At 71.0% G+C, this 56,991-nt stretch carries 48 protein-coding genes and 1 pseudogene (1 of these 49 cut by a window edge); 21 read left to right on the plus strand and 28 right to left on the minus strand.

Annotated features, from left to right (window positions below):
- The 8 genes from ACIRA5_RS44945 to ACIRA5_RS44980 all read right to left on the minus strand — a co-directional run.
- Nucleotides 1-302, minus strand: the 5' end (the start) of a protein-coding gene (locus ACIRA5_RS44945) for a Zn-dependent alcohol dehydrogenase (RefSeq protein WP_403701810.1). 781 nt of this gene lie to the left of the window's left edge; 302 of the gene's 1,083 nt are visible here — the first part of the coding sequence; the start codon lies at nt 300-302; its stop codon lies beyond the left edge, outside the window.
- Between the two features lie 79 nt (nt 303-381).
- Nucleotides 382-1,770 carry an aldehyde dehydrogenase family protein gene (locus tag ACIRA5_RS44950; RefSeq protein ID WP_403701813.1) on the minus strand — a complete coding sequence of 463 codons (1,389 nt, stop codon included), beginning with the start codon at nt 1,768-1,770 and terminating at the stop codon, nt 382-384.
- Nucleotides 1,771-1,884: 114 nt separating this feature from the next.
- Nucleotides 1,885-3,228, minus strand: coding sequence for an ABC transporter ATP-binding protein (locus ACIRA5_RS44955; RefSeq protein WP_403701816.1), 1,344 nt, complete (start codon nt 3,226-3,228; stop codon nt 1,885-1,887).
- A 234-nt stretch (nt 3,229-3,462) separates the two neighbouring features.
- A complete protein-coding gene (locus ACIRA5_RS44960) occupies nt 3,463-4,692 on the minus strand; it encodes an MFS transporter (RefSeq protein ID WP_403701820.1) in 1,230 nt (409 codons plus the stop codon).
- 92 nt (nt 4,693-4,784) lie between these two features.
- Nucleotides 4,785-6,206: a CitMHS family transporter gene (locus ACIRA5_RS44965; protein WP_403701823.1), complete on the minus strand. Its 1,422-nt coding sequence runs from the start codon at nt 6,204-6,206 to the stop codon at nt 4,785-4,787.
- A gap of 154 nt (nt 6,207-6,360) precedes the next feature.
- On the minus strand, nt 6,361-8,619 hold the full coding sequence (locus ACIRA5_RS44970) for a molybdopterin oxidoreductase family protein (RefSeq protein ID WP_403701826.1): 2,259 nt from the start codon (nt 8,617-8,619) through the stop codon (nt 6,361-6,363).
- Between the two features lie 164 nt (nt 8,620-8,783).
- Nucleotides 8,784-9,401, minus strand: coding sequence for a TetR family transcriptional regulator (locus ACIRA5_RS44975; protein WP_403701829.1), 618 nt, complete (start codon nt 9,399-9,401; stop codon nt 8,784-8,786).
- The gene (locus ACIRA5_RS44980) at nt 9,398-10,036 is read right to left on the minus strand and encodes a nuclear transport factor 2 family protein (RefSeq protein ID WP_403701831.1); all 639 of its coding nucleotides are present in this window, start codon (nt 10,034-10,036) and stop codon (nt 9,398-9,400) included. Before ACIRA5_RS44980 ends, ACIRA5_RS44975 begins: the two co-directional genes overlap by 4 nt.
- Nucleotides 10,037-10,237: 201 nt before the next feature.
- Between ACIRA5_RS44980 and hmgA the strand changes: the two genes are divergently transcribed.
- Genes hmgA through ACIRA5_RS44995 form a run of 3 tightly spaced genes read left to right on the plus strand, consistent with a single transcriptional unit; the run spans nt 10,238 to nt 13,588 of the window.
- The gene (hmgA, locus tag ACIRA5_RS44985; protein WP_403701833.1) at nt 10,238-11,578 is read left to right on the plus strand and encodes a homogentisate 1,2-dioxygenase; all 1,341 of its coding nucleotides are present in this window, start codon (nt 10,238-10,240) and stop codon (nt 11,576-11,578) included.
- A 28-nt stretch (nt 11,579-11,606) separates the two neighbouring features.
- Entirely contained in the window at nt 11,607-12,356 is a 750-nt protein-coding gene (locus ACIRA5_RS44990) for a GntR family transcriptional regulator (RefSeq protein ID WP_054231081.1), read from the plus strand.
- Between the two features lie 41 nt (nt 12,357-12,397).
- Complete coding sequence (locus ACIRA5_RS44995; protein ID WP_403701835.1) at nt 12,398-13,588, plus strand: type ISP restriction/modification enzyme; 1,191 nt, start codon at nt 12,398-12,400, stop codon at nt 13,586-13,588.
- A 27-nt stretch (nt 13,589-13,615) separates the two neighbouring features.
- On the opposite strand, the gene ACIRA5_RS45000 is transcribed toward ACIRA5_RS44995, so the two are convergent.
- Nucleotides 13,616-14,329: a TetR/AcrR family transcriptional regulator gene (locus ACIRA5_RS45000; protein WP_403701838.1), complete on the minus strand. Its 714-nt coding sequence runs from the start codon at nt 14,327-14,329 to the stop codon at nt 13,616-13,618.
- 64 nt (nt 14,330-14,393) lie between these two features.
- Here ACIRA5_RS45000 and ACIRA5_RS45005 point away from each other — a divergent pair, with 64 nt between their 5' ends.
- Together ACIRA5_RS45005 and ACIRA5_RS45010 are read left to right on the plus strand one after the other, a co-directional pair.
- Nucleotides 14,394-15,362, plus strand: coding sequence for an ATP-binding cassette domain-containing protein (locus tag ACIRA5_RS45005; RefSeq protein WP_403701841.1), 969 nt, complete (start codon nt 14,394-14,396; stop codon nt 15,360-15,362).
- Complete coding sequence (locus ACIRA5_RS45010) at nt 15,359-16,141, plus strand: ABC transporter permease (protein WP_403701844.1); 783 nt, start codon at nt 15,359-15,361, stop codon at nt 16,139-16,141. The genes ACIRA5_RS45005 and ACIRA5_RS45010 overlap by 4 nt, the downstream gene beginning before the upstream one ends.
- 248 nt (nt 16,142-16,389) lie before the next feature.
- On the opposite strand, the gene ACIRA5_RS45015 is transcribed toward ACIRA5_RS45010, so the two are convergent.
- The 3 genes from ACIRA5_RS45015 to ACIRA5_RS45025 form a co-directional block, all read right to left on the minus strand.
- Entirely contained in the window at nt 16,390-16,659 is a 270-nt protein-coding gene (locus ACIRA5_RS45015) for a hypothetical protein (RefSeq protein WP_067365075.1), read from the minus strand.
- Nucleotides 16,660-16,774: 115 nt separating this feature from the next.
- Complete coding sequence (locus ACIRA5_RS45020) at nt 16,775-17,602, minus strand: anti-sigma factor domain-containing protein (protein ID WP_403701847.1); 828 nt, start codon at nt 17,600-17,602, stop codon at nt 16,775-16,777.
- 316 nt (nt 17,603-17,918) lie between these two features.
- Nucleotides 17,919-18,461 carry a sigma-70 family RNA polymerase sigma factor gene (locus ACIRA5_RS45025; protein ID WP_352050947.1) on the minus strand — a complete coding sequence of 181 codons (543 nt, stop codon included), beginning with the start codon at nt 18,459-18,461 and terminating at the stop codon, nt 17,919-17,921.
- A gap of 274 nt (nt 18,462-18,735) precedes the next feature.
- On the opposite strand from ACIRA5_RS45025, the gene ACIRA5_RS45030 reads away from it, so the two are divergent.
- The 4 genes from ACIRA5_RS45030 (at nt 18,736) to ACIRA5_RS45045 (ending at nt 25,522) form a co-directional block, all read left to right on the plus strand.
- Nucleotides 18,736-20,259, plus strand: a complete 1,524-nt coding sequence (locus tag ACIRA5_RS45030; RefSeq protein WP_403701851.1) for a DUF4331 domain-containing protein — start codon at nt 18,736-18,738, stop codon at nt 20,257-20,259.
- Between the two features lie 143 nt (nt 20,260-20,402).
- Nucleotides 20,403-22,001, plus strand: coding sequence for a tetratricopeptide repeat protein (locus ACIRA5_RS45035; protein WP_403701853.1), 1,599 nt, complete (start codon nt 20,403-20,405; stop codon nt 21,999-22,001).
- Between the two features lie 41 nt (nt 22,002-22,042).
- Nucleotides 22,043-23,779, plus strand: coding sequence for a sulfite exporter TauE/SafE family protein (locus tag ACIRA5_RS45040; RefSeq protein ID WP_403702040.1), 1,737 nt, complete (start codon nt 22,043-22,045; stop codon nt 23,777-23,779).
- A gap of 84 nt (nt 23,780-23,863) precedes the next feature.
- Nucleotides 23,864-25,522: a protein kinase gene (locus ACIRA5_RS45045; protein WP_403701856.1), complete on the plus strand. Its 1,659-nt coding sequence runs from the start codon at nt 23,864-23,866 to the stop codon at nt 25,520-25,522.
- A gap of 7 nt (nt 25,523-25,529) precedes the next feature.
- On the opposite strand, the gene ACIRA5_RS45050 is transcribed toward ACIRA5_RS45045, so the two are convergent.
- Nucleotides 25,530-26,336 carry an SGNH/GDSL hydrolase family protein gene (locus tag ACIRA5_RS45050; protein ID WP_075027770.1) on the minus strand — a complete coding sequence of 269 codons (807 nt, stop codon included), beginning with the start codon at nt 26,334-26,336 and terminating at the stop codon, nt 25,530-25,532.
- Between the two features lie 400 nt (nt 26,337-26,736).
- Here ACIRA5_RS45050 and ACIRA5_RS45055 point away from each other — a divergent pair, with 400 nt between their 5' ends.
- The 5 genes from ACIRA5_RS45055 (at nt 26,737) to ACIRA5_RS45075 (ending at nt 34,157) form a co-directional block, all read left to right on the plus strand.
- Nucleotides 26,737-27,165, plus strand: a complete 429-nt coding sequence (locus tag ACIRA5_RS45055; protein ID WP_403702043.1) for a hypothetical protein — start codon at nt 26,737-26,739, stop codon at nt 27,163-27,165.
- 412 nt (nt 27,166-27,577) lie between these two features.
- On the plus strand, nt 27,578-28,396 hold the full coding sequence (locus ACIRA5_RS45060) for a glycosyltransferase family 2 protein (protein ID WP_054231071.1): 819 nt from the start codon (nt 27,578-27,580) through the stop codon (nt 28,394-28,396).
- Nucleotides 28,393-29,409 (plus strand): glycosyltransferase, encoded by a 1,017-nt coding sequence (locus tag ACIRA5_RS45065; RefSeq protein WP_403701860.1) that lies wholly within the window; start codon nt 28,393-28,395, stop codon nt 29,407-29,409. Before ACIRA5_RS45060 ends, ACIRA5_RS45065 begins: the two co-directional genes overlap by 4 nt.
- 109 nt (nt 29,410-29,518) lie before the next feature.
- Nucleotides 29,519-30,319 (plus strand): polysaccharide deacetylase family protein, encoded by an 801-nt coding sequence (locus tag ACIRA5_RS45070; protein ID WP_403701863.1) that lies wholly within the window; start codon nt 29,519-29,521, stop codon nt 30,317-30,319.
- The gene (locus ACIRA5_RS45075) at nt 30,312-34,157 is read left to right on the plus strand and encodes a lipopolysaccharide biosynthesis protein (protein ID WP_403701866.1); all 3,846 of its coding nucleotides are present in this window, start codon (nt 30,312-30,314) and stop codon (nt 34,155-34,157) included. Before ACIRA5_RS45070 ends, ACIRA5_RS45075 begins: the two co-directional genes overlap by 8 nt.
- Before the next feature lie 58 nt (nt 34,158-34,215).
- Here ACIRA5_RS45075 and ACIRA5_RS45080 read toward each other — a convergent pair whose 3' ends face one another.
- Nucleotides 34,216-35,637, minus strand: coding sequence for a xylan 1,4-beta-xylosidase (locus ACIRA5_RS45080; RefSeq protein WP_403701869.1), 1,422 nt, complete (start codon nt 35,635-35,637; stop codon nt 34,216-34,218).
- 158 nt (nt 35,638-35,795) lie between these two features.
- Between ACIRA5_RS45080 and ACIRA5_RS45085 the strand changes: the two genes are divergently transcribed.
- Both ACIRA5_RS45085 and ACIRA5_RS45090 read left to right on the plus strand, forming a co-directional pair.
- Nucleotides 35,796-36,890, plus strand: a complete 1,095-nt coding sequence (locus tag ACIRA5_RS45085; protein ID WP_054231066.1) for a DUF5925 domain-containing protein — start codon at nt 35,796-35,798, stop codon at nt 36,888-36,890.
- Between the two features lie 35 nt (nt 36,891-36,925).
- Nucleotides 36,926-37,687 carry a DUF72 domain-containing protein gene (locus ACIRA5_RS45090; RefSeq protein WP_403701873.1) on the plus strand — a complete coding sequence of 254 codons (762 nt, stop codon included), beginning with the start codon at nt 36,926-36,928 and terminating at the stop codon, nt 37,685-37,687.
- A 124-nt stretch (nt 37,688-37,811) separates the two neighbouring features.
- Here ACIRA5_RS45090 and ACIRA5_RS45095 read toward each other — a convergent pair whose 3' ends face one another.
- Nucleotides 37,812-38,180 carry a GntR family transcriptional regulator gene (locus tag ACIRA5_RS45095; RefSeq protein WP_177324034.1) on the minus strand — a complete coding sequence of 123 codons (369 nt, stop codon included), beginning with the start codon at nt 38,178-38,180 and terminating at the stop codon, nt 37,812-37,814.
- A 71-nt stretch (nt 38,181-38,251) separates the two neighbouring features.
- On the opposite strand from ACIRA5_RS45095, the gene ACIRA5_RS45100 reads away from it, so the two are divergent.
- Entirely contained in the window at nt 38,252-39,181 is a 930-nt protein-coding gene (locus ACIRA5_RS45100) for a GNAT family N-acetyltransferase (protein ID WP_403701876.1), read from the plus strand.
- Nucleotides 39,162-39,662, plus strand: coding sequence for a DUF402 domain-containing protein (locus ACIRA5_RS45105; RefSeq protein WP_403701879.1), 501 nt, complete (start codon nt 39,162-39,164; stop codon nt 39,660-39,662). The genes ACIRA5_RS45100 and ACIRA5_RS45105 overlap by 20 nt, the downstream gene beginning before the upstream one ends.
- A 49-nt stretch (nt 39,663-39,711) precedes the next feature.
- Here the strand turns inward: ACIRA5_RS45105 and ACIRA5_RS45110 are convergent, their stop codons facing one another.
- Nucleotides 39,712-40,344 (minus strand): class I SAM-dependent methyltransferase, encoded by a 633-nt coding sequence (locus ACIRA5_RS45110; protein ID WP_403701882.1) that lies wholly within the window; start codon nt 40,342-40,344, stop codon nt 39,712-39,714.
- 197 nt (nt 40,345-40,541) lie between these two features.
- Here ACIRA5_RS45110 and ACIRA5_RS45115 point away from each other — a divergent pair, with 197 nt between their 5' ends.
- The gene (locus ACIRA5_RS45115; protein ID WP_096240005.1) at nt 40,542-40,676 is read left to right on the plus strand and encodes a hypothetical protein; all 135 of its coding nucleotides are present in this window, start codon (nt 40,542-40,544) and stop codon (nt 40,674-40,676) included.
- A 51-nt stretch (nt 40,677-40,727) separates the two neighbouring features.
- Here the strand turns inward: ACIRA5_RS45115 and ACIRA5_RS45120 are convergent, their stop codons facing one another.
- Nucleotides 40,728-41,189, minus strand: a complete 462-nt coding sequence (locus tag ACIRA5_RS45120; protein ID WP_403701885.1) for a GNAT family N-acetyltransferase — start codon at nt 41,187-41,189, stop codon at nt 40,728-40,730.
- A 171-nt stretch (nt 41,190-41,360) separates the two neighbouring features.
- Between ACIRA5_RS45120 and ACIRA5_RS45125 the strand changes: the two genes are divergently transcribed.
- The gene (locus ACIRA5_RS45125) at nt 41,361-42,422 is read left to right on the plus strand and encodes a lytic polysaccharide monooxygenase (RefSeq protein WP_403701888.1); all 1,062 of its coding nucleotides are present in this window, start codon (nt 41,361-41,363) and stop codon (nt 42,420-42,422) included.
- A gap of 61 nt (nt 42,423-42,483) precedes the next feature.
- Here the strand turns inward: ACIRA5_RS45125 and ACIRA5_RS45130 are convergent, their stop codons facing one another.
- Together ACIRA5_RS45130 and ACIRA5_RS45135 are read right to left on the minus strand one after the other, a co-directional pair.
- The gene (locus ACIRA5_RS45130; protein ID WP_403701890.1) at nt 42,484-43,380 is read right to left on the minus strand and encodes an esterase/lipase family protein; all 897 of its coding nucleotides are present in this window, start codon (nt 43,378-43,380) and stop codon (nt 42,484-42,486) included.
- A 183-nt stretch (nt 43,381-43,563) separates the two neighbouring features.
- On the minus strand, nt 43,564-44,010 hold the full coding sequence (locus tag ACIRA5_RS45135) for a MarR family winged helix-turn-helix transcriptional regulator (protein WP_403701892.1): 447 nt from the start codon (nt 44,008-44,010) through the stop codon (nt 43,564-43,566).
- A gap of 97 nt (nt 44,011-44,107) precedes the next feature.
- On the opposite strand from ACIRA5_RS45135, the gene ACIRA5_RS45140 reads away from it, so the two are divergent.
- Entirely contained in the window at nt 44,108-44,482 is a 375-nt protein-coding gene (locus tag ACIRA5_RS45140) for a cupin domain-containing protein (protein WP_403701895.1), read from the plus strand.
- A gap of 15 nt (nt 44,483-44,497) precedes the next feature.
- Here the strand turns inward: ACIRA5_RS45140 and ACIRA5_RS45145 are convergent, their stop codons facing one another.
- From ACIRA5_RS45145 to ACIRA5_RS45185, 9 genes and pseudogenes are all read right to left on the minus strand, one after another.
- Nucleotides 44,498-45,472 carry a DNA polymerase thumb domain-containing protein gene (locus ACIRA5_RS45145; protein WP_403701898.1) on the minus strand — a complete coding sequence of 325 codons (975 nt, stop codon included), beginning with the start codon at nt 45,470-45,472 and terminating at the stop codon, nt 44,498-44,500.
- Entirely contained in the window at nt 45,469-49,074 is a 3,606-nt protein-coding gene (locus ACIRA5_RS45150) for a DNA polymerase III subunit alpha (protein ID WP_403701901.1), read from the minus strand. The genes ACIRA5_RS45145 and ACIRA5_RS45150 overlap by 4 nt, the downstream gene beginning before the upstream one ends.
- A gap of 202 nt (nt 49,075-49,276) precedes the next feature.
- Entirely contained in the window at nt 49,277-50,359 is a 1,083-nt protein-coding gene (locus ACIRA5_RS45155; RefSeq protein WP_403701904.1) for a S1 family peptidase, read from the minus strand.
- 246 nt (nt 50,360-50,605) lie between these two features.
- Nucleotides 50,606-51,559 (minus strand): slipin family protein, encoded by a 954-nt coding sequence (locus ACIRA5_RS45160; protein ID WP_403701907.1) that lies wholly within the window; start codon nt 51,557-51,559, stop codon nt 50,606-50,608.
- 186 nt (nt 51,560-51,745) lie between these two features.
- Nucleotides 51,746-52,645 carry a S1 family peptidase gene (locus ACIRA5_RS45165; protein ID WP_403701910.1) on the minus strand — a complete coding sequence of 300 codons (900 nt, stop codon included), beginning with the start codon at nt 52,643-52,645 and terminating at the stop codon, nt 51,746-51,748.
- 312 nt (nt 52,646-52,957) lie between these two features.
- The gene (locus ACIRA5_RS45170) at nt 52,958-53,740 is read right to left on the minus strand and encodes a DUF1684 domain-containing protein (RefSeq protein ID WP_403701913.1); all 783 of its coding nucleotides are present in this window, start codon (nt 53,738-53,740) and stop codon (nt 52,958-52,960) included.
- A gap of 4 nt (nt 53,741-53,744) precedes the next feature.
- Nucleotides 53,745-54,086: pseudogene (locus ACIRA5_RS45175) on the minus strand (F420-dependent methylene-tetrahydromethanopterin reductase); the annotation flags it as partial.
- A 77-nt stretch (nt 54,087-54,163) separates the two neighbouring features.
- Complete coding sequence (locus ACIRA5_RS45180; protein WP_403701916.1) at nt 54,164-55,918, minus strand: FAD/NAD(P)-binding protein; 1,755 nt, start codon at nt 55,916-55,918, stop codon at nt 54,164-54,166.
- Nucleotides 55,915-56,781, minus strand: a complete 867-nt coding sequence (locus ACIRA5_RS45185; protein ID WP_403701919.1) for an amino acid ABC transporter permease — start codon at nt 56,779-56,781, stop codon at nt 55,915-55,917. Before ACIRA5_RS45185 ends, ACIRA5_RS45180 begins: the two co-directional genes overlap by 4 nt.
- Nucleotides 56,782-56,991: the final 210 nt, after the last annotated feature.

Raw genomic sequence — 56,991 nt, forward strand, 5'->3', positions numbered from 1 at the left:
ACCTCCCCCAGCGAGCAGGCGTGGCAGCTTCCGCAGGAGGGCGCCCAGTTGAGGACGACTCCGTCGCCGGGCGCAACACCTGTCACGCCCTCCCCGACGGAGACGACGGTTCCGGCACCCTCGTGCCCGAGGACGGCGGGGACGGGCACCCGCATGGTGCCGTCGGACAGCGAGAGGTCGGAGTGACAGACCCCGGCGGCGGCCAGCCGGACACGGACCTGACCGGGACCGGGCGCCGGGAGATCGATCTCAACGATCTCCAGGGGGGCGCCCACGGCGGGAAGTACGGCAGCGCGAACCACGTAAAAGCTCCTCGGCCCAGAACTCTGGAACTGACGGGAATGGAGTGGAACGGAACGGAGTGGAGTGGAGTGGAACGGGCTAGAACTGGAGGGACTTCGTCTGGAGGTACTCGGACAGGCCGTGCGCGCCCAGTTCCCGTCCGACCCCCGACTGCTTGTAACCGCCGAACGGGGCACTGGGGTTGAACCGGCCGCCGTTGATGTCGACCTGCCCGGTGTCGAGCCGTCGCGCGAAGGCGACCGCCTCGGCCTCGTCACCCGCCCACACCGCCCCCGCGAGCCCGTACACCGTCCCGTTGGCGATCCGGACGGCGTCCTCCTCGTCCTCGTACGGGATCACCGAAAGCACCGGGCCGAAGATCTCCTCCTGCGCGATCGTCATCTCCGGCGTGACGTCCGCGAAGACGGTCGGCTGGACGAAATACCCCTGCTCGCGCGGGGATTCGGGGCCGCCCGCGACGAGCCGGGCGCCCTCGGCGACGCCCTTGTCGATGTAACCGCGAACCCGTGCCTGCTGCTTGGCGTTGACGACCGGGCCGATGCGCTCCGCGTACTTCGCCGCGGCGGTCACGGCGAGTGCGACCGCCTCCTCGTACTGGGCGGCGTGCACGAGCATGCGGGTCCAGGCGCTGCACGTCTGGCCGGAGTTGGACATCACGTTGGCGACGCCGACGTTGACGGCCTTGGCGAGGTCGGCGCTCGGCAGGATGACGTTGGCGGACTTGCCGCCGAGTTCGAGGGCGACCCGCTTGATGGCCGCACCGGCCGTCGCTCCGATCCGCCGTCCCACCGCCGTGGAGCCCGTGAAGGAGACCAGGTCCACGTCCGGGTGTTCGGCGAGGGCCTGGCCCGCGACCGGGCCGAGGCCGGTGACGAGGTTGAAGACGCCGGCCGGGACGCCCGCCTCCTCGACCGCCTCGGCGAACAGCTGGGCGGTGAGCGGGGTGTCCTCGGCGGGCTTCAGGACGACCGTGCAGCCCGCCGCGAGCGCGGGGGCGACCTTGGCGACGATCTGGTGCAGCGGGTAGTTCCAGGGCGTGATCGCGCCGACCACACCGATCGGTTCCTGGTAGACGGTCGAGTTGCCGACCTTCTCCTCGAAGGCAAAGGTGGCCGCCAGTTCGGCGTAGGAGCCCGCGACCATGATCGGTACGGCCGCGTGGACCGCCTGCGAGAAGGACATCGGGGAGCCGAGCTCCGCCGTGACCGTCTCGGCGATCTCGTCCTTGCGTGCGGTGAGGACGTCACGCAGGGCGGCGAGCCGCGCGGCCCGCTCGGCGGGCGGGGTCGCGGCCCAGGCGGGGAAGGCGACGCGGGCGGCCCGTACTGCCCTGTCGACGTCCTCGGCCGTGCCCGCCGGAACCCGGCCGAGAACCTGTTCGTCCACCGGGTTCACGACCTCGATCGTCTCCGTCCCGGCGGCGGGGCGCCAGGCACCGTCGATGTACATGCCGTCATGTGCCTTCATCGTGTTCCTCCCGGGCGGGGGCGTGCCGTCCGCCTCGCGGCGTCGTCCGACCCACAAACTAGCGGTGTTAGTTTTCAGGCGCCAGACGTCTTCCCGCGACTCACCCTGCTCACCTCACTCGTCCAGGTCCGGCAGCCGCGCCGGAGCGGGGCAGATGCGTTCGCCGTGCCGGTCGAAGACGAACAGATGGGCGAGGTCGACGAGGAGGGGCACCTGCATGCCGTGACGGAGGTCGAAGTCGGGGGTGGTGCGGACCACCAGGTCGCCGGGGAGCCGGCCCTCCGGCGGTGTCTCGTCGTCGCGCGCGGGACCCACGTCGGCGGGGTCGTCGAGGTCGACCACCGGGCCGGCCCGCAGACCGGCGCGGCGGTCCCGGAGACGGTCGAGGAGCGAGCCCTCGCGACGGCGGCGCCTGACCGGGCGGACCGGGCGCGGTGCCTCCAGATCCGGGACGAACGCGGGCCGCGAGCCGGTGTTGAAGTGGACGAGCACCTCGTGCCCCTGGAACTCCACATGCTCGACGAGACCGCTGATCGCCACCTCGCCGGGCCGGGCCTCCGACGGCTCGGCCAGGCGGACGGCCTCGGAACGCAGCCCGACGATGACCTCGCGGCCCTGCTGCACCCGCAGCAACCGCTGATCCACCGACCAGGGCTCGCGCAGCGGCAGATACTGCTTGCCGAGGCTGATCGTCATGGCCCCGTCGAGCGGGGCCCGGACCAGGCCGCGCAGCAGATTGATGCGCGGGGTGCCGATGAAGGCGGCGACGAAGACGTTCGCGGGCAGCGCGTAGACCGTACGGGGTGTGCCCACTTGCTGGAGGACGCCGCCCCGCAGGATGGCGACCCGGTCGCCGAGCGACAGCGCCTCGGCCTGGTCGTGGGTGACGTACACCGTGGTGACACCCAACTGCCTGGTGAGCGAGGCGATCTCGGCGCGCAGGTGGTTGCGGAGCTTGGCGTCGAGGTTGGAGAGCGGTTCGTCCATCAGGAAGGCGGAAGGGTGGCGGGCGATCGCTCGGCCCATCGCGACGCGCTGGCGCTCGCCGCCCGACAGCTGGTGAGGGAACCGTTCGAGGAGGTCCTCGATGCCGAGCATCCGGGCGGTGGCGTCGACACGCGGACGCGGGTCCTCGCCGGGGGCCTCGATGCGCAACGGGAAGCCGATGTTGTCGCGGCCCGTCATGCTCGGGTAGAGGGCGAAGTTCTGGAAGACCATCGCCATGTCCCGCTCGGACGGCGGCAGATCGCCCGCGTCCTCACCGTCGAGACGTACCTCGCCCTCAGTGGCGTTCTCCAGGCCGGCGATCATCCTGAGCACGGTCGACTTGCCGCAGCCGGAGGGACCGAGCAGGACGAGGAACTCGCCCGGCCGGATGTCCAGCGACAGCCGCTCCACCACGCGGACCCCGCGCGTATACGACTTGCTGACCTGGTGCAGGGAGATGGCGCGTGTCATGAAGGGTGCCCCCGGGGGCTCAAGGGCGCTGTCGCTCCGCGGTCGAGACGCCCCGAGCGGGCCGCAAGGGACGTATGAGTCACGGAAGTTAACGGACCGCGACCACTCGGGGGAAGACACCCGGCGGGATCCGGCGTGTCGGTTCCCGCCCCTGTTCGGGCGCGGCGGAAACGGACGATCGTCTACCGGCCCGACAGACACTTCGCGGCACCCTCGTCGGGCCGGCCGGGAAGGTCAGATGTCGCTCTTGCGACGCAGGGGCACTGCGGCCCGTACCGGCTCGGCACGGCCTGCGGGCGCCTTCCTCGGCGAGCGCAGCGCCACCCCCGAGGACAGCACCAGCAGCGCGCCCAGCATCACGAACGGCGCGGCCACACCGGCGACCCCGGCGACCAGCCCCGCCGCGGCCGGGGCGGCCACCTGCCCCAGACGGTTGCCGGTGAGCCGCAGGGCCAGAGCCGTGGAGCGGGCCTCGACCGGGGCGGCCTGCACGACCGTCGTCATGGACAGCGGCTGGCCGACACCCAGACAGAAGCCGAGGACCAGCAACATCGCGGCCAGCACCCACACCGGCACGGGCAGCGCGAGACCCGCGCACAGCACACCCGCCACCAGACAGGTCACGGTGAGCAGCGCCGCCCGGCCCAGCAGTCGCAGCATCGGCGTCATGACCAGTCGGCAGGCGATGGTCGCCGCCGCACGCAGACTGAGCAGCAGACCGATCACGGACGGCGCGATGCCCCGGTGCTCGCCGACCACGGGCAGATACGCGGTCAGGATGTCCGTCGCGGACAGCACGGAGAGGCTGATGAGGATTCCGGCGGGTACGCCCCGGGCACGCAGAATGCGGTGCACGGGCACACGGTCGCCCTGAGCCGTACGGGACTCGGCGGGCGTACGGTGCTCGATGCGCCAGAGCGAGGTGAACGACACCGCGGCGAGCGCACCCGCCACGAGCAGGGCCTGCGCGCTGCTGCCCGCCCTGTCCGGGCCTCCGATCAGAAGGCCCGCGACGATCGGCCCGACCAGTTGGCCCAAGGAGGCGCCGATGGTGAAATGGCCGAAGTTGCGGTCCTGTTCGTGCGGCGCGGACTGCCGGGCCACGATCGACTGGGCTCCGATGACGAAGCAGAGGTGCCCCAGGCCCATCACCCCGCTCCAGGCAGCCATCGCCCCCAGCGAGTCCGCCGTACCGCTGAGCGCACAACCGCCCGCGATGAGGATGACCCCGACGGGCAGCAGCGGCGCACAACGTCCGTAGTCGGTACGGCGGCCCAGCGGTACGGCGGCGAAGAGGGGCAGCAGGGCGTACACACCGGCGATCACACCGATGGCGCGTTCGTCGGCGCCCAGGGCAAGGGCCCGGTAGGAGACGGCGGGCCGGGCCATCGACACCGCCCCCTGCGCGAAGCCGAAGGCGATGACGAGGCGCAGCAGCCAGCCGCGGTTCCGACCGGGCCCCACGGGGACACCCCTCCATCCGATGACGGATTACAGATGACGGATTGCAGAGAACAGTTGCCGGATGACAGGAACTGTCAGTCGTCACCCGCCCGTCAGATGATGCCGAACAGGATCCCCGCCCCCAACACCACCAGCGAAGTCAGCGCCGCCCACTTCACCACGAACCTCGTGTGGTCTCCGAATTCGACCTTCGCCATGCCGACAAGGACGTATACGGCGGGCACCAGCGGGCTGGACATGTGCAGCGGCTGGCCGACGAGCGAGGCGCGGGCGATCTCCAGGGACGAGACTCCGTGTGCCTGGCCCGCTTCGGCGAGGACCGGGAGGACACCGAAGTAGAAGCCGTCGTTCGACATGAAGTAGGTGAGCGGGATGCTGAGGACACCGGTGACGAGGGCCATGTGCGGGCCCATCCCGTCGGGGATGTTGGAGACCAGCCACTTGGACATGTGGTCGACCATGCCGGTGCCCTGGAGGACGCCGGTGAAGACGGCGGCGGCGAAGACCATGCCGGAGACGTTGAGGACGTTCTCGGCGTGGGCGCCGAGACGGGCCCTCTGGTCGGGCATGTGGGGGAAGTTGACGGTGAGCGCGAGTGCGGCGCCGAGCAGGAAGAGGACCGGGATCGGCAGCCACTCCATGATCATGGCGGTGAGCAGCGTGACCGTGAGGAGCGCGTTGAACCAGTAGAGCTTGGGACGCAGGGTGGCGCGGTGGGGGTCGAGACCCTGGAAGTCGTCGTCCTCTTCGGGCAGATCGGCGCCGGTCCCGGTGCCGGAGCCCGAACCACCCGTGCGCGCCGCCTTCTTCGTGAGGGCGGCGCCGTCGCCGGAGGCGCCCGCACCCGTGCCGACGAGCACCGTCTCGGTCTCCGGCTCCAGGACCTCCTCCAGCGTCAGCCCGCCGAGCCGCTTGCGCTCGCGGCGTCCGAGGACGTACGCGAGGGCGAAGACGCCGAGCAGGCCGACGGCGAGGGCCGGGATCATCGGGACGAAGATGTCGCTGGCGTCGAGCTTCAGCGCGGTCGCGGCGCGGGCCGTAGGGCCGCCCCAGGGGAGCGTGTTCATGACGCCGTTGGCCATGGCGGCGACGCCGGTCATCACGACCAGGCTCATCTTGAGGCGCTTGTACAGCGGGTACATCGCCGAGACCGTGATCATGAAGGTGGTCGAGCCGTCGCCGTCGAGGGAGACGATCGCGGCGAGGACCGCCGTGCCGACCACGATTCGCAGCGGGTCGGCCTTGCAGAACTTGAGGATCCCCCGGACGATCGGGTCGAAGAGACCGACGTCGATCATCACACCGAAGTAGACGATCGCGAACATCAGCATCGCCGCCGTGGGGGCGAGGCTGGTGACGCCGTCGATGACGTAGTCACCGAGCTTGGCGCCCTTTCCGACGAAGACACAGAAGAGTGCCGGGATCAGCACGAGCGCCGCGATCGGCGACATCTTCTTCAGCATGATCAGGACCAGGAAGGTCGCGATCATGGTGAAGCCGAGGATGGTCAGCATGAGTTGGATTACCTAACGTTCGCCCTTGAACTCCCACCAGGGACGGCGGTCCGATGACGTTAGGTCGCGCAAGATTGCGTTAACAAGATGTTGACACGCGAGCAATAAGCGCAAAACTCCAGGTCACAGCCTTGTCTCGGTGAGCGGAGGTCCGCTACGGGCACGCTGCGAGCTCCACCGGCACCCCGTTGAGCACCGCCGTACCCGACAGCGGGTCGAGGAGCGAGCCGTCGAGGAGCTGGTTGACGTTGACGCCCGGGTCGAGGGCCGCATGGCTCATCCGGGTGCCTGGGCGGTCGTGTCCCCAGCCGTGCGGCAGGCTCACCACCCCGCGTCGTACGGTGTCCGTGACCTCGGCCGCGGCGGTCACTTCTCCCCCGGCGCCCTTGACGCGCACGGCCGCTCCGTCGGCGAGGCCGAGGCGTGCCGCGTCCTCGGGGTGGATGTGCAGGGTGCAGCGGTTGGTGCCGCCGGTGAGGGCGGGGACGTTGTGCATCCAGCTGTTGTTGGAGCGCAGATGGCGGCGGCCGACGAGGACGATCGCCGCCGGGCGCTCGCGCAGGGCGGCGCGCAGCCGGGGAAGATCGTCGACGATCGGTGCAGGCAGCAGCTCGATCTTTCCGCTGCGCGTCTTCAGTGGCTGCGGCAGACGCGGGCGCAGCGGTCCGAGGTCGATGCCGTGCGGGTGGGCGAGCAGTTTCTCCAGGCTCAGGCCGTCAGGCCGGGCGCCGAAGCCCTCGCCGTAGGGGCCGAGGCGCAGCATCATGTCGAGCCTGCGTTCGGGTCCGCTCTCGCCGGTGAGCCGCGTGGCGAGTTCCTTCGGGTCGCGTTCGTGGACGGGTCCGTGCGGGTCCTGGACGGCCTTGCCGAGGGTGGAGTCGATGACCATGGCGTCCACTGCGGACGGGTCGGCGCCGTGCATGCCGGTGGCGGCGAGCACCAGCCGGGCGAGGATCTCGGTCTCGGCCATGCGGCCCGGTTCGAGGGGGACGGCGGGGCGGTTGTAGCGGACCTGGTTGCGTACGGCGAGGGTGTTGAAGGCGAAGTCGTGGTGGGCGCTCTGGGAGGGCGGGGGCGGCGGCAGCACGACGTCGGCGTGGCGTGCGGTCTCGTTCAGGTACGGGTCGACGCTGACCATGAAGTCGAGGGAGTCGAGGGCCTTGTCGAGGCGGTTGCCGTCGGGTGCCGACAGTACGGGGTTGGCGGCGATGGCGATGAGGGCGCGGACGGGGCTGCCCTCGGGTGTGGCGGTGTCGATCTCCTCGGCGAGTGCGGCGAGCGGGAGTTCGCCCTTGGCTTCGGGGTGGCGGCTCACCCGGCTGTGCCAGCGGCCGAGCGCGAAGCCGCGGCCGGGTCCGGCGGGGCGGGGGGTCTTGTCGGTGGCGGCCTGCGGGAAGAGGGCGCCGCCGGGGCGGTCGAGGTTGCCGGTGAGGATGTTGAGGACGTCGACGAGCCAGCTGGCGAGGGTGCCGTGCGGGACGGTGCAGCTGCCGATGCGGCCGTAGACGGCGGCGGTGGGGGCGGCGGCGAGTTCGCGGGCGAGCGCGCGGATGGTGTCGGCGTCCACGTCGCAGGCCTCGCCGGCAGCCTCGGGGGTGAAGTCCTGTACGGCGATGGCGAGTTCTTCGACGTCCTGGACGTGCGGGGCGAGGTCGCGCAGGTCGACGAGTTTCTCCTCGAAGAGGACGTACGTCATCGCGGCGAGCAGCAGGGCGTCGGTGCCGGGGCGGATGGTCACGTGGCGGTCGGCGAGTTTGGCGGTACGGGTGGTGCGCGGGTCGATGACCGTCAGGGTGCCGCCGCGGGCGCGCAGGGCCTTGAGCTTGCCGGGGAAGTCGGGGGCGGTGCACAGACTTCCGTTGGATTCCAGGGGGTTGGCGCCGATGAGGAGGAGGTGGTCGGTGTGGTCGAGGTCCGGGACCGGGATCGCGTGGGCGTCGCCGTAGAGCAGGCCGCTGGAGACGTGTTTGGGCATCTGGTCGAGCGTGGAGGCGGTGAAGACGTTGTGGGTGCGCAGTGCGGTGAGCAGGACGGGCGGGTAGAGGGCGCCGGCCATGGTGTGCACGTTCGGGTTGCCGAGGACGACGCCGAGGGCGTGGGGGCCGTACTGCTCGACGATCGGGCCGAGGCCCGCCGCGATCGCGTCGAAGGCCTCTTGCCAGGTGGCCTCGCGCAGCTCGCCGTCCGTGCGGACGAGGGGGGTGCGCAGCCGGTCGGGGTCGCCGTCGGCGGCACCGAAGGAGGCGCCCTTGGGGCAGATGAACCCCTTGCTGAAGACGTCGTCGCGGTCGCCGCGGGCACCGGTGACCCGGGTGCCCTCGATGGTGAGGGTCAGCCCGCAGGTGGCCTCGCAGAGGGGGCAGACGCGCAGGGCGGTGCGCGCCTCGGGGGTGGCGCCGGAGGTGCGGGACACGGGTCCTCCCGGAGGACGGTGGCGGCGGTGACACACGGACCGGGCCGAGCATACCGACCGGTACGGATGGGAGGGAGGGCTTTGCGGGGGTGAGGTCGGGAAATCGCGTGCCTCTCCCCCGGGTCCGCGCGCTTCAGCGGGGGGCATGAGAGCGGTGGAGCGGTTCAGTCCAGAACCCTGGCCAGATACGCGCGCAGCAGCTCCCGTGCCTCCCCGATGATCCGCTCGTCCCCGTCCGGGGCGATCCGGAAGGCCAGGTGGACCAGGCTGTCGGCGGCCTCCACAGCGACCAGGAAGGTGCGCCGCAGGTCCTCGTCGGGGGTGCGGTCGAGGTAGTCGGAGAGGAGGTCGGTGAGGCGGTCGGCGACGCGGGTGTTGGGCTCGGCGTCGCGGGTGCCGACGGGTATCTGGTTGCCGAAGTCGACGAGGGAGAAGCCGGGGGCGGTGCGCTTCATGGCGAGGTACTCGTCGAGTACGGCGTCCATGGCGGCGCGCCAGCCCTGTGCGCCGGTCGCGCGGAGGCGTTCGGTGACGCGTTCGGTGTAGCGCTCGAGGTTGCGCTGGGCGAGTGCGTCGGCCATGGCGCGCTTGTTGCCGAAGAAGCGGTAGACGGAGCCGATGGGGACGCCCGCGCGCTGGGCCACGGCCCGGGTGCTCAGGGCGTCGTAGCCGACCTCGTCGAGGAGGTCGGCACAGGCGTCGAGGATCCTGGTCAGTCGTTCGGCGCTGCGCCGCTGAACGGGCGCGCGGCGCAGCGAGGTCGCTTGGGGCACAGGCTTCATGATGCCTTTCCGCCGGGATCCGGTGAACCTCCGGTGCCGGTACGGCCCGCGACGTCGTTTCCGTTCGGTGTCGATGTCGGTGTGGAGGCGGGGGTCGACGGGGGCGGCGAGGTGGTCGTCGAGGGCTGGGTCGATGCGGCGGCCCCGGAGGCGGTGATGTCCGCCGTGCTCTCGACGGGCTTGCCGTGGACGGCCCACGCCGTGCGGTCGTCGGCGTACAGGCGCGCGGTGACGTGGTGGGTGCCGCGTGGGACCAGGTCGTCGGCGAGGTGGTACTCGGCGGTGCGCAGGGTGGCGAGGGCCCGGCCGTCCAGGGACAGCAGCGCGACGCCGCGGCCGGCCACGGCTTCCGCCTTGGCGGCGGCGGGCGAGAAGTGGAAGCGGTGGACGGTCAGGCGGACGTCCCAGCCGTCGTCGGAGGCCGGTTGGACCTCGATGGCGACCTCGGGTGCGCTCTTCTTGTCGACCTCACGGTAATGCCGTCCTTCTTTGTCCGTATCGTCCAGGATTTTGCCCACGGGTGAGGGCGACACCGCGTCCCTCCGCTCGTGCGCGGCGCCGGTGCCGCAGCCCGCCGATCCGCCGAGCAGGGCGCAGACCGCGAGCGCGGCGAGCGCTCCACGCTTCCACGACATGCCGGGGACATTAGAACAACGCTCTGACAGGCGGATCCCCCTGGAGTCGGGTTCTTGGGCCGTACCGCCAGCCCTGGGATGTACTCCGCAGTGAGGTTCCGGCGCCGCGCGTTCGTCGGCCACGCGCCTCGGTGTACCTCTTGCGCGCGAAAAAACTGAATCCTACGGTGAAGCATAGGAATCAGGCGCAAGGGAGCGATCATGAGCGGGGACGCGAGGAAGACGGCCGAGGGGCTGACCTACCTCACCGGATTCGGCAACGAACACAGCTCGGAGGCGCTCCCCGGGGCGCTGCCGCACGGCCGCAACGCGCCCCAGCGCGCCCCTCTCGGGCTGTACGCGGAGCAGCTGAGCGGTACGGCGTTCACGGAGCCGAGGGCGCACAACCGGCGTTCGTGGCTGTACCGGATCCGTCCCTCGGCCGCGCACCCTGCGTTCACGCGCACGGACAACGGGGCGCTGCGCTCGGCGCCCTTCACGGAGACCGAGCCCGACCCGAACCGGCTGCGCTGGAACCCGCTGCCGGAGCCGGCGCGGGGCACCGATTTCCTCGCGGGCCTGTGGACGCTGGGCGGCAACGGCGACGCGACCCAGCGCACCGGCATGGCCGTGCACCTGTATCACGCCGATTCCTCGATGGACCGCGTCTTCAGTGACGCCGACGGGGAGCTGCTGATCGTGCCGGAGCGGGGCGGGCTGCTGCTGCGAACCGAGTTCGGGCTGCTGCACGTGGAGCCGGGCGGGGTGGCGCTGATTCCCCGTGGGGTCCGCTTCCGGGTGGAGCTGCTGGACGCCGCGTCCGAGGGCGGACAGAGCCCGACGGTCCGCGGCTATGTGTGCGAGAACTACGGGGCGCCCTTCCAGCTGCCCGACCTCGGCCCGATCGGCGCCAACGGACTCGCCAACGCGCGGGACTTCCTCGCTCCCGTCGCCGCGTACGAGGATGTCGAGGGCCCGGTGGAGGTGGTCAACAAGTTCTGCGGCAACCTCTGGACGGCGACGTACGACCACTCGCCGCTGGATGTCGTCGCGTGGCACGGCAACCATGTGCCCTACGTCTACGACCTGCGCCGTTTCAATGTGATCGGCACGATCAGCTACGACCACCCGGATCCGTCGATCTTCACGGTGCTGACCTCGCCGAGCGACACCCCGGGCCTCGCCGGGGTCGACTTCGTGGTGTTCGCGCCGCGCTGGCTGGTGGGCGAGGACACCTTCCGGCCGCCGTACTTCCACCGGAACGTGATGAGCGAGTACATGGGGCTCATCGAGGGGGCGTACGACGCGAAGGCGGAGGGCTTTGTTCCGGGGGGCGGTTCGCTGCACAACATGATGTCGGCGCACGGGCCGGACCGGGAGACCTTCGACCGGGCCAGCGCCGCCGAGCTGCGGCCGCAGAAGATCGACGACGGGCTGGCGTTCATGTTCGAGACCCGGTGGCCGGTGACCGCCACGGCGCAGGCGGCGCACGCGGAACATCTGCAGCGCGGGTACGACGACGTGTGGCGGGGCCTCCAGCGGCACTTCGGCCCGTTGCACTGAGCGTCGGCGACCGGTACGGATATCCCTCGTGACCTCCTTCGCCCCGGACTCGATCGTCCTGAACCGCAAACTCCCGCTCTGGTACCAGGTGTCGCAGTCCCTGCGCGCCTCGATACTCGGGCGCTCGCCCCAGGAACCGCTGCGCCTGCCGACCGAGGAGCGGTTGGCGGGCCACTACGGGGTGAGTGTGCTCACCATGCGGCAGGCGCTCAAGGAGCTGGAGGACGAGGGACTGATCACCCGCCATCGGCGGCGGGGCACGTTCATCGAGCCGAGCGCGCAACGGGGCGCTCCGGTGCGGTTGCTGGGCTCGGTGGACACGATCGTCGCGCAGCAGTCGGGCATGACGACCGAGCTGCTGGACCACGGGAGCGTGCCGGTGCCGGCCGAACTCGCCGAGTACTTCCCGGATCTGGCCGAGGTGGGGACGTACCACCGGCTGCGCGGCGACGAGAAGACCGGTGAGCCGACGAACCACGCGCGCAACTACGTCCGTCCCGAACTGGCCGCGCGGATCGACCCGCAGGACCTGGTGCGCTGGCCCATGACCAAGGTGCTGCGGGACGTGGTGGGTGTGCGCATCAGCCGGATCACCGACACGGTGGAGGCGCGGCTCGCGGATCCGGAGACGGCCCGGCTGCTCCAGGTGCCGCTGCTCAGCCCGATCCTGCACTACACGGGCATCGTGCACGGCGAGGACGGCCGCGCCCTGGACGTGGCCCGCATCCACTACCGCGGTGACCGCTTCTCCTTCACGGTCACCCTCGACGCCCACTGACGATGGCGTACGAGACCGGCGCGCGGCGCCCACGTCGTACGATGCCGGGCGTGACGCACGACGACGCTCCGCTGCTCGCGGACCTCATGCCGTGGTCCGTCGCACCGCCGAGGCTGGGCCGGGGGTGGCCGACGGCGCCCGACGCGGCGTCCCTGAAGGCGCGCTGGGACACGCTGATGAAGGCCGAGGGGCCGGCCCGCGAGGCCTTGTTCGGCCCGACGCGCTCGCGCACCACGCACTCGGCCGTCGGACAGCTGCCGGGGCAGGCCGGCGGGACGGCCCGGCTGGAGCGGGAGTCGGGGCCCTGTCCGGAGCCGGTCCGCGTCCTGCACGGCCCCTTCGACGAGCAGTGGCTGATCCCGGACCACCGGCTGATCGACGCGGCGCGCCCCGAGTTGTGGCGGGTGGCCGACGAGCGGCAGGTGTTCGTGATGGAGCAGACGGCGGTGCCGGACACGTCGGGGCCGGTGCTGCTGGTCGCGTCCGTGCTGCCGCTGAGCGCCGGTCGTGGCGGCCGTGTCCGCCCCCTCCACCGGCGCCCCGGGGGCCGCGAACCGAATCTGGCGCCCGGCCTGCTGGAGCACCTCGGCACCCGCCTCGGCCACTCCCCCGACCCCGTCGACGTCCTCGCCTGGACGGTCGCGGTCGCGCGGTCGGGCCGTGACGGGTGTGCCGTCCCGCTCACCGCGGACCCGCAGGCGTGGGCGCACGGCGTCGGGTTGGGGCGCCGGATGCTGTGGCTGATGCGCCGCGACGGCGAGCGCCCCAAGCTCCCCGGGGGCCGCCGCCCCTACGTCCGCGCCCCGCTCCCGTCGCGCCCCGTCGACGTGCGCTACGACCGCGACGAGGAGGCCCTCCTCCTCGACGAGGGCCGCATCTCGCCCGTGCCGCCGGAGGCCTGGGACTTCGAGGTGGGCGGAGTGCGCGTCCTGGAGCAGTGGTTCGCGGCCAGGACCGACCCGGTGGAGCCACCCGAGCCGGGCACTCTGGAGGCGATCCGGACCGTCGGCTGGCCGCAGGCCTGGACGTCCGAGCTGCTGGAAATCGTCACGGTACTGACACTGCTCGCGGAACTCCGCCCCCAGCTGGCCGAGTTGACGACCGGCACGCCGATCACGCGGACCGAGCTGCGCGCGGCGGGTGTGCTGCCGGTTGCGAAGGCGGCGCACCGGCCCGCGTCCGTCCTCGATCATCGCGAAGAGGGCCCAGAAGGGCAGTTCGCGCTCATCTGACCCCGTAGGTCCGACAGCCCCGTAGATCTACCCCTTCGGTTCGAACGCGTCCAGCGTCCGCCTCAGCGCCCGCTCGAACACCGCCTCCAGGTCGATCGGGCCCGCGTCCTGCGTGAAGGCTGCCGCCATCCGCGGATACGCGCCGGTCGCGATCCGGCTGGAGAGGTAGGCGCTCCGCATCGCCTGCTCCTGCTCCGCGGACCAGGGCAGCGAGCGGGTGCGCTCGGCGGTGGCCAGTTCGTTGCCGACGTACGTCGTCACCACACCGTTGAGCATCGCGATCAGCTCCATCTTCGTGCCGTACGACGCGTCCAGCGGGTCGAGGCAGACGAGACAGTGCTCCAGGTAGCGCAGGGCGTTGGGGCTGAAGCCGTAGACCGGGGACATCAGGCGCGGCAGCCACGGGTGGCGGTGCATGAGGGCACGGGTCTGATGGGCGACCCGGAGCATGTCGGCGCGCCAGTCGCCCGTCGGCTCCCAGGAGTCGTGCTCACCGCTGATGGCGTCAACCATCAGCTCGTACAGGTCCTCCTTGCGCGGGACGTAGTTGTACAGCGACATCGTGCCGCAGCCCAGCTCGGTGGCCACATGCCGCATCGAGACCGCGTCGAGCCCGTCCGCGTCCGCGATCCGCACCGCGGCGGCCGCGATGTCCGCCCGGCTGTAGGCCGCCCGCGGACCACGGCCCGCGCGCTCGGGGCGGGCCCAGATCACTTCGGGTACGGCACTGCGCCCTGTCATGTCGTCGATCACCTCGCCACCATCCTAGTTACGTACAGCGTACGTAGTGCGCTATGGTCGCCCCATGACAACTACGTACGCCGTACTCAGTGAAGGTCTGGAGAAGAGCTTCACAGCCAAGGGGGAGGTCGTCCACGCGGTGCGCGGGCTCGATCTCGCGGTGGCCGAGGGCACCGTCTGCGGGGTGCTCGGACCGAACGGCACGGGCAAGACCACGGCGGTGCGCCTGCTCACCACGCTGCTGCGGCCCGACGCGGGGTCCGCGCGGGTCGCCGGGCACGACCTCGTACGGGAGGCGGCCGCGGTGCGCGGCGCCATCGGGGTCACCGGGCAGTACGCCTCCGTCGACGGCGACCTCACCGGCCGGGAGAACCTGCGGCTGTTCGCTCGGCTGCACCGGATGCGGGACGCTCCCACGCGCGCCGGCGAACTCCTCGAACGCTTCGGGCTCGCCGAGGCCGCCGACCGGCCCGCGTCCACCTACTCGGGCGGTATGCGGCGCCGCCTCGACCTCGCGGCGAGCCTGATCCGCCGCCCCGAGGTGCTCTTCCTCGACGAACCCACCACCGGGCTCGATCCGGCCAGCCGCAACCAGATCTGGGACGCCGTGCGCGCCCTGCGGGGCGAGGGCACGACCGTGGTGCTGACCACGCAGTACCTGGAGGAGGCCGACCGGCTCGCCGACGACATCGCGCTCGTGGACCACGGCCGGGTCGCGCACACCGGATCACCCGCCGAACTCAAGGCGCTCATCGGCTCGTACGCGGAGGTCGTCGTCGCGCACGCCGACGCGATGCCCGGCGCGGCGGCCGTCCTCGACCGGCTCACCGGCTCCGAACCGGCGTTCGCCCCCGAGCGGCACGCGGTCGGGGCGGTGACCACCGATCCGACACTGACCCTGCCCCGGCTCGTCCGTGAGCTCGACGCCGCGGGGGTGCCACTGCTCGACGCGAGCCTGCGTCCGCCGACGCTCGACGACGTCTTCCTGCGCCTCACCGGAGGCCGCACCGACCGCAAGGAGCTTGTGACATGAGCACGTTGGCGTACGACGGGACCGCGATGCTGGGGCGCCACCTGCGGCGGATCCGGCACAATCCCGGGCTGCTGATCCTCACCCAGTCCATGCCGATCACGATGCTGCTGTTCTTCGGCTATGTCTTCGGCAGCGCCCTCGCGACACCCGGACAGGAGTACCGCGCCTTCCTGCTGCCGGGACTGCTGGTGGCGACCGCCGCCAACGGAATCATGACCGGCATGTTCCAGGCCGCCCAGGACGCGCACCGGGGCGTGATGGACCGCTTCCGCACCCTGCCGATGAGCCGGGCCGCCGTGCCGCTCGGACAGGCGCTCGCGGACCTCGTGGTCACCGCCGTGGGCACGGTGCCGCTGATGCTGGTCGGGCTGGCCGTGGGCTGGCGGATCGAGGGGTCGGCACTCCGGGCGGTGGCCGGCGTCGGACTCCTGCTGCTCTTCCGGTTCGCGACGACATGGATCGGCATCGTGCTGGGGCTCGCCTCACAGAGCGAGGAGGCGGCCGGGCAACTGGGCGGCGCGACGTTCATCCTGCCGCTGCTGTCGAACGCGTACATCCCCACCGACAACCTGCCCGGCTGGCTGCGCACGGTGGCCGAGTGGAATCCGATCAGCGCGGTGACCACGGCACTGCGGGACCTCTTCGGGAACGCACCGGTGCCGGACGAGGGGGCCTGGCCGGTGACGCATCCGGTGGCCGGGGCGCTGACCTGGTGCGCCGTCATTCTCGCGGTGTTCGTGCCGCTCGCCGTACGCCGGTACGCGACCGGGACGCGATGAACCCCAACGGGGGCTCGGCCATCCGGGGTTGACGACGGCCGAGGGCCAGGACAAAGGGGAGACAGAAACCGCCGCGCGCCGCCGGGTGGGAACGAGGCGCACAAAAAGACGAACGGGGGTGCACCCGCGCTCCGAGAACACACCGGGGCGGCGCTGCGTGCCGTGGGGACGACGGGCGGCGAGAACGCAGCGCTTACGCCGGGGCGGTGTGGTCGCCCGAGCGCGGGTTCGAGTACCGCGCGACCGTACTAGTGGCCGCCGAACAGCGAACGACGCAGCCGCTTCAGAGGGGCGAAGAGCGAGACCCGCCGTACGCGCGCGCTCCTCCCACTGCTGTCGTGCGCGGTGTCACGCGCGGTGAGCTCACGCATCAGCGAAGTCGCCTCGGCCGTCTCGCGCTGCGGGACGGCAGGGCCGCCCAGCACCGCCAGATGGCGGTCGAGGCGCGAACTGGTCGCGCTGCTCCCGCAGGTGATCGCAGGGACACGTGCCCTGCTGCGCACTGTTATCTGTTCCATGTCTCTCCCCACCCGTACGAGTCCACCCGGCCCGGGCAGGCTAACCCTATCGCTCCCGCGTGGCACTCGTGTATCGCGGTGGCAGGATTCACCTTCCCCGTAAGGGTGTTGACGGTTACTCTCCGAATCCAACCGATTTCAGGGCGAGTTGCGCAACTGGCGTGGTGGTGGGCTGTGCCGAGCCCCCCTGAGGCTCGACGGTGACAGCGAGTGACGTGGCGTTGGTGTTCAGTCCGTCGGCGATCAAGGGCGTGTCGCCCTCGAAGAGCCCGAGGGAGCGCGGTTGCACGTTGGGGCGCATGAGCCACAACTGGTGCACGCGCCCCCCTGACGGAGTGGCAAGTCCGCTCAAGGTCACGACGGCGCGCCGCTCCGAAGCGGAGGCAACCACTCCGATTCCACTGCCCTGTGAATCCCGGTCACTCGTCGCACGGGCGTCGGGGGCCGCCAGAACGTGGGCGATCTCACGTGCCTGGGCCCGCTCCTGGTCCAGCTTGTCCTGGGTCTGTGTCGCCTGCACCGCGAAGAGGGCCGCCACGACGAGCGCCGCGGCGGCGGTGGCGGTGGAGAGCGGGGCGAGCAGCGACCGGAAGCGCGGAGTCCGGCCGCGCGCCGCGGGCCCGTGCGCCGCGCGCCCACGGGGAACTCCGTTCGGCAACGCCTGCGACGGGTGGGCGGGGTGCGACGGGTCCGGCGCCTCTTGAGGAGTCGTGCGTACGGCGGTCAGGACCCGGTCGCGCAGGGCGGCCGGGGCGGGTGCCGTGGTGGACCAGGCGAGCCGCACCGCGTCCTCGCCCAGCTCCCGCACCTCGGCCGCGCACCGGGGGCAGCCCTGCAGATGACGCTCGAACCGACGGCGTTCGTCGGGTTCCAACGCGTCGAGGGCGTAGGGGGCGGCGAGCGAGTGCAGATCGCGGCGCAGCAGACGGTCGAGGACGCTCATACGACGCCTCCCTGGGGGTGCGGGGCGCGGCTGGGCGGTTCCAGGGCGCGGATACGGGGGTGTCGGGAGCCGGGGGGAAGGCGCCGAGGGTGTGGAGCACGGCCCTGGCGGGCGAACTCGGGGTCCGGCGCGGCAGGCCGGGAGATGAACTCTTGATCCGGCGCGGCGGACTGACGGGCGAACTCTTGATCCGGCGCCGCGGACTGACGGGCGAACTCTCGCTCCGGCGCCGCGGACTGACGGGCGAACTCTCGCTCCGGCGCCGCAGGCTGACGGGCCGGCGCGCCGTACCCGTGGCGCGGTGTCCGACGCGCGCTCATGCCACACCTCCCAGGCAGTGGCGCAACCGTGTCAGTCCGTCGCGCATACGTGTCTTGACCGTGCCGAGCGGCAGGGAGAGGCGTTCGGCGACTTCGCGATAGGTGTAGCCGTCGTAGTAGGCGAGGGTGACGGACTGACGTTGCAAAGTGGTCAGCCGCTCCAGGCAGCGGCGCACCCACTCGCGTTCGAGCCCGGCCTCCACCTCCTCGGCGACCTGGTCGAAGGCGGGATGATGGGCGCGCTGCCCCTCGCGCTGCTCGCGTTCGGTGGCCGCGCGGGCGCTGCGGACTCGGTCGACGGCCCGGCGGTGCGCGAGGGTGAGGATCCAGGACAGGGCACTGCCCCGGCCGGGGTCGAACCGCGCGGCGGAGCGCCAGAGTTCGAGCAACACCTCCTGGGCCACCTCCTCCGACTGGGCCGCGTCCCGCACCACACGGCGCACGAGTCCGAACACGGGCCCGGACACCTGCCCGTACAGCTCCTCGAATGCCTTCTGGTCGCCTCCGGCCACGAGCACCAGAAGTTCGTCCGCCTCCACTCGTTCCCCCCTCTCCGGCCGCGCGCGGCCTGTCCCTGCACCTACATGTTCGCAGCGCGAGTGCCTCCGGATGGGTTACGGATCACGACCGTCAAAACGCGGGTCGGTTGCCAAAGAGTGATGAGGGGTCTCTGAGAACGTCGTGAAAGAAACCGGCCCGACGATGAAACGAGCCGCGAAACCCGCCGTAAGAACGTTTGGGATTCGACCAATCCACCCCGGCGACCGCTCCGAATGGCGTGCGTCAGGCAATTGGGAACTGAGGACGGACGGCATGACACCTATCTCCAGGAGTGGCTTGGGACGCAGGAGTCTCGCGACCCTCGTCTGCGGTGCGCTGGCTGCCGGGGGGCTCGTAGCCGCCGGCGTAGCCGCGCTGGACCCCGGGGCGGCCTCCGCCTCCAGTCACCGGGAGGCCCCGCTCATCTCGGGCACTCCCCAGTACGACAACACCGACCTGTACGCCTTCGTCAGCCCGGACAAGCCGGACACAACGACGGTCATCGCGAACTTCATACCCTTCGAGGAGCCGGCCGGCGGGCCGAACTTCTACACGTTCGCCGACGACGCCCAGTACGACATCCACATCGACAACAACGGTGACGCGCAGAGCGAGCTGGTGTACCGGTACACCTTCAAGACGCACCGCAAGAACGGCGACACGTTCCTCTACAACACGGGCCCGGTCAACAGCCTCGACGACCCGGACCTGAACATCACGCAGACCTACGACATCGATCTGCTGCGACTGCACAACCAGAAGCTGGTCTCCAAGACGAAGGTCGCGGACGACATCCCGGTCGCGCCGTCGAACGTCGGCAAGGCGTCGATGCCGGACTACACGAAGCTGCGCAACCAGGCCGTGTACAAGCTCGCGGGCGACTCGACGACCTTCGCCGGCCAGGCGGACGACCCGTTCTTCGCCGATCTGCGGGTCTTCGACCTGCTGTACGGCGGCAACCTGTCCGAGGTCGGGCGTGACACGCTCAAGGGCTACAACGTCAACACACTGGCCCTGCAGGTGCCCAACTACATGATCCAGGAGTCGTCGCACCAGCCGATCGTCGGCATCTGGTCCACCGTGCAGCGCAAGGACGCCCGCGGCTACTACACGCAGGTCTCGCGCCTGGGCAGCCCGCTGGTCAACGAGGTCGTCAACCCGCAGAAGGACAAGGACAAGTTCAACGCGTCCGATCCCTACTACGACGCGCAGTTCCTGAAGAACGTGACCAACCCGGAGCTGCCCAAGCTCATCGAGGGGATCTACAAGATCAAGGCGCCGGCCGAGCCGCGCAACGACCTGGTCGACGTGTTCCTGAAGGGCGTGAAGGGCCTCAACCAGCCGCCCAAGGTGCGCCCGGCGGAGGAGCTGCGACTCAACACCTCGATCAAGCCCAGCATGCACCCCAAGCGGCTCGGTGTGCTCGACGGCGACAACGCGGGCTTCCCGAACGGGCGTCGGCTCGCCGACGACGTGATCGACGCTTCGCTGCGGGTCGTCGAGGGCGAGCTCCTCGGCCAGAAGACCGGTCTGTCGGACTCGGTCGACAAGAACGACAAGAGCTTCGAGAAGTCGTTCCCCTACGTGGCCGAGCCCACCTCGGGTTCACGCGGACCGCTGGCGAAGGGCGCCGGAAGCAACGTCAAGAACCAGCTGGGTGACGCCCTGCAGACGGGCTCCGGCAGCACGAACATCATGCTGATCGCGGGCTCCGCGGCGGCGGGCGTGGCCGGGGTCCTGCTGATCGGCGCCGGCGTCATGTGGTGGCGCCGCCGCATGTACAACCGGGCCTACTGACCGGCCCTGACGACCGGGCCCCTTGACCGGGCCCGGTCCACCGACTGGCGCGGCCCCCCCCCCCCCCCCCCCCCCCCCCCCCGCCCCCCCCCCCGCCCCACCCCCACGACGACCGTTCACCCCAAGGACTTTGAGGAGAGGGCATGTCCCCGCGTACGAACGAGAGCGCGCCGGAGGGCGAGCCCGACGAGGTGACGACGGCCGACCCACAGCCTCCGCACGACGCTTCCGAGCCCGCGCCCGAGCCCGAAGCCGAGCTGCCGGTGGCCGAGGATCACTTGCCCGAACCCGAAGCCGAGTCGCCCGTGCCCGAAGACCACGTGTCCGTGGCGGAAGACCAGCCGCCCGTGGCCGAAAGCCAGCCGCCCGTGGCCGATGAACGCGTCGCCGCCGTCCGGCGGGTATCCGCCTCGACACGTCGCTGGCGGGCGGTCCAACTCGGCCTCTGTGCGGCCTCGTTGGCCCTCGCTCTCACCGCCGGGGCCGTGATCGTCGGAGCTCTGCGGGACGGCTCGGGCACCGCGGTCGCCGCCACCACCGGCGCCGTGTCACCGGAGTTGCTGGCCGGCGGGAACCTCGACGCCAGCATCACCTCGCTGCAGGCCCATCTCCGCACCCAGCCCAAGGACTTCGACAGCTGGGCCACCCTCGGACTCGCCTACGTCGAGCAGGCCCGCACCAAGGGCGACCCCTCCCGCTACCCGCAGGCGCAGCAGGCACTGGACCGCTCCCTGAAGCTGCGTCCCGACAACGAGTCGGCGCTCGCCGGCCGTGCCGCCCTCGCCGCGGCGCGGCACGACTTCACCGGCGCCCTGACCTACGCGGACAAGGTGCTGAAGGAGAACCCGTACAGCGAGCGCGCCCTCTCCTCCCGTATCGACGCGCTCGTCGAACTCGGCCGCTACGCCGACGCCTCGAAGGCCGCCGACCTGGCCGACTCGCGCCGACCGGGCGTCCCCGTCTTCACCCGGTACGCCTACGTCCACGAGCTGCGCGGCGATGTGAAGACCGCCCGCCGCGTCCTTCAGCAGGCACTCGACACGGCGACGAGCCGGGGCGACGTCTCGTACGTGGCGGCGGCGCTCGGCCAACTCGCCTGGAACCAGGGCGACTACGACTCCGCGCTGAAGTACTACGCCCGAGCCCTGGCCGCCGACGACAGTTACCTCCCCGCCCTTGAGGGCCGTGCCCGCGCCCAGGCCGCGCTGGGCGACCAGGCGGCGGCGATCAAGGGCATGGAACAGGTCGTGGAGCGCTATCCGCTCCCCCAACCGCTCGTCGAACTGGGTGAGTTGTACGAGGCGCGCGGCCGGGCCGGCGACGCGCAGAAGGCCCGCGACCAGTACGCCCTGGTGACCGCCTGGGTCTCGCTGGCCCACTCCTACGGTGTCAACGCCGACCTGGACACCGCCCTCGCCGCCGCCGACCACGGCAACCGGGGGGACGCGCTCAAGGCGGCCCGCGCCGAGTGGGCACGCCGCCACACCGTGCACACGGCGGACGCGCTCGCCTGGGCGCTGCACGTCAACGGCCGCGACAAGGAAGCTCTGCCGTACGCCCGCCAGGCCACGGCCACCGGCTACCGCAACGCGTCCTTCCTCTACCACCGCGGCATGATCGAGCGCGCCACCGGTCATGAGAAGGAGGCCCGCGCCTCGCTGAAGTCGGCCCTCGACCTGAACGCGGGCTTCTCACCCCTGGGCGCCCGTGCGGCCCGCAAGGCTCTGGGGGAGGCCAAGTGAAGCCCCTTCGCACGCGCGGCCGGCGGGCGAAGTCCCCGAGGGTGAGGTCGCGTCGGCTGTTCGCCTCCTGCGCGGCCGTCCTCACCGCCGCCTGCGCCCTCGTCCTCGTCCCCACCGGGGCCGCGAGCGCGCATCCGCTCGGCAACTTCACCGTCAACCGGTACGACGGACTCGTCGCCGCTCCCGGACAGCTGCGCGTCGACCACGTCGAGGACCTCGCCGAGATCCCGGCCACCCAGGCGAAGCCCGACCTCGACAAGCTCGGTATGACGGACTGGGCCCGGCAGCGCTGCGAGACGGCCGCGCACGGCAGCAAGGTCACCGTCGACGGACATCCGGCCGCGCTCTCCGTCGCCACGAGCCGGGCGAAGCTGCGCCCCGGACAGGCCGGGCTCAACACCCTGCGGGTGGAGTGCCGGTTGACGGCCGCGCTGCCCGAGCAGGGCACGGTCTCGCTCGGCTTCCACAGCGCCGGTGCCGACCGGGGACCCGGCTGGCGCGAGATCACCGCGCGCGGCGACCGGATGACGCTGACCGCCTCGGACGTACCGACCAAGTCGGTGTCGCACGAACTGACCAGTTACCCCAAGGCACTGCTCTCCTCCCCCGCCGACACCGCGACCGCGTCCCTGCGGACTCGCCCCGGCGGCCCCGCCCTCGTCGAGGAGCGGTCGCAGGCCCCCGGGGCCTCCATACTGCCCCGGGGCGCCGACCGCTGGACCGAGGCGCTGAACAACCTGGTGGCCCGCCACCACCTCACCGTCGGCTTCGCCGCGCTGGCCCTGCTCATCTCCGTGTTCCTGGGCGCGATGCACGCGCTCGCGCCCGGTCACGGCAAGACCCTGATGGCCGCGACGGCCGCGGCGCGCGGCGGCAGGGCGGGGCTGCGGGACGTGCTGCCGCTGGCCGCCTCCGTCACGGTCACCCACACCCTGGGTGTGGTCGCCCTCGGTCTCCTGGTGACGGCCGGCTCGGCCGCGGCGCCCTCCGTGATCGCGTGGCTCGGCATCGCCAGCGGCGTCCTGGTGACCTTCGCGGGTGCCACGCTCGTACGCCGGGCCTGGCGCAACCGGCCGCGGCGACCCGGAGTTGAGCACGCCCACGACCACGCCCACGGACACGCGCACGACCACGACCACGACCACCACGCGCACAGCCACGCCGACGAGCACGAGCACGGCCGCGAGCACGGCCACGAGCATGCGGAAGAGCGCGAACGCCCCCTGGTCCTCGCCCACGCCCACGCTTCCGCCGCGACGGCAACGACGGACAGCAGGCCGCACCCACACGGGCACGAGAGCGGACATACCCACGACCACGCCCATGGCCACCACCACGACCACGCGCACCCCCACCCCCACTCGCACGACCCCGCCGTCTCCCCCACCCTCGAACACACCCACGGCGGCTTCACCCACACCCACGAGGTGGCCCCCACTCTCCGCGGGACGATCCTGCTCGGATTCGCCGGCGGACTCGTGCCCAGCCCCTCCGCCGTGGTCGTCCTGGTGGGCGCGGCGGCGCTGGGACAGGCGTGGTTCGGCCTACTTCTCGTTCTGGCGTACGGCGTCGGTCTCGCCCTGACGCTCACGGCGGCCGGGTTCGCCGTCGTCAAGCTGGGCGACGGGATGAACCGGGCGCTGGCGAAGCGTCCCCGGTGGGCAGGGGGACCGAAGGCGGCCCTGATCCGCAGGACCGCCCCCCTGGGCTCGGCGTTGATCGTCGTCGCTCTTGGGGCTGGATTGGTGTTCAAGGGGGCGGCATTCGCACTCGGCTGAGCTACTTTTGTGGGGAAATCACGCGAAGAGACATCGCGAAGAGACATCACGCGGATGCACAGCGGATACGAATGGGGGACACCCGTGTCCGAAGAGCCGGGCAGTGAACGTGTGATCGCGGGCCGCTACCGCCTCCTCTCCCCCTTGGGCGAGGGCGGTATGGGGACCGTGTGGCGCGCCCGTGACGAAGTGCTGCACCGCGAGGTCGCCGTCAAGGAGGTCCGTGCGCCCGCCGGGATCCCGGCGCACGACGTGGAGCGGATGTACGCCCGGCTGGAGCGCGAGGCGTGGGCCGCGGCCCGGGTCGCGAACCGCAATGTGGTGACGGTGTACGACGTGGCGACGCAGGACGGCCGCCCCTGGATCGTCATGGAACTCGTCCGTGGCATCGCCCTGTCCGACCTGCTGGACTCCGAGGGCCCGCAGTCGCCGCAGCGCGCCGCCGACATCGGCGCCGAGGTGCTCTCCGCCCTGCGGGCCGCGCACGAGGCCGGGGTGCTGCACCGCGATGTGAAGCCGGCGAACGTGCTGCTGTCGAACGAGGGCCGGGTCGTCCTCACGGACTTCGGTATCGCGACGGTCGAGGGCAGTTCGGCGCTGACGATGACGGGCGAGGTCATCGGTTCGCCCGAGTTCCTCGCCCCGGAGCGGGCGCTCGGCCGTACGCCCGGGCCCGAGTCCGACCTGTGGTCGCTCGGCGTCCTGTTGTACGCGACGGTCGAGGGCAACTCGCCCTTCCGTCACAACACCCCGCTGAGCACTCTGCGGGCCATCGTCGACGAGCCGCTGCCGCCGCCGCGCCGCGCGGGGCCGCTCGCGCCCGTGATCGAGGGTCTGCTGAGGAAGGACCCGGCCGAGCGGCTGAGCGCCGCGCAGGCGGAGAGCGATCTGCGGCTCGTCGCCGCGGGCGGCTTCCCGGCCGCGGGACCGCCGTCGCCGACCACCCAGTCGCCGACGATCTCCTCGTTCTCCCAGCCCGCACAGCCGCCGCCGGGATTCGGACCTCCCACGCAGCAGTCCCGGACCTCTCCACAGGGACCGCAGCCGGGTTACACGCCGTATCCGCCGCACACCGACACCCCCACTTCCACGGAGCCCGTACGCAACCGGCGCGCGGCCGCCGCCGTGATCGCGGGCGTGATCGCGCTCGCGCTCGCCCTGGGCGGACTGACGTACGCCTTGGTCAACCGTGACAACGGCGGCGGGAGCAGCAACGACAGCAGCAGCGGGAGTGGCACCAAGAGCGGTTCCGGCGGCGGGAGTTCGCCGTCCGCGAGCAGCAGCAAGGGCAACACGGCCGCCCCGGGCGGCTCCACGCCCTCGGCCAGTCCGTCGAGCAGCGCTCGTACGAGCTCGCCGCCGGCCCAGTCCGTGCAGGTGACGGTCGCGGGTGCGCACACCGACTACTCCGGTTCCTGCCCGCCGCCCCAGGCGCAGGCGCCGACCTTCACGGCGACCTTCACGGTGGGCCGTGTACCGGTGGACGTCCAGTACCGCTGGGTGTTGAAGACGGGCGAGGTGTCCGAACCGGGCTGGAAGACCCTGTCGTTCTCGTCGGACGGTGGCAGGACCAAACAGAAGTCGATCTTCTTGACGACGTACAACGCGAGCGGGATCTTCCAGAACGAGATCAGCGTGGAGGTGCGCAGCCCCGTCCGGACGACGTCCAACTCGGTGCCGTTCTCGGTGACGTGTGTGACGGAGACCCCGTCGGACGAGGCCTCCGCTTCCACGTCTCCGTGAGGGGCGGTCAGGCTGCCGAGGTGAAGACCGGCAGATAGCCGCCGGAGTGGCCGGCCGCGGTGGGGTGGTACGACTCGGTGATGTTCAGCAGGTTCAGGCTGTGCAGCCAGGCGCTGCCGGAGCAGAGCTCGTGACCGGTGAAGGTGCTCCTGACGTCGCCGAAGGTGAAGCCGTGGTCGGCGGCGCGCTTGGCGATGGCGCTGTCCAGGTAGTCGGCGGCGCCGTTGATCGCGGCGCGCTTGGTGTCGGAGAGGCCGAGGCAGGTCGCGCCCAGTTTGTAGAACCTGGGGTAGCCGAGGACGACCACATGGGCGGCGGGCGCCTTCGAGCTGATCGCGGAGTAGACGGAGTCGAGTTGGCCGGGGAGCGTGGAGTCGACGTAGGCCTTGGCGGTGGCGATGCGGGACAGGCAGCCGCTGTCGGACTGGAGCACGCACGTCGTCATGACGTCCGCGAAGCCCGCGTCGTTTCCGCCGATGCTGAGGGAGACGAGGCCGGTGGAGGAGCTGAGCGGGCCCAGCTGGTTCGCCAGGACATCACCCGTACGGGCGCCCGAGCAGGCCGTGAAGTCGAACGACGACGGTGAATGGGCGGCGGCCCAGAGGTAGGGGTACGCCTTGGTGCTGCGCAAGCAGTCGCCGCTGGAGCTGATGTAGCTGCCCGCGCCGACACCGGACGAGTAGGAGTCACCGAGGGCCACATAGCCGGTGGCCGCGACGGTTCCGGACGCCTGCGCCGTCGCGGCCCCGGTGAGGGCGACGCCGACGGCGAGGAGGAGTGAGGTCACGTATGCCGTAATTCGGGAACGTCTCATGGAACCTCCCTTTAGCAGGATCTCTGCCACAACTGTCGTAGCAGCTACGCGTGTTGACAGGAAGTGTCCATGCCAAGACTTTTCGACCCCTACGGCCATCGCCCACTGTTTTGACGGGCCGTCAACTCCTTTGCATCGAAGCCTGGATGACCGCCCCACACCGTGCACTCATACGGGTCGCGCCGAAGATCACCCCGCGCGACGCCCCAACCCGCCCGCCCCACAACGCGTGTTCCCCAGAAGCGGCCGGCGCCTGCGGGGAACACGCGGTGAACACTCGCGCTCCATGTTTGAAGTCGACCAAGAAGGCCCCATGAGTGCCCACCGCGCCTTGACGGCCCCCAGCCCGCTGCGCGACATTGAAGCCCGGCATCCGGCGCTTCAGGGGGCAAAGTCGCCCATGCAGACCATAGGCATCAAGTCACCTTCATCAGACAGTGACAAGCGGTCGGGACAGGATCCGGGGAGGGACCTGGTCCCGCTGCTCGCGGGCATGGCGGTGGCCGTCGCGGGGGTCGGCGCGGTACTCGCGCTCGCCGACGTGGACTCTTCGCTGCGCGGCCCGTTCACGCTCTTCTTCCTGCTCGCCGCACCAGGAGCCGCCATCGGGGCCGCGCTGCGCGGGCTGGATCCCTTCGCCCGCACGGTGACGTCCGTCGCGGGAGCGATCGCCGTCGACCTCCTCGTCGCCCAGGGCATGCTGGCGGTGCACCGATGGTCGGTCCATGGCGGAATCGTGGCCGTGACGGCGATCAGCTCTCTTGTTCTCCTCCTGGTGGTGGCACGACGACTGCGCAAGCGGACGGGGAAAATCCGTTCGATTCGTTAGGTAACGGCCAAACCAACAAAAACGTGAGACGTCGTTCCAGGCCTTGCCATATGGACGCAATCGTCAATACCGTCATACATCTCACCCGCATCGGACCATCACGCACATGCGATCTAGGGGAGGGCTCAAGATCGCGAAGAGGGTCCGGCGCGGGGCGCGGTAGGGGGGTGCCGTGCTCGGTGACCACACTTGTGCCGAGTCGTGCCGCGCGACCGGTTTCCGCATCCGGAATTCCGTCCTCGGGGTTCCGTCTTCGGACTTCCGCCTTCGGAATCGGCCAGCTTTGCCAGCTCACCCGGCATGCACGGAGATCCATTTCGTCATGCCGTAAGTGAGAACCCCCCTTTCGAACCGGACTAAAAGCCGGACCGCCCAGGGGCGGGCGGTCCACCGGACGAGAGGGACCAGACTCATGAGCTCAGTCCTGCGCCCAGCCGTATCGGGCGAAGATCCGTTAATGGCCGGCAAATACCGGCCGATCTCCTCTCACCTGGCCATCGCGCCACCGGTGAGTGTCGTGATCCCCGCCATGAATGAGGCGGAGAACCTCCCGTACGTCTTCAAGACCCTTCCCGCCTGGATACACGAAGTGGTTCTTGTCGACGGCAATTCCACCGACAACACCGTCGAGGTGGCCCGTGAACTGTGGCCCGACGTCAAGGTCGTCGAGCAGCAGGGAAAGGGCAAGGGCGACGCCCTGATCACCGGATTCGAGGCGTGCACCGGCGACATCATCGTGATGGTCGACGCGGACGGCTCGGCCGACGGCCACGAGATCGTGTCGTATGTGTCCGCGCTGGTGTCCGGGGCGGACTTCGCCAAGGGGTCGCGGTTCGCCAACGGCGGCGGCACCTCCGACATGACACCGATCCGCAAGCTGGGCAACCGGGTGCTGTGCGCGGCCGTCAACGCCAAGTTCGGCGCCCGCTACACCGACCTCTGCTACGGCTACAACGCGTTCTGGCGGCACTGCCTGGACCAGATCGAACTCGACTGCACCGGCTTCGAGGTCGAGACCCTGATGAACATCCGGGTGGTCAAGGCCGGGCTCAAGGTGCAGGAGATACCCAGCCACGAGTACCTCCGCATCCACGGCACGAGCAATCTGCGGGCCGTGCGGGACGGGTTCAGGGTGCTCAAGGTGATCATGGGTGAGCGTTCCAACCGGCGTGCTCTGCGCCGCAGGCCGCACGCCGCCCAGCTCGACTCGGGCCAGGGAGAGGTGTCTTGAGCAGTCCCGACATCTCTGTGGTGATCTGCGTCTACACCGAGGACCGGTGGGAGGACATCCTCGCGGCGGTCTCCTCGGTGCGGGCGCAGTCGCTGCCCGCCCTGGAGACGCTCCTCGTCGTGGACCACAACGCCACCCTGCTCGACCGGCTGAGCAGGGAGTACAAGGAGACCGACGCGGTACGGGTGCTCGCCAACGCGGGCCCGCGCGGCCTGTCCGCGGGCCGCAACACCGGGATCGCCGTCGCGCACGGCGAGATCATCGCCTTCCTCGACGACGACGCCGTGGCCGAGCGCGACTGGCTGCGCCACTTCGCCTCGGGATACGCCGACCCACGGGTCATGGCCGTCGGCGGCCGTACGATGCCGATCTGGGCGTCGGGTCGCCGGCCCGCCTGGTTCCCCGAGGAGTTCGACTGGGTGGTGGGCTGCACGTACAAGGGGCTGCCGCCGGGCCGGGTCCAGGTCCGCAACGTCCTGGGCGGAAACGCTTCTTTCCGTCGTACGGCGTTCGACGCGGCGGGCGGCTTCGCGACCGGCATCGGCCGCGACGGCGACAAGCGTCCGCTGGGCTGCGAGGAGACGGAGCTGTGCATCCGCCTCACCCGCGCCCGCCCGGACGCGATCCTGCTGATCGACGACCGCGCGGTCATCCACCACCGGGTACCGGAACCACGCGAGCACTTCGCGTACTTCCGCACCCGCGCCTACGCCGAGGGCCTCTCCAAGGCCCTGGTCGCCCGGAGCGTCGGCGCCGACAAGGGCCTCGAGTCGGAGCGCCGCTACACGACCCGCGTCCTGCCCGCCGGGGTGGCCCGCGGGCTGCGCGACGCCCTGCTCGCCCGCCCGGGCGGCGCGGGCCGTGCGGGCGCCATCGTGGCCGGTGTCCTGACGGCGGCCGGCGGGTACGTACTCGGCAGCGTCCGGGCCCGCAGGGGCGGCGCCACGTTCACCGTGGCCGAGATCGGGAACGGAACCGAGAGCGGTCCGGGACGCGAGGGGGCGGCGGCATGAGCACCAGACCCACGCGGGGCACGGGGCGGTGCCGGGGGCCGCGCGGACGCCGCGCGCCGGACACCGCCGTCGCGGCGGCGGGCCGGGTGCACGAGGGAGGTGCGGGCCGGTGAAGGACGCTCCCGTACCCATCCTCATGTACCACTCCATCGCCGCCGCGCCCAATGACGCGACGCGTGAGCTGTCCGTGGGGCCCGAGGCGTTCGCCGAGCAGATGGCACTGCTCGGGGACCAGGGGTTCACCCCCGTCGACACGGCGGCGCTGGCGGCGCGTTGGCGGTCCGGCGGACCGCTGCCGGAGCGACCCGTGCTGATCACCTTCGACGACGGTTACGAGGGCGTGCACCGGCACGGGCTGCCCGTGCTGGCCAAGCACGGCTTCGCCGCCACGCTGTTCGTCTCGACGGGGTGGATCAAGGGCGCGTACGACACCGGAGGCGGCCTCGACGCCATGCTGAGCTGGGCTCAGGTGCGCGAACTCGCCGCCGAGCAGGTCGAGATCGGCGGGCACAGCCACACACACCCGCAGCTGGACCAGCTGTCCGAGGACGCGCTGCGGTTCGAGGTGCTGCGCTGCAAGGAGATCATCGCCGACGAACTGGGCAGCCGCCCGGCCTCGTTCGCGTACCCCTACGGCTACTCCAGCCGCCGGGTGCGCCAGGTGGTGCGGGAGACGGGCTTCGCCCAGTCGCTCGCCGTCGGCAACGGCCTGGCGCTCCGCCGCCAGGGCCCGTACGCCCTGCAACGCGTGACCGTGCGCCGCACCACCGGTATCGAGGAGTTCGAGCGGCTCGTCGAAGGCCGCGCGATCGCCCGCAATTTCGTCCGGGACCGCGCCCTCACCAAGGGGTACGCCATGGTCCGAAGAGCACGACAGGTCCGCCGGAAGGCCATCCGTTCCCGTGTCTGACACGACGACCACAACCCAGGCCTCATCGCCCACCGCCGAGGCGCCCGAGCAGCGGACCGGGCGCCGCCTCCGCCTGCCCGGCCGGGGCCGCAAGGACGGCGGCGGAGGCAACCAACTCTTCCGCAACGCCTACGCCCTGATGCTCAACACCGGGATCTCTGCGGTGCTCGGGCTCGGCTACTGGCTGGTCGCCGCCCGCTACTACTCCGACGCCGCGGTCGGCCAGGGCTCCGCCGCGATCGCCGCGATGAAGCTCCTGGCGGGCCTGACCGCGGTGACCCTGACCGGCGCCCTGGCCCGCTTCATCCCCGTCGCGGGCCGCGCCACCGGACGCCTCATCTTCCGTACGTACGCGGGAAGTTCGGTGGTCGTGGCGCTGGCCGCCGTGGTCTTCCTGCTGACCCTGAACGCGTGGGGACCCTCGTACCGCTTCCTGCACGGCCCGCTCAACGGCCTCGGCTTCATCCTGGCGGTCGTCGCCTGGTCGCTGCTGACCCTGCAGGACGGCGTGCTGACCGGACTGCGCAGCGCGCTCTGGGTGCCGGTGGGCAACACCGTGTTCTCCGCGGTGAAGCTGGCGCTGCTGGTCGGGCTCGCCGCCGCGATCCCGACGACGGGTGTCTTCGTCTCCTGGGTCGCCGCGATCGCCCTGTCGGTGGTACCGCTCGGCCTGCTGGTCTTCCGGCGGCTGGTCCCCCGGCACATCAAGGCGACCGAGGAGCGCGCGAACCCGCCCACGCTCAAGGAGGTCGGACGCTTCCTCGCCGGCGACTACACCGGCTCGCTCTTCTCGCTCGCCGTGGTCTATCTCGTCCCGGTGATCGTCGCCTCGCAGGTCAGCTCCTCCGACAACGCGTACTTCTACATCACCACGACGATCGGCGGCACGGTCAACCTGCTCGCCATCAACATGGGCGCCTCGCTGACCGTCGAGGGCTCGCACGACCCCACGCGGCTCGCCGCGAACACCCGGGCCGCGATCAAGCGCATGGCCCGGATCATGCTGCCCGTGTGCGGGCTGCTGTTCGTCGGGGCGCCGTTCATCCTGCACGTCTTCGGCGACGGCTACGCGCACGCGGCGACCCCGCTGCTGCGCTGGTTCGCGGTCGGCGCGCTGCTGCGGGTCGTCATGGAGACGTACTTCGCGGTGCTGCGCGCCCAGAGCCGCACCTCCGGACTCGCCTATCTGCAGGGCCTGCTGTGCGTCCTGGTCCTCGGCCTGACGGTGATCCTGCTGCCCCGGATGGGCCTGACCGGGGCGGGCGTCGCGGAGATCTCCAGCCTCGCGGTGATCGTGTCGATCGCCGCGCCCAAGCTGTTCAAGATCGTACGGACCGCGCCGCCCGCCGAACTCCCGGCGGGCGCGGCGCCGGACGGTGACCTCGCCGACCTGGGGGCGCGCGACGTGGCCGCGGCGGGGCCGCGCGAGGCGAAGCGGGGGCCCGCCTGGGCCCTCGACTCCGACACCCTCGCCCTCGGCGTGCACGTCGACTTCGACCACCAGGAACGCCGCCCGGACGTCCGCCCGGGCCCCGGCACCCCACCCACGGGCACACCCAAGGCACGCCCGGACCACCGCCCGACCTGGGCGCTCAAGCCGCAACTGCCCTCAGTGGGGCTGCCGGTGGAGGCGCGGGAGCCGGGCTCGGAGGCTTCCCTTGGCCCGGCGGAGGCCCCGGAGGTGGACGCCCCCTTCGAAACGGCCTCCTTCCCATCAGAGGGCACGGACAGCGCCCCGTCGGAGGCGCGGGGACCTGCGCGCCCGGCCACGGACGACCCGCAGCCGCCGGACGACACCACGCCACCCCTCCGCGAACGCCTACGACACCCTTCCAAGCCCGGCGTGCTCCTCGGCTTCCTGCTGATCTCCGCACTCCTCCTCTACTGGGTCCCGGCACTGGGCCTCGACGACGCCTCCCTCGACACGATGGGCGGCCTCGGCCTCATCTCCGTCCTGCCGCTGCCCACCCTGATCGGCGCGGCCCTCCTGATCACGGTCTTCGCCTCGCTGCTCTGGATGAACCGCGAGCACAGGGGCCTGCTGCTCATCACCCTGCTCGCCACCGTGATCTCCCTGCACGCGCTCCCCGCGGTCATCGAGACCGAGCCACGGTTCGCCACCGCCTGGCAGCACCTCGGCTTCATCGACTACATCGACCGCACCGGATCCGCGGTACCCGACCTCGATGCGCGCTGGAGCTGGCCGGGCTTCTTCGCGGGGGCCGCGTTCGTCGCCAAGGCCTGCGGTGTCAGCGACCTCACCGAGGTGATCCGCTGGTGGCCGCTGACCATGCAGCTGCTCTACCTGGCCCCGATGTTCCTGCTCGTGCGTTCGATGCGGGCGAGCTGGCGCGCCAAGTGGACCGGCATCTGGATCTTCGTGCTGAGCGGCTGGGTGGGCCAGGACTACTTCTCTCCGCAGGGCTTCACCTACCTCCTCTACCTCGTCTTCGTGGCGATCCTCCTGGTGTGGTTCCGGGCGCCGCGTGTGCTGTGGGCGAAGGTGCGCCCGGGCGAGGCGGAGGTCGAGCCGACCGACCGGCGCCAGCGGGCCGTGCTCCTCATGGTGCTGATCGGCCTGTTCGCGGCGAGCGTCCCGGCACACCAGCTCACCCCGTTCGTGATGCTCGGGGTGCTCGCGGTCCTCGTCCTCGTGGGCCGCTGCGAACTGCGCGGGCTGCCGATCCTGTTCGCCGTGCTGGTCTCCGTCTGGATCGGCTTCATGGCCGAGCCGTACTGGTCGGGGCACTTCAACGACCTGTTCGGCGGGGTCGGCGGCGTCGGCAGCAATGTGTCGACCTCCGTCTCCGGCCGTATCCAGGGCGGCAGTTCGACGCACAAACTCGTTCTCTACGCGCGCGTGCTGCTCGCCGGCGGTGTGATGGCCTTCGCCTGCTGGGGCTGGTGGCGGCGGCGCGACCACAAGTACCGCGAGCGGTCGCTGATCGTCCTGACCTTCGTCCCGTTCCTGGGCTTCGGCATGCAGTCGTACGGCGGCGAGATGGCCCTGCGGGTCTTCATGTTCGCCCTGCCGGGAGCGGCGCTGCTGGCCGGTCTCGCCCTCTTCCCGCGCACCGGCGTCACCGCGAAGGAACGGGAGAAGGACCGGGTGAGCCTCGCGCCGCTGGCCGCGCTCATGGCGGGTCTGCTGCTCATGGGCGGCTTCCTGGTGGCTCGTTGGGGCAACGAGTCCTTCGAGCGGATCCGGCCGGGCGAGGTCACGGCCATGAACTACGTGTACGCCCACGACAAGCCGACCGTACGGCTGCTGTGGCTGAGCAACGACACGGTCAACAACGTGACGCCCGCGATGCCGTGGGGCACCCGGGACATGGAGAAGGTGCAGTACGTGCCGACACTGGCGCCGAGCGACCCGGTGCTGGTGTCCGGGCTGGTCAAGTCGCTCAGGGACGCCGGCCCGAACTCGTACCTGATGATCAACCGCAGCCAGGTGGTCTACCTCCAGATGGACGTGGGCTACTCGGCGACCTGGGAGTCGCGGCTCATCCGCAACCTCGACGACCGGCAGGACCTGAAGAAGGTCCTCGTCAACGACGACGTGACGATGTACGCGCTGCGCAAGCAGCCCGCGGGCAAGGTGCTCGAGCCCAGTCCGGGGCCGATCGGTCCCCTGGTCACCTGGACACCGTGGTCGGTCATCGGCGCGCTGGCGGCGGTGGCGCTCATCATCATGCTGGCGGCGCGGGAGGTCGTACGGGTCGCGGTGCGGCCGAGTGTGCGGCAGCTGCGGTGGCTGCAGAGCAGCTTCTGGTTCTCGCTGCCGCTGCTGGCGGTGCTGCTGGCCTCGCTCGTACAGCGGTTCCTGACCATGAAGTAGGTCGGCAGGACGACGCCCAGCCGGGCGGAGTGGCTCACCCGGACCCGGGATCACGGGTTCAGCGGGTGAGCCACTTCACTTCGTAGGCCTTCATGTCGAACCGCTTGCCGTCCACCTGCGCGTCGATGGACCGGTCCAGGGTGTTCACGACCAGGACGGCCTTGTCGGTGGCGAGGACGCGTACGGCCGGCACGTCGTCGGGGGCCACGGACACCGTCGCGTACGTGGAGCCGGGGGCGAACGCCCGGCTGAAGCGGGAGACGAGGTCGAGCATGGGCAGGGCCGTGCCGCCGGCGGCACGGTCGGTCGGCGTCCACAGGCAGCCCGCGCAGTCGGTGCCCTTCTCCTTCTCCGGGTTCCAGTAGAAGCCGGAGGTGGCGCCGCCGCGGGCCATCGCGATCAGGCCGGCGGCCTGGACGGCGACGCGGTGGGCCTCGGACCAGCCCGTGCGCTCGTCGTTGCCGTCGGCGGGCTCGACGTAGTACTCGGCCCACCACAGAGGCAGTCCGTGGGTCCGCTCGCGCACCCACCGGCTGACGGCGGTGAACTTGTCGGTGGCCGCGAACTCGTTCGGGAGCAGGTCGTCGTCCTTGGTGTAGCTGGAGCCGTCGACGACGACGAAGTCGGCGCCCACCTTGTTCTTGTTCCAGTAGTCGAAGGCGTCGAGGACCCGCTGGTCCATGGCGCCCCAGGTGCCCTTCAGGGTCGTCGACGCGTTCTCCGTCTGGCGGGGGTCGACGCTGTCCATGACGAGGTAGGGCCCGCCGACCAGGATGTCCTTGTTGACCTTCTTCAGCGCCTTGTAGACGAGGTTGTAGAGCTCGGTGTAGCCCTCGTAATCCCAGCGGGCCTTGCCGTCGTTCCAGAAGCCCTTGAACTCGTTCCAGACGATGAAGTGACGGACGTCCGGATAGCGCTTGGCGACGGTCGCGGCGAGCGCGGCGAAGTCCGCGTAGTGGGCGCGGTCCGGGGCGGTCTCCAGGGCGGCCTGGCTCCAGTTCGTGTTGTCGGCGCCGGCCTTGCCGCCCTTCATCCAGTCCGGGGAGCAGCACAGGGTGACGACCGGGGTCCCGCCGGACTTCCGCATGAAGTCGATACGGCGGTCCATCTCGGAGAAGTCGTAGCGCCCCTTGGAGGGTTCGGGGTTGCCCGCCCCCCAGCCCATGATGTGCTGGATCTGCGGCAGCGACTGCTTCTGCAGCAGCCCCTCGACGCGCCGGGTGGCCGTGTCACTGCTCTGGTCGGCGCTGTACTGGGTGTGGGTGAAGCCCCAGCCCACCTCGGGTTGCGGCGTTTCGGGCGGGGTGACGGGGGTGCCGTGCACCTTGTCCCCGTCGCGCGTGGTGCCCGCGGTGCTCGCGCCGCCTCCGGGCAGGGTGTTGAGCAAGGTCACCACCAGGGCCAGAGCGGCCACTCCCACGCCGAGCAGCGCGGTGAGCCGCCACCGCCGTGCCCCCGAATTCCACCCATGACGTCCCATCAAGGGCAACAGTAACGGCGGGGATCGGCCGCGGGACAGGTCTTGTAAGACCACAGCCGTGTAACAGGACGGAGGGGATACGGGCAGACACAGCCGACACACAGGACGCACCGCGGAAACCGGGTGCACGGGGCGCCCGCGTGACGGATCATGGCGGCATGTCTGCCAACCCACACGACGCACTGCCGATCCGGCTCAACGTCGACGACAGCGACTCGCCGTCGGACGTCGTCGACGCGCTGTTCCTCGGCCGCTTCGCGACGGGCGAGCAGCCGCACTCGCACGCGGCGAACATCGACCGCGTACGGTCCGGGGCGACGCTCCTCCCGCCGGGCGCCCGCGTGCTGCGCTCGGCCCGCGACGACGACCGCAGCGCCACGCTCGCCGAGGGCGACGGCTGGACACTGCTGGTGTCCCGCTGGAACCGCGGCGCCGACGTCACGGTCACCGCGACCAGCACCGAACTGGCCGCCAAGATCCTCGACCAGGCCACGGACGGCGCGGCGGACGAACCCGAACCCCAGCCGGAGAACGTGACGATGGGGTTCTGGTACGTCTCCCCGCGCCGCGGCCCGCACCGCACCACCCGGCAGATCTCCGCGGGCACGTGGGAGGAGGTGCGGTCGAACTACACCGGGCCGGTGGCGGACGCCATGGACCGGCTGATGAAGACGACGCCCGAGGACATCGCGGGCCGGCTGTTGCTGCTGCACGGCCCGCCCGGCACGGGCAAGACCTCGGCCCTGCGCACCCTGGCCCGTTCCTGGCGCGACTGGTGCCAGGTGGACTGCGTCCTCGACCCGGAGCGGCTCTTCTCCGACGTCGGCTATCTGATGGACATCGCGATCGGCGAGGAGGACGGCACGGGCAAGGGCCGCTGGCGGCTGCTCCTGCTGGAGGACTGCGACGAGCTGATCCGCGGCGAGGCCAAGCACACCGCGGGCCAGGCGCTCTCGCGGCTGCTCAACCTCACCGACGGGCTCCTCGGGCAGGGCCGCAACGTGCTCGTGGGCGTCACGACCAACGAGGACCTCGAGCGCCTCCACCCCGCCGTGGTCCGCCCCGGCCGCTGCCTCGCCCGGATCGAGGTCGGCGCGCTGACCCGCCCGGAGGCGGTGAGCTGGCTGGGCACGGAGGAGGGCGTCGGCCGCGACGGCGCGACCCTGGCCGAGCTGTACGCGCTGCGCCGGGGCACCACGCCGACATCGGTGCCGGACCAGCGGGAGGGCGCGGACGCGGGGCTGTATCTGTAGCCGCCCGGCACCGCGTGCGGTGCTTTGATGGTCGTATGACCCTGTTCGTCGGCACGTCGGGGTGGCAGTACAAGGACTGGCGCGGCGCCCTGTACCCGGACGGGGTGCCCATGCGGCTCTGGTTGGAGGAGTACGCGGCACGGTTCGCCACGGTCGAGGTCAACAACGCCTTCTACCGGCTGCCGACGCGCGAGACCTTCGAGAGCTGGCGGGAGCGCACCCCGCCCGACTTCGTCGTCGCCCTCAAGGCGAGCCGCTATCTGACGCACATCAAACGGCTGCGCGACCCGGCGGAGCCGGTCGACCGACTGCTCGGCCACGCCGCCGGGCTCGGCGACCGCCTGGGCCCGGTCCTGCTCCAGCTCCCGCCCACGCTGCACGCCGACCCCGCCCTTCTCGACGCGTGCCTGGGCCGCTTCCCCGCCGGCGTCCGGGTCGCGGTCGAACCGCGCCACGACTCCTGGTGGACACCGGAGGTGCGCAAGGTGCTCGAGTCACGGGGCGCCGCCCTCTGCTGGGCCGATGTGCTGGCCCGCCCCGTGACACCCCTGTGGCGGACCGCCGACTGGGGCTACGTCCGCTTCCACGAGGGCCGCGCCCAGCCATGGCCGCGCTACGGCCGGCAGTCCCTGACGACCTGGGTACGGCGCGTCACGGACACCTGGTCCGACGACCACGACGTGTACGCGTACTTCAACAACGACCCGAACGCGGCGGCGATCCACGACTCGGTGGCCTTCGCCCGCGCGGCAAGGACAACGGGCCTGACGGTGACCCGCACGCCGGACAGGCCCTAAGCGGGTCGGGCGCGAAGTCCGCTGCGGTTCGGCAGCGCCCTGAAGGGGCGCGGGGAACTGCGCGACCAGCCACCAGGGCGCCGCAGACGAGCGACGGCACATCCCGGTACTTCCAGCGGAACGCTTAGTCCCCGTAGGCCGCCCGCAGGGCATCCCGTACAGCGTCCAGCGCGGCGGACTCGGAGAGGCCGAGGCGGTGCACGCGCTCGGCGTACGCCTGTGCGGCCGACGCCGCTTCACGCTCCGCCGCCGAGCCCGCCGCGGCGACGAACGTCCCGTTGCGGCCGCGCGTCTCGATCACCCCGTCCGACTCCAGCGCCCGGTAGGCCTTGGCGACCGTGTTGGCGGCGAGGCCGAGTTCCTCGGCCAGCCCCCGCACGGTGGGCAGCTTGTAGCCGACCGGCAGCGCGCCGGACCGCGCCTGCTCGGAGATCTGGGCACGCACCTGTTCGTAGGGCGCGGCCCCCTCATCGATGTGGATCTTCAACGTCACGCAGCGATTGTCCCGTACGGAACGGAAAATGAGAGGCACTCGAACACACCTCGCGCGTAGCGTTCGACTCCATGACTGTGATCATCAGCGACGTCCGCCCGGACGACCGGCGGCACACCGAGGGCTTCGCCCACATCCGCAACCGCGCCCTCCCCTTCGTGCTGTACACCCCCGACTCCGTCGCGTATGACGTCACGCACGCGCACCCGGACGCCCACTACCGCCCGCTGCTCGCGGAGCAGGACGGCGAACCGGTCGGCACGGCCCAGGTCGGCATCGCGCACGACAGCGCGGAGCCGAATCAGGGCTATCTCAACGTGTACGTCGACCCAGGCCGCGCGCGCCGTGGCGCGGGTTCGCTCCTGGTGCGCACCGCCGAGGAGCACCTGGCGGCCCTGGGCGCGACCAAGCTCTTCGCCTGGGTCCTGGACGAGCCGGGCAACCGCGCGTTCGCCGAGAAGCACGGCTACCACGCGAGCCGCTCCGCCCACTTCCTCCGCCTCGACCTGGCGGGCGGCACCCTGCCGCCGCTCCAGGGCCCGCCGCCGGGCGTCGAACTGCGCAAGGGCTCGGACTTCGCCGACGCCCCGCGCCCCCTGTTCGCCCTGGACGCGGAGACGATGGCGGACGAACCCAGCGACATCCCCCGCGAGTTCACGGACTACCAGGCCTGGCTCCGGGAGACCTGGCACCACCCCCTGTTCAGCGCCGAGCTGACCACGGTCGCGCTCGTCGACGGCCGCCCGGCGGCGTTCAGCGCGGCCCGCACGGACGGCGGCTCCCGCTACGGCACCGTGATGACGGGCACCGCCGCCGCGTTCCGCGGTCGCGGCCTCGCCAAGCTCGCCAAGAACGACTCGCTGCACCGTGCCCGCGCCGCCGGGTACACGGAGGCGTTCACGGGCAACGACGCCGGCAACGAACCGATGATCGCGATCAACAAGTGGTTCGGCTACGAGATCTGCGGGACGGAGGTGCGGTATGTCCGCGAACTCTCTTGACGCTCCTCGCACCGTGGAGGTCGTCCTCGTCAAGTCCGGTCGCACGAAGATCCGTTACCCCGCCGAACTGCTCGCCGACGACGGCACCCGCGTCACCGTGCGCGCGCCGTGGGCGGGCGAGGGCGTCCGCGACTTCGGCTTCGTACGGTTCGAGCCGGGTGATGTCTTCACCGAGTACTACTGGCGGGACCGCTGGTACGCGGTCAAGGAGGTCCGAGACGCCCAGGGCGTGCGGAAGGGCTGGTACTGCGACATCACCCGCCCGGCCGCCCTCTCCGGCGGCGAACTGGTCGTCGAGGACCTCGACCTGGACCTGTGGCGCTCCGCGGACGGCACGGACGTGCTGCGCCTGGACGAGGACGAGTTCGCCGCGAGCGGCCTCGCGACAACCGATCCGCGGGCCGCGACCGCCGCGCAGAACGCCCTCGACACACTCGAACTCCTGGCCCGCGAGGGCGACTTCGAGGCGCTGCTCGGCTAGGGCCGGTACCCGGCGGATGCCCGCTCGGCGACCGTCGCGTACCCGGTGGTCAGACATGGGCCACCACCGCGTACCGCTCGTCCGCCACCTCGCGCCCCCACAGCCGCGCGTCGTCGGACAGCCGCTCCACCCGGAGGTCCGAGGCCAGGGGTTCCAGCAGGGCGGCCAGCCGGTCCGCAGGTATGCCGGCGGGGCTCAGCGTTCCCCACACCCCCTCGACCAGGACGAGCCGCCCTCCGGGGCGCAGCAGCCCGCGCCAGTGCCGCAGGACGCGCCCGGGGTCGGGCAGCGCCCACAGGACGTGCCGCACGAGCACGACGTCGAACCGCTGCTCACCGACGGGCGGTGTCGTCACGTCACCGAGGAGGAACACCGCGTCACGTCCGGCGAGCTTGGCGCGGGCCAGCTCGACCATACGCGGCGCGCGGTCGATCCCGGTGACACGGTGGCCCCGCTCGGCTGCGAGGAGCGCCAGGCTGCCGGTGCCGCAGCCGAGGTCGAGCACGTCGGACGGGGTCTCGGGCAGCCAGGCGCGCAACCGCTGCGCCCAGGCCTCCCGCACGACGGCGTCGCGCAGCCCGTGGTCCGGCTCGTCGTCGAAGGTGTCGGCCTCGGCGTCCCAGTCCACCCGGTCCGCGTCGGCCACCGCCTCCGCGCCCCCGCCGCCGAGCTCGGGCCTCACCTCGCTCGGACAAGGATTGACACGGCTCTGACCTGGATTCATTTCGTTGTAACCCGTCATGTGCCCCAGGGTGACACCCGCCACTGACAGTCGAATCGTGACAGCCGCCACAGACAGATCCCGACTGATGAGCAACTCTCCCGGAAAGGGTCTACCTCCGTACAACCGCGGATCCCGGTAGGCACAAGGAGGCAGCCATGCGCCGTGTGACCGTGCAGAAGCCCCTGAGAAAGTCGGAGTCCCGCCGAGTGCGGGACAAGGCCGACGAGCGCCCGGCCGAGCGTCCGGAGGTCCGCAAGGACATCCACCGCACGTGGTGGCCGGACGAGTGAGCGGCCCGGGCCGCGCGCCCCGGCACTGAGACACGCCCCGGCGCGGAACCCTCAGTCGAGCCGCTTGCGGTAGTGGATCCGGTCGTACCGGCCGTCCACGCGGCGTTCCACGACCTCGTACCCGTACTTCGGGTAGATCCTCTGGTTCTCCCACATCATCGCGTTCGTGTAGAGCCTGACCTCGGACAACCCGAGCGCACGCGCATGCGCGTCCACGAACGCCAGCAGCCGTCGCCCCACGCCCTCGCCATGGGCGTCGGGGTGGACGGCGATGCTGTCGAGGAAGAGATGGTCCTCGAACGCCTCGATCACCACGAGGCCCGTCAAGGGCTCTCCTGTGACGAACACCCGCCCCGCGGCCACGTTCGCCGCGTGATCCGCCTCCATGGGCCCCGGCACCACTCCGATGCGCTCGATGTAGTGGTGGTACGCGGCGTCGGTCACCGCCTTCACGGCGGCCACGTCGGCGGCGACGGCCGGGCGGATCTCCGGTTCGTCCGGGGCATCTGTCATGGCCAGAACGGTACCTACCTGAGCGCAGGCTCAGCACTCCCTTAAGCCGACCATAAGGATCTCTCTCACCCGCCTCCGACAGGCGATTTCGCGGTTTCTTCGGGCTAGCTTGCTGATCACCCCCACGGGGTCCGCCGTACCGCCCGAAGGTCCGCTTCAAGGAGCTCCCCCATGCCCGCTCGCCGCAAGGCCGTCGCAGTCGCCGTCGGTGTCGCCCCGGTGGCCCTGACCGCGCTCGCCGCGGGGCCCGCCGTCGCGCACGGCACGATGGGCGACCCGGTCAGCCGGGTCTTCCAGTGCTACGCGGAGAATCCCGAGAGCCCGAAGTCCGGCGCCTGCAAGGCGGCCGTCGCGGCCGGCGGCACCCAGGCCCTGTACGACTGGAACGGCATCCGGATCGGCGACGCGAACGGCGGACACCAGCGGCTCATGCCTGACGGGAAGCTGTGCAGCGCGGGCAACGACGAGTTCAAGGGCCTGGACCTGGCCCGCACCGACTGGCCGACGACGAGCGTGAGCGGCGGCGCGTACACCTTCAGGTACCGGGTGACGGCCCCGCACAAGGGCACCTTCGACGTCTACATCACCAAGGCGGGCTACGACCCGGCCAAGCCGTTGGCCTGGGCCGACCTGGACCTGGCTCACCCGGTCGCCACGAAGACCGACCCGATCGCGACGAACGGCTACTACACCTTCTCCGGCACCCTGCCGCAGCGCTCGGGCAGACAGCTCCTCTACGCGATCTGGCAGCGTTCGGACAGTCCGGAGGCGTTCTACTCCTGCTCGGACGTCACCTTCGGTGGCGGGGGTTCCGGCAACACCGGTGCCGGTGGCGGTGGTACTGGCACCGGCGGTACGGGCAGCACCGGTACGGGCACGGGCAGTACCGGAAGCGGTACCACCCCCGGGCCGACCACCCCGGCACCCACCGCCTCCGCGCCCTCCGAGCAGCAGATAGCCGACGGTGCCGACAAGTCGACGGTGCGGCACGACCACCACGACGGCACGGCCACTCCGGTGGTCGACACGAACACCTCCGACGCCGCTCCCGGCGGCTCCGCCGACCGGCCCGAGGCCGCGGGTGTCTCGGAGCGGCACCTCGCCGAGACCGGCGGTGACTCCTCCAGCTCCTGTCTCGCGATCGGCGGGGCGAGCGCGCTGGCGCTGGGCGCGGCGGCGCTGTTCTCCTCGGTCCGCCGTCGTGCGACGAGCGACGGCCGGCGGGGCCGCTAGTTCCCGGTGTAATCCGGGGCCTGTCCGGCGGCTCAGGTCGGACAGGCCCCGGCCGGGGCGGTCAGCTGAACACGGAGGCGCAGTTCGTGGGGGTGGCGTGTGCCGGGTCGAGGGCGTTGGCCGCCTCGTGGAAGGCGATCCGGTCGAGGAGGCCGATCGCGGCGTGCTCGGAGAGGTCGACCGGGCACAGGTCCTGCAGCAGCACGTTGTGGACGTCGGATCCGGTGAGGAACTGTGAGCGGTACGGCGTGACCACCTCGTCGTACTTGGTGGCGATCACCGTGTAGTGCACGCCCGGGACGGTGTCGCCGCCGGCGTTGAGTTTGGTCAGGAAGGCGGAGCCGACGATCTGGTCGGCGAGCGCGGGTGTGGCCGCCGACAGCAGGTCCTCGGCGCCCGGGAAGTACGGCAGCAGGTTGGTGAGGCCGTCGAGGGTGGTGCCGTGGTTGTCGGGCGCGATGCCGACGAAGGTGTTCACCTTGGCGGCTCCGCCGAGGAACTTGAGGTAGTAGCGGGGCATCAGGCCGCCCTGCGAGTGGCCGACGAGGTCCGCCTTGGCCGCGCCGGTCGCGGCGAGCACCTTGTCGACGAATACCTGAAGCTGTTCGGCCGATTTGTCGATGGGGCCGAGGGCGTTGAAGAGGGGGACGCCGGGCAGTTGCCCGTAGTCGAGGGAGAAGACGCAGTACCCGCGGTCCACCAGGTAGGGCGCGAAGGCCAGCCAGTTGTCGGTCGAGTTGGCGAAGGTGCCGTGAACGAGGACGACGGGGTGGGGATGGGTGGCGGAGGGCTTGCAGGAGTAGTCGTTCCAGCCTCCCCCAAGCTCTCGGCTTCGCTCGAGCAGGGGGGACCCCCAGCTCGGCGCGGCGGCGTGGGCGGTGGCGGCGGGGACCACGGCGACCACCGCGGTCAACAGCAGTGCGGTGAGGGGTCTGAGCAGGCGCTTCCAGGGCAGCATCGGGTGATCTCCTTGCGGCTCAAGGGAGTTGCGACGACGTACGCCCTGTGATCCGGATCACGAGGATGCTGTTCACTCGTCAAGTTACGGGCGAGTAGCTCAAGTGTGAAGTTACGCGTCAGTAAAAAACTTCCGGCGCCAAAGAGCGGCGGCCTCGGTCGCCGCCCCACACTTGACGAACCATCACCAGGTGGGCCTGAGGGGACCATAGGGCGCGATACGCAGCAAACGGTCGCGCAACGCGCGCATTTCACTCTCACCGAGTAGCTCACCCCAGGCCCGCACCGCGTCGGCGGCCGCCTCCTCCGCCGCGCGCGTACAGGCCCAGCCGAGCTCGGTCAGCACGATCAGCCGAGCGCGCGCGTCGGCGGGATGCGGCCGCCGCTCCACGTACCCCTTGCGCACCAACTCGTCGACAAGCTGGCTCGCGGCCTGCTTGGTGACCCCCAGATGCGCGGCGAGGTCGGAGACCGTTGCGCCACCCGGGGCGAGCCGCGCGAACGCGAAACCGTGCGCGGGCCGCACCCCCTCGAACCCCCGGGCGACGACGCCCTCGTGAATACGTTGCGTCAGCTCACCGGCAGCGGCGAGCAGGGCGGCGGACAGGGCCATGGCCTCGGAGTTGTGCACGCACGCATTGAAACACCCTTGACGAATTGGTCAAGCGGCTTGACCATGAGACCAGCCATTTAGTCAAGCAGCTTGACCATCTGCCCTGGAGGCACCCATGCCCGTCATCCGCCCGTCCGAAGCCGTCGTCCACGAGATCCACGGCGCCCGTTTCGTCTCGTACGCCACTCCCCTCAGCGGGAGCAAGGAGCTGTGCGCCTGGCGCGGCGAGATACCCGCGGGGCACAAGGCCCCCGTGCACACCGTCAACCGCGAGGAGATCCTCCACCTCCTCACCGGCGAACTGCTGATCACCCTCGATGGCCGCACCGAGCGGATCACCGCGGGCGACGCGGTGATCGTCAACCCCGGCGCGACCCTGGGCATCGAGAACCCGGCCCAGGAGACCGCCACCGCCTGGGTCACCACGCCCATCGGCCTCCAGGCGGAACTGGCCGACGGCTCGGTCCTCACTCCCCCGTGGGCGAACTGATCCCCCGTACCGGATCTACGCCGCCAGCGTCCCCGGCATCACCGCATGCGGGCCGAACTTCGCTCGCGCGCGGTCCGCGACCTCCTCGATGCGGCGGACCTTCTCGTCCACGGGGTCGAAGGTCAGCTGGTGGGAGGCCTGTTCGGCGGGGGTGAGGCCCTCGGCGCGCAGGCCGATCGCGCGGACCCGGGCGCGCTGGAGACCGAGCGTCTCGTACAGGGCGTACGCGGTGGCGGTGAGCGCCGAGGAGTGGGCGGTCGGCTCCTTGAGAGTGCGGCTGCGGGTGGTCGAGGAACGGTCGGCGTAGCGGACGGTGAGGGTCAGGGTGCGGCAGACCTTCTCCAGGGCGCGCAGCCGGGTGCCCAGTTCCTCGGTGCCGGAGAGCAGCGCACGGCGGTGCAGGGACGGGTCCAACTCGTCGCGGGAGAAGGGGCGTTCGGTGGCGAGAGAGTGCGAGGTGGCGTTCGGGACGACCCGGCCGCGGTCGACGCCGGACGCCTTCTCGTGCAGTTCGCGGCCGGTCCGGGCACTGGTCAGGCGCTGGAGCGTGGACAGGGGCGCGGCGGCGACCTTGCCGATGGTGTCGAGGCCGTACTCGCACAGGGTGCGGGCGGTGGCGCCGCCGACCCCGGGCAGCGCGCCGACGGGCCGCTCGGCGAGGAACTCCGCGACGGCGTCCGGCTCCCCGGGCACCACCCGGGTCACTCCGGGCACGGCCTCCCGCAGTGCCATCCGCGCGAGCATCGGCCCAGGTCCGGCGCCGATCGCGCAGTCGATCCCGTACCGGGCGAGTGCCCGCACCCGGATCAGCGAGGCGAACTCCACGGCGGTCCGCCCGAAGTACCGTTCGGCGCCCCGCAGATCGACCAGCACGCGATCGGGCGGCAGCGCCTCGATGACGGGGGTGAACTCCTCCAACAGTCCGAGGAGCCCCGGCAGGGCAGCCTCGTACATCGGAGGCAGCTGGAAACGTACGCAGAGGATGGTCATCCCGCACTCCCCGGACTCTGGTGCCACAACTTCTTTCCTCCCGCGGGCCCTTCGCCCGCGGGACGCAGATCGGCCCAGGGGTGCATCTCGTACCCCGTGGGCATCCGGATCTTCCGGCTCTCCTTCGCGCCCTCCCCCTCCGGCAGGGGCTCCGCTGCGGGCTCCGCCAGCCGCGCCGCCACCACGTCGAGGCCGCCCTCGGTGCGCAGCTCGACCAGTTCGGCGAGGTTCCAGGCCGCCGCGCCCACCACGCTGAGGCTGCGCGGACCCCGGCGCTGCACCACTCCGCGCACCAGCAGCAGCCAGGAGTGGAAGACGGTGTGGGCGCAGGCATCGTGCGAGTCGTCGAAGAAGGCGAGGTCGACCAGGCCGGTGCCGTCGTCCAGGGTGGTGAAGATGACGCGTTTGCCGGAGCGGATCGGCGGGGTCTGGGTGGCCGCCTTGGCGCCCGCGACCAGGACCGTCTCTCCATGCCGCGCCTCCCGCAGCCGACGTGCCGTCACCACGCCCAGCTCCCCCAGGAACTCCCGGTGGTCGTCCATCAGATTGCGCGAGGCGTCCATCGACAACACGCCCAGTTCGGCGCTGAGCCGCTCCGTCGAGGAGAGGTCGGGCAGCCCGGCGGAGGCGGTCTTCCGCCCGCCGGAAAGCGGGAGTTGGCCGCCGCCCGCACCCCGGGATCCCCGGTGCAGTTCGGTCAGGTGCAGTTGCAGGTCACGCCGGTTGGCGCCGAACGCGTCCAGCGCGCCGACCTGCGCGAGCCGCTGTGCGAGCGGCCTGCTCGGCCGGGCCCGCTCCCAGAAGTCGAGCAGGGAGGCGTACGGCTGTCCGTCCGCGATCCGCGCCGCCTCGGCCTCGCTGATGCCGTGCACGTCGCAGAGGGCGAGGCGGACACCCCAGCGGCCGGCAGAGCCAGCAGATTCAGACACCAGTTCGATACGGTGGGCGACCGCCGACCGGTTCACGTCCAACGACAGGATCGGCACTCCCCGCCGCCGCGCGTCCGCCAGCAGCAGCCGCTTCGGGTACATCCCGGGGTCGTGCGTGAGCAACCCGGCGTAGAAAGCGGCCGGGTGATGGGCCTTCAGCCACGCCGACTGGTACGTCGGTACGGCGAAGGCGACCGCGTGCGCCTTGCAGAAGCCGTACGACCCGAAGGCCTCCACGATCTCCCAGGTCCGCGCGATGGTCTCGGCGTCGTATCCCTTGGCCGCCGCGTTCTGTGCGAACCAGAACCGGATCCGCCCCTGCGACTCGGGGTCGGAGAGCCCGCGCCGCACCCGGTCCGCCTCGTCGCGTCCGCAGCCGGTCATGATGTCGACGATGTCGATGATCTGCTCATGGAAGACCACGACGCCGCATGTCTCCTTCAGCGGTCCCTCCAGGTCCGGGTGCGGATAGCGGATCGGCGCCCGCCCGTGCCGCGCCTCGATGAACGGCCGCACCATGTCGGCGGCGACCGGTCCCGGCCGGAAGAGCGAGATGTCGACGACGAGGTCGTGGAAGGTCGCGGGCTGCAGCCGCCCGACCAGGTCGCGCTGTCCGGGCGACTCGATCTGGAAGCAGCCCAGCGTCTCGGCGGACTGGATGAGCCGATAGGTCGCCGGGTCGCCCGGCGCCACCGCGTCGATGTCCGGCCGGTCCCCCGTGGCCCGCTGCACCTCGGCCACCGCGTGCGCCATCGCGGACTGCATCCGCACGCCCAGCACATCGAGCTTGAGCAGCCCGAGGTCCTCGACGTCCTCCTTGTCGAACTGCGACATGGGGAAGCCCTCACCGCTGGTCGGCACGACCGGCGTACGGGCGAGCAGGGAGGCGTCGGAGAGGAGCACCCCGCACGGATGCATGGCGATGCCGCGGGGGAGGGCGTCGAGGGACTCGACCAGCTCCCACAGCCGTCCGTACTTCTCCCCTTTCCGCTGAAACTCCCGTGCCAGCTCCCGCAGTTCGGGCAGCTCATCCATCGCCGCGCGGGCGTCGCGGGCGCGGATGTGCGGGAAGGACTTGGCGATCCGGTCGATGTCGGCCGGGTCCATGGAGAGGGCGGCGCCCACATCGCGGACGGCGTGCCGGACCCGGTAGGTCTCGGGCATCGAGACGGTCGCGACCCGCTCGGTGCCGAACCGGTCGATGATCGCGCGGTAGACCTCCAGCCGGCGCGCGGACTCCACGTCGATGTCGATGTCGGGCAGCACCGAGCGGCGCTTGGACAGGAAGCGCTCCATCAGCAGCCCGTGCTCGACCGGGTCGGCGTGCGCGATGCCGAGGAGATGGTTGACGAGGGAGCCCGCGCCGGAGCCGCGCGCGGCGACCCGGATGCCCATCTTCCGTACGTCGTCCACGACCTGGGCGACCGTCAGGAAGTAGGAGGCGAAGTCGTGGTGGGCGATGATGTCCAGCTCGCGGTGCATGCGTTCCCAGTAGTCCCGCCTGCGGTCGTAGCCGCGCAGCACCATGCCCGCCGCCGCCCGGGAGGCCAGGACGCGCTGGGCGGTGCGCCGGCCCGCGCCGACGAGATGCGGTTCGGGGAAGTGGACGGTGCCGATGCCGAGGTCGTCCTCGGGATCGACGAGGCACTCGGCGGCGGCGGCCTGGGTCTGTTCGAGCAGACGGTAGGCGGTGTCACGGCGGTAGCCCGCGGCCTCGACGATCCGTTCGGCGGCGCCCAGCATGGCGGCCTCGCCCTTGAGCCAGGCCTCGCCGGAGTCCAGCTCGCGCCGGGGGTCGACGGGGACGAGGCGGCGGGCGGCGTCCAGGACGTCGGCGACCGGACCGAGGCCCGGGTCGGCGTACCGGACCGCGTTGCTGAGCACCGGGCGCACCCGCTGTTCGGCGGCGAAGCCGACGGTGCGGGCGGCGAGCCGCAGGGACCCGGGCCCGGTGCCCTCGCGGCCGTGCCAGACGGCTTCGAGACGCAGGGCGTCGCCGTAGATCTCCCGCCAGGGCGCGAGCAGCTTCGCGGCGCGGTCGGGGCGCCCCGCGGCGAGTGCGCGGCCGACGTCGGAGGCGGGGCCGAGCAGTACGGTCAGTCCTTCGGCGTGGTTGTCCGGCCGGAGCAGCAGGGGCTGCCGCCCCGGGCCGCTGTCGGGACCGCCGCCCGCATGTGCCGCCGTGACGATTCTGCAGAGGTCGGCCCAGCCGGCCGCGCCGTCCCGGGCGAGGAAGGTCACCCGGGGAGTCGACTCATCGATGAAGGCACCACCACGGACCGGGGCGCGGCGCCGCTCCCCTCGTACGGGCTCCCCGGCTCCTCGTACGGGCTCCCCGGTTCCTCGCACGAGCTCCCCGGCCGCCCGGGCGGAAGCCGAGCCCGTAGGCGCGGAGGCCCGGGCCGCCCGGGCGAAGGACTCCGCCGTTCGGGCGGAAGCCCTCGTCTCTCGGGCGGGAGCCTCGACCGCGAGCTCCGCCCCGAACAGCGGACGGACACCCGCCTTCGCACAGGCCTTGGCGAACCGGACCGTGCCCGCGAGGCTGTCCCGGTCGGTGAGCGCGAGGGCGTCCATGCCCCGCTCCGAGGCACGCTCGGCCAGCCGCTCCGGGTGCGAGGCGCCGTAGCGCAGGGAGAACCCGGAGACGGTGTGCAGATGCGTGAACCCCGGCACACGCACCTCCCGCACCCGTTCGTATCCGTTCGTATCCGTTCGTGTTCGAGGGCCCTCTCACCCGGCTCTCGAACATTCGTTCCCAATGACCCCACCCCCACCATAGACCAATTTCCGAACATGTGTGCGACATCCGTTCGGGCCCGTCCCACCTGCGCAAACACCGGCCCACCCGGCCCTGAGCAGGCAGGACGGGAGCGCGTCAGCCGATCTGGGCGCCGAAGGCCGAGAGCGCCTCGGTGACCGGCTGGAAGAAGGTCTCGCCGCCCGAGGTGCAGTCGCCGCTGCCGCCCGAGGTGAGGCCGATGGCCGTGGAGCCCGAGAAGAGCGAGCCGCCGCTGTCACCGGGCTCGGCGCAGACATCGGTCTGGATGAGTCCGTCGACGATGTCGCCGTTGCCGTAGTTCACGGTGGCGTCCAGGCCGGTGACCGTGCCGCTGTGCACCTGGGTCGTCGAACCGCTGCGCGTCACCGACTGCCCGACGGTCGCCGCACCCGCCTGGGTGATGGGCTGCGCGGAGCCGTTGTAGAGATCGACCTCGCTCGGGTGGTCGACCGTCGAGGTGTACTTGACCAGACCGAAGTCATTGCCGGGGAAGCTGGACTGCTCGTTCGTGCCGATCTCCTTGCCGCTGGAGTCCGACCAGGTGGAGATCGCCCGGGTGCAGTGCCCGGCGGTGATGAAGTACGGCTGGCCGCCCTTGACCACGTTGAAGCCGAGCGAGCAGCGCCCGCCGGAGCCGGTGATCGCGTCGCCGCCCGCGATGAAGGGCTTGAACTCCCCCTTCGTACGCTGGAGTTCGGCCTTGGCGCCGAGACCTTCGACGACCTTGGTCAGCCGGGCGAGGGCCGTGCCCCCGACCGTGCGGTCGGCGGTGACGACGACCTTGTTGGTCCCCGGGTCGGTCGCCCAGGACGTGCCGGGGATGGTCGCGTCCTTCTTGAGGGTGGTACGGGCGCTCGTCAGCTCGGCGAGGGAGTTCTCGACGATTCTGGCCTGGGCGCCGGCCGCCTCGACGACACTCGCCGCGGCCCGGTCGAGCACGTTGACGACGAGGTGCCCGGCCTTCGCGTCGTAATAGGTTCCCGCCGCGTCGGGACCCAGGTCCTTGCCGAGCGTCGAGGCGAGCTTTCCGGCCGCCGTGATCGAGAGCGGCCGGGGCGCCGCGCTCTTCTGCGTCTCGCTCGCGTTCGCAGTCTGGAAGGTGACTCCCGCGGCGATCAGGGCGGCGACACTCGCGCCTGCCACGGCTGCGCGCCGCCCGGATATACGTCGGTGCTTCACTTCGCGTCCTCCTGTGGGGGGCGGCCCGGGAGGTCGTGGGGACCTCCGGGGCCGGAAGGCGTACGGAATCGAAAGGCGTACGGGCGCCCACTATTCCGAGACCCACAGGTGGCTCACAAGGTCGACTTCAGGACGCGCGTACAGCAACGGGTGCACGCCCCCGGCGCCTTGACCCTGTGTGATCGCACCCTGTGCGTTCGCAGTGCAAACACCGCGTGCGAGTGACCCATGTGCAGCCCGTGAGGTCTAGTCCTGTCCGGTTTTCGATCCTTCAGGGTCCGATCCCAACGGGGGCGCGAGGGAAGACGGTTGCTCCTGCACCGATTGCTCCACCGGTTCCCGCACCGGCTGCTCCACCGATTCCCGCACCGATTGCTCCACCGGTTCCCGCACCGGCTGCTCGGTCGACGGCCGCGCCTGCTCGGGTGCCGGGGCGGCCGGCTGCTGTGCCCGTTCCAGGAACCGCAGCAGTTCCACCGGGAAGGGAAGCACCAGGGTGGAGTTCTTCTCGGCGGCGACCGCCACCACGGTCTGCAGCAGCCGCAGTTGGAGCGCGGCGGGCTGTTCGGACATCACCCCGGCGGCCTCCGCCAGCTTCTTCGACGCCTGGAGCTCGGCGTCCGCGTTGATGACCCGCGCGCGCCGTTCACGGTCGGCCTCGGCCTGCCGGGCCATCGACCGTTTCATCGTCTCCGGCAGCGACACGTCCTTGATCTCGACCCGGTCGATCTGCACACCCCAGCCCATGGCAGGACTGTCGATCATCAGCTCCAGGCCCTGGTTGAGCTTCTCCCGGTTGGAGAGCAGATCGTCCAGGTCGCTCTTGCCGATGATCGAGCGCAGCGAGGTCTGCGCCATCTGCGAGACCGCGAACTGGTAGTCCTCGACCTGGATGACCGCATCGGTCGCGTCGACCACCTTGAAGTAGACGACCGCGTCGACCCGGACCGTGACGTTGTCCCGCGTGATGCCCTCCTGCGCGGGGACGGGCATCGTCACGATCTGCATGTTGACCTTGCGCAGCTTGTCGACGAAGGGCACCACCATGGTGAACCCGGGCCCACGCACGTCCGAGCGCAACCGGCCCAGGCGCAACACCACACCGCGTTCGTACTGTTTGACGACACGGGCCCCGGCCATCGCGTAGACGATCCCCACGGATGCGACGGAGACTCCCGCCGCCACCAGTTCCTCGACCATCACGGCCCCCCAGGGTCCGAAGTGGGCGCATCGGGCAAGTACCGCATCAGGCGCGTACCCGGCGTGTACCTCGACGGTAACTCCGTCACCCGAGCAAGGGCGAGCCCCCGCACGACAGTTGCGTACGGGGGCTCGCCTGCTGCTGGCTGCAGGTCCGGTCGTGCGGGTGTTACGGGGTACCGTCGGTCAGCCGACGCTCACGCCGTAGTAGCTCAGCGCCTCGGTGACCGGCTGGAAGAAGGTCGTACCGCCGGAGGTGCAGTCACCACTGCCGCCGGAGGTCAGACCGTAGGCGACGGAACCCCCGTAGAGCGGACCGCCGCTGTCGCCACCCTCGGCGCAGACCGTGGTCTGGATCATCTGGTAGACCACGTCGCCGCTGCCGTAGTTGACCGTGGCGTTCAGCGCGGTGACCCGGCCGCTGTGCGTGCCCGTGGTCGAGCCGCGACGGTAGACGGTCGTGCCCACGCTGGGCGTGGCGGCGCTGCTGATGGTCTGGCTGCCGACCGCGCTCGGGTGCGCGATCGAGCTGTTGGTGTAGCGCACCAGCGCGAAGTCGTTCGTCGGGAAGCTGTAGCTGACGTTCGTGCCCAGCGTGGTGGTGTGACCCGAGTTGGAGTACCAGGTGGAGGCGACCTCACCGCAGTGGCCGGCGGTCAGGAAGTAGTAGGTGCTCCCGCTGTGCACGTTGAAGCCGAGCGAGCAGCGGTAGGCACCGCCGTAGATGGCGTCGCCACCGGTGATCAGCTTCTTGAACTTGCCCGGGGTGTGCTTGATCGTGAGGGCCGCGGCGTTGCCGCCCGCATCCTTCTTGATCTTCGCGATCTCGGCCTTGGAGACCGTGCTGTCGACGGTGACGACGACGCGGTTCGTCTTGGCGTCGACCGCCCAGGCGGTTCCCGCGATGTCGGACTTGAGTACCGACTTGTTCACCGTGCTCAGCTGGGTGGCGCTGAACGTATGGACGTCGGATGCGTTCGCGGTGGGGACGGAGAACGCTGCGGCGGCCAGGAGTCCGGTGGTCACGGCGATCAGCCGGGTCCGTCTCGCTATACCGCTGCGGGGGGTGGTGCGCTTGATCCTCACTTGTCGTTCCTCCCGAGGGAAGTAGGGGGCCCGCGTGGGGTCGGGGCCCGTGAGGCGCAGCCGAGAGCCGCCCGACCGGATTCCGGACAAGCCGTGCTCCTGACAAGCGCTGTGGGGGAGTATTCGGCCGCACGGCCGACGGGCGCAAGGGCACCTTTCGGCCGTGCAGCGTTCAACTGACGTACCACCAGCGGTAGTTGATCTTCCCAGACTCGGGTGTGCGGATTGCGTGTGGATCGTCGGGGCACTCGAAGCGCCTGGAGAGCTCGGAGGAGTGAGCGGAGGGCGTGGAGGGTGCGGCGGAGTGAACCGTCAGAGCAGCGTGCGCTCCCCCGCCGGGACGGCCACGACCAGGGTGTTCCCGGGCGGCGGGAAGGGGCAGATGAAGTGATCGGCGAACGCGCACGGCGGAAGCACGGCCCGGTTGAAGTCCACCGTCGTACGCCCCTCGGCGTCGGGTGCCGCGGGGCGCAGGAACCGGAAGCGGTAGCTGCTGTCCCCGCTGGTCGTGTCGGCGAACACGGCCCACAGCGAGCCGTCGCTCTCCACCGACACCTGGAGCGTGAGGTCCTCGCCGTCCAGGGTGAAGGCGAGGATGCCGCCGAGCCCCAGACCGCGGGCGACTCCGTCCGCGTTCTCCACATGGACGGTCCGGCTCTCGCCGTACGGCGTGAAGTGCCCCGGCACCGACCAGCGGGGGTCGTACGGCGTCGCCTCGACGCCCTTGAATGCCGCGCGCGCCTCGGAGGCGGGGTCGAAGTCGCGTACGCCCCAGATCCCTTCGCGCACCAGGACGACGAACCGGCGCTCGCCGAGCCCGACCCGGGACTCGGCCGCGGGCCCGGGGTCGGCGTCGAGCCGGGCCTCGCCGGTGAAGGGCTTCCCGTCCAGGCTCAGACCGTCCTCGGGGGCGGCCGTCAGCAGGACCCCGTCCTCCTGATCGGTCCACAGCCCGGGGATGTCCGGAAGTCGCCCGTCCGGATAGTCCTCCAGCCAGTGCGTGCCGGTGAGCGCCAACGGGCCGTGGGAGGCGGACACCGTCTCGACGCGGCGCTCGTGCCACCGCTCCCATTCCTCGGATGCGTCTTTCGTCATGTGATCAACCCTTCCATACGGGTTCCGGCAACCCGAGGTGTGAGCGCAGCGTCGTGCCCGTGTATTCCGTGCGGAAGGCGCCCCGCTCCTGGAGCAGCGGGACCACCCGGTCCACGAACTCGTCCAGTCCGCCCGGGGTCAGATGGGGGACGAGGATGAAGCCGTCGGCGGCGCCGGCCGTCACGAACTCGTCGAGTTCGGCGGCGACCGTCTCCGGCGTGCCGACGAAGGACTGCCGCCCGGACGCCTCGATCACGGTCTGCCGGATGGACAACCCCTTCGCCCGCGACAGGGCCCGCCACTTCTCCGCCACCGCGAGGGGGTCGGCAACGCGCACCCGCCCCTGCTTGGACGGACCTGATGTCGACCATGGAGGTCATCGTGTGAATCCCTTGTGCTGGCAGTGGAGTTGGCGGTCGGGGGTTACGCGGCGGCCCGATACGCAAGATCGCGCAGGAACGCCAGCGCGGCTCGCGCGGTGGCGTCGTTCTGCCGGAACGCGGGCCCGCCGGTGCGCGGCCTGGTGAAGGCGCCGGGGGTACGTACGTCGGTGTAGGGCCCCAGCGCGAAGCGCCGCGGATGCGGCCGGCCGGCCCGGTCGAGGATCCGACCGTCGCAGCGGTCCACCCGCAGCAGCCCCTCCGGGGTCTCGACTGCCCCGTCGGCGTGCAGTTCACGCAGCAGCGGGTCGAGGGCGCGCCCGACGGTGGGCTCGGGCAGCCGCGCCTCGACGAGCGCCCGCGCCTCGACCGTCTCGCCCGGCACGGTCGCGCTCGACGCCCGGAACACCCCGTCCTCGGCGACCACGGCCATGTCCGCGCCCACGAACCTCACGACGCCGGCCCGGGACAGTGCGAGCAGCTGCCGCAGCCGGGGTCCGGGCGGCCCTGAGGCGAGGTAGCTGAAGAAGCCGTGCCACCAGGCTCCGACGTCTCCGAGCCGGATCAACTGCCCGTAGACGGAGAGGAGTCCGAGAAAGACGGCGAGGTCGGGGCTGTTTCCGGGATCATGACGACGACTCAGATCTTCCTCGACGTACGCCCGCAGACCCTCCTGGAACTCCTCGTGCGACGCGTACCGCACCCCGTCCAGCGGACGGTCGAGCGCCGCGAGGTCGAGCCGGTCGGCGGGGTCGGGCACGGCGGATGCCACGAGGGCCTCGCGCTCCGCCGCCTCCCCGGCCGCGTACTTCTCCTCGAAGTCGCTCCAGGCGATCGCCGTCCGCTCGGGGTGGACGGTGAACAGCCGGTGGTAGTGCGCGAACCCCAGCTCCTTCTCGATCGACGGCCACACATCCCGCCGGAAGTCGAAGCCCTCCGGCCGCGCCAGCAGCGCGTCGACCTCGGCGGGCCCGAAGAACCGTGGCAGCGGCGGCCGTTCACCGGTCCAGTCGTAACCGATCTTCGAGTGGTAGGGCACTCCGCGCCGCGACCCGACATGCAGCACCGGTTCCCGCCCCGACGGAAGGTAGGTGTCACCGTCGTACCGCCCGCCCCGCCCCTCCGTGAGCAGCACCATCAGGTCGACGAAGGCGAGCCCGAAGCCCCGCACGAGGACGGGTTCGCCGGGCGCGAGCGAGGACAGGTCACTGTCGGCGGTGAAGTCGGGCGGCAGATGGACCAGGTCGTGGGCATGCGCGTACGTCGCCAACTCGCGCTGCTCCTGGTTGAGTTCGGCGTCGAGATGGCCGAGCGCGAGAACGACGAGGTCGGCGAGAAGGGGACGCGGACGGCCCTCCAGCCACACCTGCTGGCGCCCCTCGCGCGGGCCGCTGACACGCAGGGCCCTGCACGGGTGATGGTGGACGGTGACGTCCGGCGGCAGGGCGGCCACGGCCTGCTCGTGCACCCAGCTCAGGTACGCCCCTTGCAGCTGTCGGTCGGCGAAGGTACGGCCGTCGACGGCCGCCCATTCGTGCAGCGTGGGACCGGGGCGCACGGGCCCGTCCATGACCACCGTCTCGTCGGTGAACATGGTGACGTCCTCGGCGTGCGAGTTCATCCACAGCAGCGGCGACTGCGCCTCGCGCCAGATGCGTCCGGCGCCCGGCGGATGGGGGTCGACGAGATGGATGTCGAGTCCCGAACCCGCGTACAGCTCGGGCGCGTTGGCGGCGATGCGCTCGATGAGACCGGTACCCCGCGGCCCGGCCCCGACGATCACGAGAGTGGGCGTCACCGGGTGCGCTCCGAGCCGCGCGCGTAGTGCTTCTCGACGTAGGACTGGCCGAGGCCGAGGACCGAGATGACGACGGTGTACCAGAGGGTGGCGACCATCAGCAGCGGGATGACCTGGTAGGTGCGGTGGTAGACCAGCTGTACCGAGAAGAGCAGGTCCTGCACGGCGATGACGCTGATGATCGAGGTGCCCTTGAGGGTGCCGATCAGCATGTTCCCGGCGGGCGGCACGATGGAGCGCATCGCCTGTGGCAGCACGATCCGCCACCACCGGCTCCACCGGCTCCACCGGCTCAGACCGAGGGCCCGCGCGGCCTCGATCTGCCCGCGGTCGACGGAGAGGATGCCGCCGCGCACCACCTCGGCGGCGTACGCGGCCTCGTGCAGGGTGAGCCCCATGATCGCGACCGCGATCGGGGTGAACAGATTGACCGTCTTCACGCCGAGGATCTCGGGATACAGCGCCCCGATGTTGAACCACAGCAACAGCTGCACCAGGATCGGAATCGACCGGAACAGCCACACATGACCCCAACTGACGCTGCGCAGCACGGGATTGCCGGACAACCGGGCCGCCGCGAGCAGTGTCCCCAGCGCGAAGCCGAGCACCATCACCACAGCCGTCAGCCACAGGGTGAGCCACAGGCCGCGCAGCACGGAGTCCGAGGTGAAGTAGTCACCGACCACCCCCCATTGGAACGCCTTGTTGCGGACGACGGAGGTGACGGCGAGCCCGAGCACGACGAGTACGGCGACGGCGGCCGTCCACTGGCCCAGGTGGCGCCGCGGAACGATCCGCAGGGAGTCGGCCTGCTCCGGTATGTCCGGTGCGGCGGATGTTTTGGCGAGGGTGTCGGAAGACATACGAAGACTCCGTGACGTGGCCGAACACGGGTGGATGCCTTCACACGAAGCGCCTCACGGCGCAGTACGGCCGAGCCCCTCAGCAGGGCCGTCCACCGAGAGTACGGGCCCGTTTCCCCCCGCTGTCAAGGCTGTCCATACTGTGAGCCGTACGTCTCAAGTCAGTTGACGCACCACCGGATGCCTGTTCCACTTGGCCCATGCATCCAC

Origin of the sequence: Streptomyces sp. NPDC096311, assembly GCF_044763085.1 — a bacterium.
Classification (GTDB): domain Bacteria; phylum Actinomycetota; class Actinomycetes; order Streptomycetales; family Streptomycetaceae; genus Streptomyces.

What these genes read in the sequence shown, in the direction of transcription:
- ACIRA5_RS44950 (WP_403701813.1), bottom strand. Translation starts at nt 1,770, where the DNA reads ATGAAGGCACATGACGGCATGTACATCGACGGTGCCTGGCGCCCCGCC.
- ACIRA5_RS44955 (WP_403701816.1), bottom strand. Translation starts at nt 3,228, where the DNA reads ATGACACGCGCCATCTCCCTGCACCAGGTCAGCAAGTCGTATACGCGC.
- ACIRA5_RS44965 (WP_403701823.1), bottom strand. Translation starts at nt 6,206, where the DNA reads ATGCTGACCATCCTCGGCTTCACCATGATCGCGACCTTCCTGGTCCTG.
- ACIRA5_RS44975 (WP_403701829.1), bottom strand. Translation starts at nt 9,401, where the DNA reads ATGAAGCCTGTGCCCCAAGCGACCTCGCTGCGCCGCGCGCCCGTTCAG.
- ACIRA5_RS44980 (WP_403701831.1), bottom strand. Translation starts at nt 10,036, where the DNA reads ATGTCGTGGAAGCGTGGAGCGCTCGCCGCGCTCGCGGTCTGCGCCCTG.
- hmgA (WP_403701833.1), top strand. Translation starts at nt 10,238, where the DNA reads ATGAGCGGGGACGCGAGGAAGACGGCCGAGGGGCTGACCTACCTCACC.
- ACIRA5_RS44995 (WP_403701835.1), top strand. Translation starts at nt 12,398, where the DNA reads ATGCCGGGCGTGACGCACGACGACGCTCCGCTGCTCGCGGACCTCATG.
- ACIRA5_RS45000 (WP_403701838.1), bottom strand. Translation starts at nt 14,329, where the DNA reads ATGACAGGGCGCAGTGCCGTACCCGAAGTGATCTGGGCCCGCCCCGAG.
- ACIRA5_RS45005 (WP_403701841.1), top strand. Translation starts at nt 14,394, where the DNA reads ATGACAACTACGTACGCCGTACTCAGTGAAGGTCTGGAGAAGAGCTTC.
- ACIRA5_RS45010 (WP_403701844.1), top strand. Translation starts at nt 15,359, where the DNA reads ATGAGCACGTTGGCGTACGACGGGACCGCGATGCTGGGGCGCCACCTG.
- ACIRA5_RS45015 (WP_067365075.1), bottom strand. Translation starts at nt 16,659, where the DNA reads ATGGAACAGATAACAGTGCGCAGCAGGGCACGTGTCCCTGCGATCACC.
- ACIRA5_RS45020 (WP_403701847.1), bottom strand. Translation starts at nt 17,602, where the DNA reads ATGAGCGTCCTCGACCGTCTGCTGCGCCGCGATCTGCACTCGCTCGCC.
- ACIRA5_RS45030 (WP_403701851.1), top strand. Translation starts at nt 18,736, where the DNA reads ATGACACCTATCTCCAGGAGTGGCTTGGGACGCAGGAGTCTCGCGACC.
- ACIRA5_RS45035 (WP_403701853.1), top strand. Translation starts at nt 20,403, where the DNA reads ATGTCCCCGCGTACGAACGAGAGCGCGCCGGAGGGCGAGCCCGACGAG.
- ACIRA5_RS45050 (WP_075027770.1), bottom strand. Translation starts at nt 26,336, where the DNA reads ATGAGACGTTCCCGAATTACGGCATACGTGACCTCACTCCTCCTCGCC.
- ACIRA5_RS45055 (WP_403702043.1), top strand. Translation starts at nt 26,737, where the DNA reads ATGCAGACCATAGGCATCAAGTCACCTTCATCAGACAGTGACAAGCGG.
- ACIRA5_RS45060 (WP_054231071.1), top strand. Translation starts at nt 27,578, where the DNA reads ATGAGCTCAGTCCTGCGCCCAGCCGTATCGGGCGAAGATCCGTTAATG.
- ACIRA5_RS45080 (WP_403701869.1), bottom strand. Translation starts at nt 35,637, where the DNA reads ATGGGACGTCATGGGTGGAATTCGGGGGCACGGCGGTGGCGGCTCACC.
- ACIRA5_RS45085 (WP_054231066.1), top strand. Translation starts at nt 35,796, where the DNA reads ATGTCTGCCAACCCACACGACGCACTGCCGATCCGGCTCAACGTCGAC.
- ACIRA5_RS45090 (WP_403701873.1), top strand. Translation starts at nt 36,926, where the DNA reads ATGACCCTGTTCGTCGGCACGTCGGGGTGGCAGTACAAGGACTGGCGC.
- ACIRA5_RS45100 (WP_403701876.1), top strand. Translation starts at nt 38,252, where the DNA reads ATGACTGTGATCATCAGCGACGTCCGCCCGGACGACCGGCGGCACACC.
- ACIRA5_RS45105 (WP_403701879.1), top strand. Translation starts at nt 39,162, where the DNA reads ATGTCCGCGAACTCTCTTGACGCTCCTCGCACCGTGGAGGTCGTCCTC.
- ACIRA5_RS45115 (WP_096240005.1), top strand. Translation starts at nt 40,542, where the DNA reads ATGCGCCGTGTGACCGTGCAGAAGCCCCTGAGAAAGTCGGAGTCCCGC.
- ACIRA5_RS45120 (WP_403701885.1), bottom strand. Translation starts at nt 41,189, where the DNA reads ATGACAGATGCCCCGGACGAACCGGAGATCCGCCCGGCCGTCGCCGCC.
- ACIRA5_RS45125 (WP_403701888.1), top strand. Translation starts at nt 41,361, where the DNA reads ATGCCCGCTCGCCGCAAGGCCGTCGCAGTCGCCGTCGGTGTCGCCCCG.
- ACIRA5_RS45130 (WP_403701890.1), bottom strand. Translation starts at nt 43,380, where the DNA reads ATGCTGCCCTGGAAGCGCCTGCTCAGACCCCTCACCGCACTGCTGTTG.
- ACIRA5_RS45140 (WP_403701895.1), top strand. Translation starts at nt 44,108, where the DNA reads ATGCCCGTCATCCGCCCGTCCGAAGCCGTCGTCCACGAGATCCACGGC.
- ACIRA5_RS45145 (WP_403701898.1), bottom strand. Translation starts at nt 45,472, where the DNA reads ATGACCATCCTCTGCGTACGTTTCCAGCTGCCTCCGATGTACGAGGCT.
- ACIRA5_RS45160 (WP_403701907.1), bottom strand. Translation starts at nt 51,559, where the DNA reads ATGGTCGAGGAACTGGTGGCGGCGGGAGTCTCCGTCGCATCCGTGGGG.
- ACIRA5_RS45170 (WP_403701913.1), bottom strand. Translation starts at nt 53,740, where the DNA reads ATGACGAAAGACGCATCCGAGGAATGGGAGCGGTGGCACGAGCGCCGC.
- ACIRA5_RS45185 (WP_403701919.1), bottom strand. Translation starts at nt 56,781, where the DNA reads ATGTCTTCCGACACCCTCGCCAAAACATCCGCCGCACCGGACATACCG.